Origin of the sequence: Streptomyces sp. Ncost-T10-10d (genome assembly GCF_900091955.1) — a bacterium.
Lineage (GTDB): Bacteria > Actinomycetota > Actinomycetes > Streptomycetales > Streptomycetaceae > Streptomyces.
The window spans coordinates 1-57,671 of sequence record NZ_FMDF01000143.1; the positions used below are offsets into that span (position 1 = coordinate 1).

The 57,671-nt window shown below is 70.2% G+C and carries 41 protein-coding genes and 3 pseudogenes (1 of these 44 running past the window's edge); 26 read left to right on the forward strand and 18 right to left on the reverse strand.

Translation table 11 applies throughout. The features are described 5' to 3' along the window. The 9 genes and pseudogenes from GA0115254_RS24285 to GA0115254_RS24325 all read left to right on the forward strand — a co-directional run. The coding region (locus GA0115254_RS24285; protein WP_218105576.1) for an ADP-ribosyltransferase at positions 1-1,076 on the forward strand (1,076 nt) is incomplete at its 5' end. Continuing rightward, the gene (locus tag GA0115254_RS24290; protein ID WP_093897400.1) at positions 1,073-1,474 is read left to right on the forward strand and encodes a hypothetical protein; all 402 of its coding nucleotides are present in this window, start codon (positions 1,073-1,075) and stop codon (positions 1,472-1,474) included. The genes GA0115254_RS24285 and GA0115254_RS24290, both read left to right, overlap by 4 nt. A 2-nt stretch (positions 1,475-1,476) precedes the next feature. Continuing rightward, positions 1,477-2,271, forward strand: a complete 795-nt coding sequence (locus tag GA0115254_RS24295) for a DUF6508 domain-containing protein (protein ID WP_093897401.1) — start codon at positions 1,477-1,479, stop codon at positions 2,269-2,271. 255 nt (positions 2,272-2,526) lie between these two features. After that, positions 2,527-2,838 (forward strand): hypothetical protein, encoded by a 312-nt coding sequence (locus GA0115254_RS24300; RefSeq protein WP_093897402.1) that lies wholly within the window; start codon positions 2,527-2,529, stop codon positions 2,836-2,838. 102 nt (positions 2,839-2,940) lie between these two features. Continuing rightward, positions 2,941-4,314 (forward strand): type VII secretion integral membrane protein EccD, encoded by a 1,374-nt coding sequence (gene eccD, locus GA0115254_RS24305; RefSeq protein WP_093897403.1) that lies wholly within the window; start codon positions 2,941-2,943, stop codon positions 4,312-4,314. A gap of 53 nt (positions 4,315-4,367) precedes the next feature. Beyond that, positions 4,368-5,654 carry a MinD/ParA family ATP-binding protein gene (locus GA0115254_RS24310; protein ID WP_093897404.1) on the forward strand — a complete coding sequence of 429 codons (1,287 nt, stop codon included), beginning with the start codon at positions 4,368-4,370 and terminating at the stop codon, positions 5,652-5,654. Between the two features lie 87 nt (positions 5,655-5,741). Continuing rightward, positions 5,742-9,713, forward strand: coding sequence for a type VII secretion protein EccCa (gene eccCa / locus GA0115254_RS24315; RefSeq protein WP_093897405.1), 3,972 nt, complete (start codon positions 5,742-5,744; stop codon positions 9,711-9,713). 82 nt (positions 9,714-9,795) lie between these two features. After that, positions 9,796-11,213 (forward strand): annotated as a pseudogene (locus tag GA0115254_RS24320) (DUF6177 family protein). A gap of 531 nt (positions 11,214-11,744) precedes the next feature. Then, complete coding sequence (locus GA0115254_RS24325; RefSeq protein ID WP_093897406.1) at positions 11,745-12,722, forward strand: terpene synthase family protein; 978 nt, start codon at positions 11,745-11,747, stop codon at positions 12,720-12,722. 162 nt (positions 12,723-12,884) lie between these two features. Here GA0115254_RS24325 and GA0115254_RS24330 read toward each other — a convergent pair whose 3' ends face one another. Continuing rightward, complete coding sequence (locus tag GA0115254_RS24330) at positions 12,885-14,225, reverse strand: PucR family transcriptional regulator (protein ID WP_093897407.1); 1,341 nt, start codon at positions 14,223-14,225, stop codon at positions 12,885-12,887. Between the two features lie 178 nt (positions 14,226-14,403). Between GA0115254_RS24330 and GA0115254_RS24335 the strand changes: the two genes are divergently transcribed. Both GA0115254_RS24335 and GA0115254_RS24340 read left to right on the forward strand, forming a co-directional pair. Further along, positions 14,404-15,897: a long-chain-fatty-acid--CoA ligase gene (locus tag GA0115254_RS24335; RefSeq protein ID WP_093897408.1), complete on the forward strand. Its 1,494-nt coding sequence runs from the start codon at positions 14,404-14,406 to the stop codon at positions 15,895-15,897. Positions 15,898-16,024: 127 nt separating this feature from the next. After that, positions 16,025-17,512: a carboxylesterase/lipase family protein gene (locus tag GA0115254_RS24340; protein WP_093897409.1), complete on the forward strand. Its 1,488-nt coding sequence runs from the start codon at positions 16,025-16,027 to the stop codon at positions 17,510-17,512. A 72-nt stretch (positions 17,513-17,584) separates the two neighbouring features. Here the strand turns inward: GA0115254_RS24340 and GA0115254_RS24345 are convergent, their stop codons facing one another. Further along, entirely contained in the window at positions 17,585-17,800 is a 216-nt protein-coding gene (locus GA0115254_RS24345; protein WP_093897410.1) for an EF-hand domain-containing protein, read from the reverse strand. 165 nt (positions 17,801-17,965) lie between these two features. Here GA0115254_RS24345 and GA0115254_RS24350 point away from each other — a divergent pair, with 165 nt between their 5' ends. Further along, positions 17,966-18,604 carry a GNAT family N-acetyltransferase gene (locus tag GA0115254_RS24350; protein ID WP_093897411.1) on the forward strand — a complete coding sequence of 213 codons (639 nt, stop codon included), beginning with the start codon at positions 17,966-17,968 and terminating at the stop codon, positions 18,602-18,604. Between the two features lie 48 nt (positions 18,605-18,652). Here the strand turns inward: GA0115254_RS24350 and GA0115254_RS24355 are convergent, their stop codons facing one another. The 6 genes and pseudogenes from GA0115254_RS24355 to GA0115254_RS47750 form a co-directional block, all read right to left on the reverse strand. Then, positions 18,653-19,810, reverse strand: coding sequence for a YncE family protein (locus GA0115254_RS24355; protein ID WP_093897412.1), 1,158 nt, complete (start codon positions 19,808-19,810; stop codon positions 18,653-18,655). Beyond that, positions 19,810-20,631, reverse strand: a complete 822-nt coding sequence (locus GA0115254_RS24360) for a polysaccharide deacetylase family protein (protein ID WP_093897413.1) — start codon at positions 20,629-20,631, stop codon at positions 19,810-19,812. Before GA0115254_RS24360 ends, GA0115254_RS24355 begins: the two co-directional genes overlap by 1 nt. A 359-nt stretch (positions 20,632-20,990) precedes the next feature. Continuing rightward, on the reverse strand, positions 20,991-21,506 hold the full coding sequence (locus GA0115254_RS24365; protein WP_093897414.1) for an ATP-binding protein: 516 nt from the start codon (positions 21,504-21,506) through the stop codon (positions 20,991-20,993). A 251-nt stretch (positions 21,507-21,757) separates the two neighbouring features. After that, on the reverse strand, positions 21,758-22,525 hold the full coding sequence (locus GA0115254_RS24370; protein ID WP_093897415.1) for an enoyl-CoA hydratase/isomerase family protein: 768 nt from the start codon (positions 22,523-22,525) through the stop codon (positions 21,758-21,760). An 87-nt stretch (positions 22,526-22,612) separates the two neighbouring features. Then, the gene (locus tag GA0115254_RS24375) at positions 22,613-23,866 is read right to left on the reverse strand and encodes a L,D-transpeptidase (RefSeq protein WP_093897416.1); all 1,254 of its coding nucleotides are present in this window, start codon (positions 23,864-23,866) and stop codon (positions 22,613-22,615) included. 436 nt (positions 23,867-24,302) lie between these two features. Next, positions 24,303-24,464, reverse strand: a pseudogene (locus GA0115254_RS47750) (Ig-like domain-containing protein); the annotation flags it as partial. A 211-nt stretch (positions 24,465-24,675) separates the two neighbouring features. On the opposite strand from GA0115254_RS47750, the gene glgX reads away from it, so the two are divergent. After that, complete coding sequence (gene glgX, locus GA0115254_RS24380; RefSeq protein ID WP_093897417.1) at positions 24,676-26,910, forward strand: glycogen debranching protein GlgX; 2,235 nt, start codon at positions 24,676-24,678, stop codon at positions 26,908-26,910. Positions 26,911-26,913: 3 nt separating this feature from the next. On the opposite strand, the gene GA0115254_RS24385 is transcribed toward glgX, so the two are convergent. From GA0115254_RS24385 to GA0115254_RS24400, 4 genes are read right to left on the reverse strand one after another with little or no spacing between them, the layout of a single operon-like run. Continuing rightward, positions 26,914-27,561 (reverse strand): response regulator, encoded by a 648-nt coding sequence (locus GA0115254_RS24385; RefSeq protein ID WP_093897454.1) that lies wholly within the window; start codon positions 27,559-27,561, stop codon positions 26,914-26,916. A gap of 19 nt (positions 27,562-27,580) precedes the next feature. Next, positions 27,581-28,888 (reverse strand): sensor histidine kinase, encoded by a 1,308-nt coding sequence (locus tag GA0115254_RS24390; RefSeq protein ID WP_370740937.1) that lies wholly within the window; start codon positions 28,886-28,888, stop codon positions 27,581-27,583. A gap of 6 nt (positions 28,889-28,894) precedes the next feature. Beyond that, on the reverse strand, positions 28,895-29,671 hold the full coding sequence (locus GA0115254_RS24395; RefSeq protein ID WP_093897419.1) for an ABC transporter permease: 777 nt from the start codon (positions 29,669-29,671) through the stop codon (positions 28,895-28,897). 1 nt (position 29,672) lies between these two features. Then, positions 29,673-30,575: an ABC transporter ATP-binding protein gene (locus GA0115254_RS24400; RefSeq protein WP_093897420.1), complete on the reverse strand. Its 903-nt coding sequence runs from the start codon at positions 30,573-30,575 to the stop codon at positions 29,673-29,675. Between the two features lie 185 nt (positions 30,576-30,760). Between GA0115254_RS24400 and GA0115254_RS24405 the strand changes: the two genes are divergently transcribed. From GA0115254_RS24405 to GA0115254_RS24415, 3 genes are all read left to right on the forward strand, one after another. Continuing rightward, complete coding sequence (locus GA0115254_RS24405) at positions 30,761-32,632, forward strand: ABC transporter ATP-binding protein (protein ID WP_093897421.1); 1,872 nt, start codon at positions 30,761-30,763, stop codon at positions 32,630-32,632. Next, entirely contained in the window at positions 32,629-34,503 is a 1,875-nt protein-coding gene (locus GA0115254_RS24410; RefSeq protein WP_093897422.1) for an ABC transporter ATP-binding protein, read from the forward strand. Before GA0115254_RS24405 ends, GA0115254_RS24410 begins: the two co-directional genes overlap by 4 nt. A 386-nt stretch (positions 34,504-34,889) precedes the next feature. After that, positions 34,890-35,912, forward strand: a complete 1,023-nt coding sequence (locus GA0115254_RS24415) for an alcohol dehydrogenase (protein WP_093897423.1) — start codon at positions 34,890-34,892, stop codon at positions 35,910-35,912. A gap of 31 nt (positions 35,913-35,943) precedes the next feature. Here GA0115254_RS24415 and GA0115254_RS24420 read toward each other — a convergent pair whose 3' ends face one another. Next, a complete protein-coding gene (locus tag GA0115254_RS24420; RefSeq protein WP_256102752.1) occupies positions 35,944-36,450 on the reverse strand; it encodes a hypothetical protein in 507 nt (168 codons plus the stop codon). A gap of 136 nt (positions 36,451-36,586) precedes the next feature. On the opposite strand from GA0115254_RS24420, the gene GA0115254_RS24425 reads away from it, so the two are divergent. Next, positions 36,587-37,501 (forward strand): TetR/AcrR family transcriptional regulator C-terminal domain-containing protein, encoded by a 915-nt coding sequence (locus GA0115254_RS24425; protein WP_093897424.1) that lies wholly within the window; start codon positions 36,587-36,589, stop codon positions 37,499-37,501. Between the two features lie 162 nt (positions 37,502-37,663). Beyond that, positions 37,664-39,694 (forward strand): M4 family metallopeptidase, encoded by a 2,031-nt coding sequence (locus GA0115254_RS24430; RefSeq protein WP_093897425.1) that lies wholly within the window; start codon positions 37,664-37,666, stop codon positions 39,692-39,694. Between the two features lie 124 nt (positions 39,695-39,818). Here the strand turns inward: GA0115254_RS24430 and glgP are convergent, their stop codons facing one another. Continuing rightward, positions 39,819-42,422: an alpha-glucan family phosphorylase gene (gene glgP, locus GA0115254_RS24435; RefSeq protein ID WP_176740267.1), complete on the reverse strand. Its 2,604-nt coding sequence runs from the start codon at positions 42,420-42,422 to the stop codon at positions 39,819-39,821. 740 nt (positions 42,423-43,162) lie between these two features. Here glgP and GA0115254_RS24440 point away from each other — a divergent pair. The 4 genes from GA0115254_RS24440 (at position 43,163) to glgB (ending at position 51,111) form a co-directional block, all read left to right on the forward strand. Next, entirely contained in the window at positions 43,163-45,214 is a 2,052-nt protein-coding gene (locus GA0115254_RS24440) for an alpha-1,4-glucan--maltose-1-phosphate maltosyltransferase (protein WP_093897426.1), read from the forward strand. Then, positions 45,211-46,917, forward strand: coding sequence for a maltose alpha-D-glucosyltransferase (treS, locus tag GA0115254_RS24445; protein WP_093897427.1), 1,707 nt, complete (start codon positions 45,211-45,213; stop codon positions 46,915-46,917). Before GA0115254_RS24440 ends, treS begins: the two co-directional genes overlap by 4 nt. A 238-nt stretch (positions 46,918-47,155) precedes the next feature. Continuing rightward, on the forward strand, positions 47,156-48,556 hold the full coding sequence (locus GA0115254_RS24450; RefSeq protein WP_093897428.1) for a maltokinase N-terminal cap-like domain-containing protein: 1,401 nt from the start codon (positions 47,156-47,158) through the stop codon (positions 48,554-48,556). Between the two features lie 119 nt (positions 48,557-48,675). Further along, a complete protein-coding gene (gene glgB, locus GA0115254_RS24455) occupies positions 48,676-51,111 on the forward strand; it encodes a 1,4-alpha-glucan branching enzyme (RefSeq protein ID WP_093897429.1) in 2,436 nt (811 codons plus the stop codon). A 56-nt stretch (positions 51,112-51,167) separates the two neighbouring features. Here the strand turns inward: glgB and GA0115254_RS24460 are convergent, their stop codons facing one another. Beyond that, positions 51,168-52,064: an NAD(P)-dependent oxidoreductase gene (locus tag GA0115254_RS24460; RefSeq protein WP_256102753.1), complete on the reverse strand. Its 897-nt coding sequence runs from the start codon at positions 52,062-52,064 to the stop codon at positions 51,168-51,170. A gap of 166 nt (positions 52,065-52,230) precedes the next feature. On the opposite strand from GA0115254_RS24460, the gene GA0115254_RS24465 reads away from it, so the two are divergent. The 3 genes and pseudogenes from GA0115254_RS24465 (at position 52,231) to GA0115254_RS24475 (ending at position 55,005) form a co-directional block, all read left to right on the forward strand. Then, a complete protein-coding gene (locus GA0115254_RS24465) occupies positions 52,231-52,542 on the forward strand; it encodes an NIPSNAP family protein (RefSeq protein ID WP_093897457.1) in 312 nt (103 codons plus the stop codon). 473 nt (positions 52,543-53,015) lie between these two features. Then, positions 53,016-53,525: a GNAT family N-acetyltransferase gene (locus GA0115254_RS24470; protein WP_093897430.1), complete on the forward strand. Its 510-nt coding sequence runs from the start codon at positions 53,016-53,018 to the stop codon at positions 53,523-53,525. Positions 53,526-53,982: 457 nt separating this feature from the next. Then, a pseudogene (locus GA0115254_RS24475) lies at positions 53,983-55,005 on the forward strand (MarR family transcriptional regulator). Positions 55,006-55,064: 59 nt separating this feature from the next. On the opposite strand, the gene trxA reads toward GA0115254_RS24475, so the two are convergent. The 3 genes from trxA to GA0115254_RS24490 form a co-directional block, all read right to left on the reverse strand. Further along, complete coding sequence (gene trxA, locus GA0115254_RS24480; protein WP_093897431.1) at positions 55,065-55,409, reverse strand: thioredoxin; 345 nt, start codon at positions 55,407-55,409, stop codon at positions 55,065-55,067. A gap of 3 nt (positions 55,410-55,412) precedes the next feature. Beyond that, positions 55,413-55,817, reverse strand: coding sequence for a MerR family transcriptional regulator (locus tag GA0115254_RS24485; protein WP_093897432.1), 405 nt, complete (start codon positions 55,815-55,817; stop codon positions 55,413-55,415). Positions 55,818-55,917: 100 nt separating this feature from the next. Then, complete coding sequence (locus GA0115254_RS24490) at positions 55,918-57,288, reverse strand: cation:dicarboxylate symporter family transporter (RefSeq protein ID WP_093897433.1); 1,371 nt, start codon at positions 57,286-57,288, stop codon at positions 55,918-55,920. Positions 57,289-57,419: 131 nt separating this feature from the next. Between GA0115254_RS24490 and GA0115254_RS24495 the strand changes: the two genes are divergently transcribed. After that, a protein-coding gene (locus tag GA0115254_RS24495) for a sensor histidine kinase (RefSeq protein WP_093897434.1) crosses the window boundary here: on the forward strand, positions 57,420-57,671 show its 5' end (the start). Its footprint extends 1,428 nt past the window's final position; 252 of the gene's 1,680 nt are visible here — the first part of the coding sequence; its start codon is at positions 57,420-57,422; its stop codon lies off the right edge, out of view.

Here is a 57,671-nt window from a genome sequence, read left to right on the forward strand (position 1 = left end):
CACCCGGCCACGTCCCGGGCGGCGTCGGCAGTCACGTTCCCGGCGACCACTTCCCGACAGGCGCGGGGCACGACATCCCGGGTCACACGGCTCCGGGGCACGACCTGCCGCCCACGGGACCCCACGGTCCCGGCCATGACGTGCCCGGCAGCAACCCGCACACTCCGGGCCACGACGGACCGGGCGCGCACGGACACGACGGTTCACACAGCGGCGGGCACGCGGACGACGCGGCCGCGCACGCCGACGACGTGGCGCACGCCGGTGACAACGGCGGCCACGGCAGCCACGTCGACCCGCACGGCACCGTCGACGACCTCACGCACGGCGCCGACGACGCGACGACGCCCGGCCACCACGGTGGGGACGGGGTGGGGAACGACGGTCCGGGTGACGGTTTCAAGTACACCCCGCACATCTCCGCCGACGACTTCGACGACCTCACGACGGCCGAGAAGCACCGGGTCGCCGCGGCCGAACTCACCGAGGGCACGGTCCCGTTCGCCGACGACACGGCGGCGATCAAGTACGGCCAGGACTACTGGAACGACTACGTGGACAATCTCGACCCGTCCGCGAAGCAGGCTCTCTGGGACTACACCGGTGAGACGTTCCCGTCGTACCACGACATGAACGGTCATCTGCGCGGCACTCCGGGATTCGGTCCGAAGCCGGAGGTGCTGCACGACATCGCCGAGATGGACAGGGTCATGTCGACGCGTCCCGTGCCCGACGACATCATGGTCGTCCGGGGTACGGGGCTGGGCCACCTCAAACTGGACTCCCCGCTCGACATGCTGGGCAAGACGTACCCGGACAAGGGCTACACCTCCACGTCCCTCGGCAACCACCCGGTGTCCGGCTTCGCCGGCAAGGAGGCGATCCTGCACCTCCGCGTACCGAAGGGGACGCCCGCCCTGTGGCTGGAGAAGGTCTCCAAGTTCGACGTGTCGGAGCGGGAGCTGCTCCTGGCCCGCGGTTCCGAGTTCAAGGTGACCCGCGTCTTTATGGAGAATGGCCAGGTCCAGGTCTACGGGGAAGTCCTGCCGCCGAATAAGGGAGTGGTACACGAATGAGCAGCGAGCAGCGGCCCAATCCGCGACTGAACGAGGATCTGTTGTTCAACGAGGCACCCGGCGGGCCGCCGCGCTACAGCTCCCAGTCCCACAAGCCCGTCCAATACCTGACGGTGGCAGACAGGGGCGGCGAGGCGATCGGCTACGTATGGGCGAACGACGAGGACGACGCCGCCGGGTGGCTGGTCCGCAAGGCGGGCGGCGACGAGGCGTTCAACAAGGGTGCGCGGTGGGCCCGGAAGCTCCACGACGCGAAGGCCCGGGGTATCGCCCCGACGGCCGCCCTGGCGGAGATGATCAAGGAATCGGACCCTTCGAAGAGCAGTCATGTCGTACCCGGCTCCCTGACCGAGGCGCCGAACGTCGACGTGGTCAGGAGTCTCGCCGCCGCGAGCTGACCATGACGTACGAACCCGCCGCGCCGCGCTACCGCGCCGAGACCGACAGGCCGGTCCATCACCTCACCGTCGCCAATGCCCGCGGCGAGGCGATGGGCTACCTGTGGGCCAACGACGAGGACGACGCCGCCGGTTGGTGCCTGCGGCCCGCCGGTGACCGGGCCGGGTTCGACGAAGGGCTCAAGTGGTCCACAAAGCTCAAACGGGCCAAGGCGCGCGGGCTCGTGCCCACGGCCGCGCTCGCCGAGCTGGTCAGCAGCTCGGACCCGAGGCGCGTCAGTCATATCGCCCCGAACTCCCTGACCACGGCCCCGTCCCTGGCCGCGCTCAAGGAACTGGCCCGCGTCGTCACCGAGGCCGACGACCGCCGTCTGCTGGCCCAGCTCGACCGCGGGAACGCCGACGCGTGGCGCGAGTTGAGGGAGGCGCTCGCCGCTCTCACGGACGAGGACCGCGACGTACGGTGGTCCGAGGGCGGGCAGCAGCCCGACGGCACCTGGCGGATGAGACACCCGGTCCACAGCGAGCGGCTCCGACGCCTGGTGGGCGCACTGCCCGCCGTCGGCGCGGTGACGTCCGCGTACCTGTGGCAGGACAACCCGCCGCCGGCCGTGCCCGACGGCGGACGGCTGAGTCCGGCCGACGCGGTGCGCGCCGCCACGGCCGTGGTGCGCGGGGAACGGTTCTGTGACGGGACGATCGCGCAGGCGGTGGAGACCGGTCTTCTCGATGCCGTGGCCGAGTCGTTGTGCGCTTGGTACGAGGCCGTGGCCGACGGCCCGCGGGACGATCCCTGACGCATACGGAATGCGCGTTCGCCGTGCTCGCTCGTGCCGCAACCTGGGCTGTACTGCCTGCTCGCCCATGCCTTATGTTGCAGGAGTGAATTGGGGGATTCCCCTACGGTGCCCGCCGGCTGATGCGGAATATGCCGCTCCCCCGGAGTGCGCGGGAGTGGCCCGGCCCCGGCCGCTGTTCCTCGCGCCGACGGGCGATGATGCAGCGACCATGACCGACGCAACGTACGACTGAGGCAACGGACGACAAGACGAATGGCACGGGATTACGACAGCCAGCTTCTGGAGTCGGTGGCGGTACGCCGGCGCAGGATGCGTGACGCACTGCTGTTCGGTGCGCAGCGGGCGCGGCGCACGGCGGACGAGCGGCTCGGGAAGGTTTTCGCGGGGATCGCCATCGCCGCCGTGCTGTGCGCGGGATGCGTGGGGTGGTCCTTTGTCCAGAACATGCTGGAGAAGCAGAAGGCCGAGCAGCAGAAGCAGCAGCGCCAGGAACAGCAGTACCAGCAGCCGGCGGAAACGGCGCATCCGGAGAAAACCGGGGAATCGACGAAGAATCCCCAATAGCTCAATAACTCCGGCCCATTCGGAAAGAGTTCTCCACAAAGGGGCCGGAGAAGGCGCTAGTAGCATGGGCACGCCAAGCTGCCCGACTCCTCAAACGTCGCGATGATAGGTTCCCGTCAAGTGGTGAGCACAGCAACGACTTCCCGAGCGCAGCTCAGCCGGGTGACCCTGGTCGGTGAGCGACGCCGGGCCGATATCGTCCTGCCGTCCGATACGCCGATCGGGCAGCTGCTGCCGGACATTCTGCAGTTGCTGGACGACCGGGCCGCTGCGCGCCCGATGACACGGCAGTTGATCACGTCGGACGGCTCCGCACTGCCGCACGACAGCACACTGTCCTCGGCCGGGATCGCGGACGGCGCCGTGCTCCGGCTCGTCCGGGCCCACTCCGCGCCGCCCGCCCCGGTCGTGCACGATGTCACCGATCTGGTGGCCGACGACCTCGATCTGCAGGCCTGGCGCTGGCGTCCCGCCGCGCGCCGGACCAGTGCGGGTGTGGCGTCCGTGGCCTTCGCGGTGATCGCCGCACTGCTCGCCCGCCGCGAGTTCGCCCTCGAATCCCTGACCGGCGCCCTCGTGGCCGTCACGCTCGTGCTGCTGGCCGCCGGTGCGCTCGTCGCCAGGATCGGGCAGGGCAACCGGGGTCTGGCGACCGCGCTTCTGCTCGCCTCGGGCAGCCTCGGCATCGCCACCGCATGGACCGCCGCGGATGCGTACGACTGGTCGGGGACTTCGCGGCTCGCCGGCGTCGCGGGCGCGCTCGTCCTGATGCTGGTGCTTCTCGGCTACTTCTCGCCGCTCGGCCGCGGCGGACTCATCGGTGCCGTGGCCATCACCGCAATCGTCCTGGTGTGGGAGGCCGTTGCCGCCGTCCAGGACGACCTGGCCCGGCTCGGCGCCGTCATGGCCGTCTTCTCGGTGGTGCTGCTCGGCCTGCTTCCCCGCCTCGCGCTGGCGGCGTCGGGGCTCACCGCGCTCGACGACCGCCGCTCCGGCGGCGCCTCGGTCAGCCGCCACCAGGTGGGCAACGCGCTCGCGGCCACCCACCGCGGCCTGGCCCTCGCGACAGTGGTCACCGCGGTCTCCGCGGCAGCCGGTGGCTGGCTGCTCACCCTGGCCGACAAGCCGTCCGTGTGGACCGTGGCACTCCCCTCGCTCGTGGCCCTCGTGCTGCTCTCCCGGGCACGGGCCTTCCCGTTGGTCGCCGAGGTCGTGGCGCTCTTCGCCGCCGCCGCGATCCTGGTCGTACGCCTCGTCGTGCTGTGGATGCAGCACGCCGGGGGTGCCGGACCGCTCGCCCTGCTGTGCGTGGCGGCGGTGCTGCCGCTGCTCGTCCTGGCGGTGCAGCCGCCCGAGCATGTGCAGGTCCGGCTGCGACGCATGGCCGATCTGGTCGAATCCATCGGCGTGGTGGGGCTCTTCCCGCTCGCCGTCGGTGTGTTCGGCGTGTACGGACAGCTGCTCAACAAGTTCTGAGTCGACGCGCAGGTGCTCCGGGCGGGGCAGCAGGGCGAAAAAGAAGGGCAGACATGCCGAACGAAGACAACTGGCAGGGCGATGTGCTGCGCGCCATGAGGGGCGGTGCCGCCCCTCAGAGCGCGCAGGGCCCTGGCGGGCAGGAGTACGGAGCCCCCGCGCAGGGGCAGGGCGGTCAGCCGTACGCCGCCCCCACGGCGAACCCCGGCCTCCCCGCACAGAGCGCCCCCGCGTACGGGACGCCCCAACAGCAGGCCGGCTACCAGGAACAGCAGCAGGCAGCCCAGTACGCCGCCTACCAGGAACAGCAGCAGCACCAGCACCCCGGCCACCAGGAACAGCAGCCGATGGCGGCTCACCCCGTCGGGCAGCCGCAGCAGGCCCAGGCCGCGTACACCCCCGGCACCCGCCCCCACCGCGCCCCCGACTCCCGGCCCGTGGTGGACAGGGGGCTGGCCGCCGTCGGGCGCAAGGCGCGGCGTGGTGAGCCGTTCGCCGCGCGGGCCGCGCGCGCCCTGCGGGTGAGCGTGTCCTCGTCGGCCGCGCGCGAGGTCGCCAGGACCACCGCCACCGCCGAGATGCTCCAGCAGCCCGTGACGACCGGCCGGCAGATCGCCGTCACCTCCATCCGGGGCGGCGCCGGCAAGTCGACCGTCGCCGCGCTGCTCGGTACCACGTACGCGCACTACCGGCAGGACCCGGTCCTCTTCGTCGAGGCCGACCCGGCGCTCGGCTCGCTGCCGCTGCGTCTCGGCGCCGAGACGCTGCGCTGGACCACCGGCGACCTGGCGGGCATCATCGAGCCGCAGATGTCACTGCTGGACATCACCGGCTATCTCGTCCAGCTCCCGGGCAACGCCTGGCTGCTGCCCGGCAGTCAGGGCCAGATCGGCGCGATGCTGGACAGCAGGGCGTACGAGCGGGTCATGGTTTCGCTGCGCCGCTACTTCGGCGTCACCGTCGTCGACTGCGAGACGCTGCCGGCCGAGGTCGCCCGGGTCGCGCTGTCCGCCGCACAGGCACGCGTGCTGGCCGCACCCGCCACGCTGGAGGGCATCACCAGCACGTACGCGGTGCTGCAGTGGATGCAGTCGCTGCCCCGGCATGTGATCGCCGGCACGGTCGTCGTGCTCAGCGAACTCGTGCCGCACCCCGGACTCGACCTCGACGAGGCCGCCGAGAAGCTCAAGTCCACCGGAGCGGACGTCCAGGTCCTGCCGTACGACCGTCATCTCGCGGCCGGCGGCGCGATCCGTACCGAACTCCTGGCGCACGCGACCAGAGAGGCCGCCACCCGTCTCGCCGCGGATGTGTTCCGGCTCTCCCAGCAGCACCACTGACCACCGATCAGCAGCACCACTGATGATCCCCGATCAGCAGCACCACTGATCCCCGATGCCGAGCCCGACCCCGAGTGACGGACGACGATGAGTACCCGACTGATCCACCGCCCGGCCAGGACCACCCGGCCGCCGGCCGCCTCCGAGGCGCGCACCATCGAGGCCCCGCCGAACCTGCCCGAGGGCAAGTCGGGCAACATCGCGATGTCGCTGTTGCCCGTCGCCGGTGTGATGTCGTCAGTCGTGATGATGACGGTCGTACGCAACAGTCAGTTCGCCGGGCTCGGCGCGATCATCCTCGTCGTCACCGTCATCGGCTCCGTCGCGCTCGTCTTCTCGCAGCGTGGCAAGGCCCAGCGCACCCGCCGCACCCAGCGCGAGGCCTACCTCGCCTATCTGGAGGACCTGCGCGAGGAGCTCTCCGACGAGGAGCGCAAGCGGGCCGAGCGGGCCGACGTCCTCAACCCGCCGCCGCACGCCCTGTACGACATCGTGCGCGACCCGGCCCGGGTGTGGGAGCGCCGCCGTCTGGACGGCGACTTCCTGCGGGTGCGCGTCGGCACCGGTGAGATGCCGGTACGCGATCTGAAGGTCGCCCAGCAGGGCTCGTCGGTCCTTTCGCCGCCTGACCTCTTCATGCTCAACGAGGCGTCGGCGCTGATGGACCGCTTCCGTACCGGCACCGAACTGCCGCTCACCGTCCCGCTCGACCGGGTCGGCAACATCAGCGTCATCGGCCCCCGCGAGGACTGTCTGCGCGTCGCACGCGCCCTGCTCGTCCAGACCGCGGCCACGCACGCCCCCGACGACGTGGCGATGGCACTCGCCGTGCCCGGCGACCGGCTGGTCGACTGGGAGTGGGCGAAGTGGATGCCGCATCTGCTCGACCCCGAGCAGTTCGACGGACCCGTCGCCGCGCGCCGGATCGCCCCCTCCGCACCCCAGCTCGCCCGCCAGATCGGTCCGGAGCTGCGCCGTCGCGCCTCGTACGCGGCCGAGGTGCGGCGCGGCCTGTCCGGCAAGGACGCGCTGTCCATGACGTCCCGGCTGCTCGTCGTCACCGACGGGCACGGCGAGGACGCCGTCGACCTGCCGCGCCCCGACGACGCGGTCGGTCTGCGTGAGATGAGCGTGAGCGTGCTGCACCTGCTCGAACACCGCGTCCAGGAGCCGGGACACGTCAGCGTCCGGATCACCGTCGACGGCGACCGGGTGGTCATCGAGGACCTTCGTGAGCAGGAGCCGATCAGTGCCCACGGGACCGTGGACGAGGTCAGCATCCCGTTCGCCGAGGGCCTGGCCCGGATGCTGGCGCCGATGCGGCTGTCCGCCGAGTCGCTCGTCGACGCCCCGCTGTCCGGGCCCGTCGACTTCGCCGACCTGCTCGGCATCGACGACGTGGCGCAGCTCGATCTGTCGCGCCTGTGGGCGCCGCGCGGCGAACGTGCCTTCCTGCGCGTGCCGATCGGCATCAGCGACTCCCACCAACCGGTACTCCTCGACCTGAAGGAGTCCTCCGAGCTGGGCATGGGCCCGCACGGGCTGTGTGTCGGTGCCACCGGTTCCGGGAAGTCGGAGCTGCTGCGCACCCTCGTGCTCGCCCTGGTGGCCACGCACCCGCCGGAGGACCTCGCCCTGGTCCTCGTCGACTACAAGGGCGGTGCGACCTTCGCTCCGTTCGCGGACCTGCCGCATGTGGCCGGTGTGATCACCAACCTGGAGAACCAGGCGGGCCTCGTCGAGCGCGTCCACGCCTCGCTCGCCGGTGAGGTCAAGCGCCGCCAGCAGGTCCTCAAGGACGCCGGGAATGTCGCCGACATCGGTGACTACGCGGCGTTGCGCGCCGACCGGCGGCCCGATCTGGACCCGCTGCCGCATCTGTTCGTCGTCATCGACGAGTTCGGTGAACTCCTCACCGCCAAGCCGGACTTCATCGACCTGTTCCTGTCCATCGGCCGCATCGGCCGCTCCATCGGTGTGCATCTGCTGCTGTCCAGCCAGCGCATCGAGGGCGGCAAGCTCAAGGGCCTGGACACCTATCTCTCGTACCGGCTCGGTCTGCGTACCTTCTCCGCCGACGAGTCCCGTACGGTCCTGGACACCACGGACGCCTTCCATCTGCCGCCGCTGCCCGGGTTCGGCTATCTGAAGGTCGACACCAGCCACTACGAGCGGTTCAAGGCGAGCTATGTCTCGGGCGCCTACCGGGGCCCGGTGGAACGTACGCAGGAGGAGGACACCGGTCCTCTCGCCCTTGAGTACGAGGCCTTCAACACCCTGGCCGAGCCGGAGAGTACGGGCGAGGAGCCCAAGGTGCGGCGCCGGGAGACCGGGCCGACCGAGATGGGCGTCATCGTCGATCAGCTGCGTGACGCGGCCGGTCCGGTGCGCCGTATCTGGCTGCCGCCGCTGCCCGACGCCATCGCCCTGGACAAGGTCGCGGGCCCGCTGGACGTCGGCCCGCGCGGGATGCAGCTGGCCAAGCGGAGGGGCCCGCTCCAGGTGCCGCTCGGTCTGCTGGACGACCCGACCAAGCAGTGGCAGGGCCAGTGGTATCTGGACCTGACGGTGGCGGGCGGCCACGCCGCGATCATCGGCGGTCCGCAGTCCGGCAAGACCACGCTCCTGCGCACGCTCGCTCTCGCGCTGTCGCTGACCCACACCCCGCAGGAGGTCGGCGTGTACGGCCTCGACCTGGTCGGCGGCGGCCTCCAGGCCGTGTCGGGCCTGCCGCACGTCGGCGGGGTGGCCGGGCGTGCGGACCGGGAGCGCGCGGGACGCACCGTCGAGGAAGTACGGGGCATGCTCGCGATCCGTGAGGAGCTGTTCCGCGAGCACACCATCGACTCCGTGGAGCAGTTGCGTTCCCTGCACGCGGCGGGCCGGCTGCCCCAGCTGGCCTCGGCCGAGATCGTGCTCGTCATCGACGGCTTCGGCGCGCTGCGCGACGACTTCGACGAGCTGGACGACGCCGTCGTCGACATCCTCAAGCGCGGTGGCGGCTACGGCATCCATGTCGTCGCGGGCATGCTCCGCTGGAACGACGTACGCATCGCCACCCAGTCGAACTTCGGCACCCGTGTCGAGCTGCGTCTGAACGACCCCAGTGAGTCCAGCATCGACCGCAAGCTCGCCCAGACCCTGTCGCCGGACGAGCCGGGCCGAATCCTCACCGACGGCAAGCTCTTCGCACAGGTCGCGCTGCCGCGTACGGACGGGCTGGCCGACACCTCGGACCTCGGCGCCGTCCTGGAGCACACGGCCCGTACGGTCCGCGCCACCTGGAGCGGCGAGGTCGCCCAGCCGGTACGGATCCTGCCGCACGTCCTTGAGCCGCACCTGCTGCCGGGCCCGGTCGCCGAGCCCCGGCGGGTGCCGATCGGGCTGGACCAGGCGGCTCTGGCGCCCGCCATGCTCGACCTGTTCCACCACGACCAGCATCTGCTGATCATGGGCGACAGCGAGTGCGGCAAGACGAACCTGCTGAAGACCATCGCCGGTGGACTCATCGAGCGCTACGGCGAGGAGGAGCTGGTCTTCGCCGTCATGGACCCGCGGCGCGGCCTGCGCGGCGCGATCCCCGAGGAGTTCCGCGGCGGCTACGCGTACAACCCCAAGATGTGCGCGGGCCTCGCCGCCGGTATCTCCACCGAGCTGGAGAAGCGGCTGCCCGACGACCGGGCGGACACCGAGGACCTGGAGCCCGGCAGCTGGGGCAGCGGTCCGCGGATCGTGATCCTCGTCGACGACTACGACGTGCTGACCACCGCGGGCCAGGCGCCGCTCGACCCGTTCCTGCCGTACATCCCGTCCGCGGTCGACATCGGGCTCCACTTCGTCCTGACGCGCCGGGTCGCGGGCGCGTCGCGCGGCATGTACGACCCGCTGGTGCTGGGCCTGCGCGAGTCGGGCGCCTCGGCGCTCCTCATGGCGGGCGACCGCAGCGAGGGCCAGCTGTTCCCCGGTGTGTACGCCGCGCAGCAGCCGGCGGGCCGCGGGGTGTTCATCCAGCGGGGCCGGCCCAACCGCCTGATCCAGACCGTGTACACCGCCGAGTGACACACGGGGGAACCGTCCCGTACCCGCGGGGCACGCCCCGCAGCACATCCGCACCCCGGACGAAGAAGGAACGGCCGACCACATGACCAAGGACGTCATCGCCCTGACCCGGCGCATGCCCGACCCGCTGACCGTGCTCGCGGGTCTGCTCGCGGGCGGCCCCGACAAATGGGTGGGGACGACGGGCGAGGATGCCGTCGTGCAGCTCTGCGACGAGCAGGGCCGGCCGCTCGTCTCCGTCGAGGCACCGCTGCTGGTGCAGGTCGCGGGCGAGGCCGAGCGGCTGCTCGGGGCCACCGCGCCACCGGTTCCGTTCTGGTGGACGGAGGCCCGCGCCACCACCGGCGTCGAGGAGGCCGAGCTGCTCGCGGGCACGTTCGCGGCCCGGCTCGCCACGCTGGCCGGGGGCTCCGCCTGGCCGCCGGAGGCCGCGCGTTCCCTCGCCGTGGTGAAGACCGAGGGCGTGAGCGTCGCGCCCACACCCGCGGCCGCGCAGCCCGCCGTCGACGCCCTCACCGACAAGGTCGCCGTCGTCATCCAGGACCGCCCGGTGATCGCCATGACGGCCTGGCTCTCGGACGCGTTCCGGGCCGCCGCCAATGCCGAGCTGGGGCTCCAGATCGTCACCTCGCCTGGGGCCACGCTCTCCCCCGCCGTACGCAACAGCCTGAGCGGCTGGCCGTCGCGCTGGGTGGTGCAGGACGAGGAGGACGGCTACTACGACGGCCTGTCCGGTGCCGTACTGCGCTGGCAGAACGGCCTGTTCGCACCGGTCGAGGCGGCCGACCCGGTCCCGGGGACCCGCGCACGCCGGTGGCCGCCTCCTACCAGGAGGTCGCGAACACCGGCGAGCGTCAGCTGGCCGTCTCGTTCCGCACGGTCCACCCCGCGGACGACCGGCTGGTGCTCGGCGGGGCCCTGGAGTCGGTGTGGCGCGAGCTGACCGGCGAGGCTCCGGCCGGCTGGGGCACCGCGGAACCCGCCAACCTCCCCTGGTCGCTGCGCCGGCTGACCGATGTCGCCTTCGAGAGGGCTCCCGAGCCGACCTGGCTCGTGGTGGTCGGCAGCCCGGACCGGCCGGGTCTGGCGACGGTCCGGATCAGCCGTACGACGGCGGGCGTGGAGGAGGACGTCACGCTGGCGTTCGGCTACGGGCCCGACGAGGAGCCGCCGCTGGACGCCCTGCCCCGGGCCGCGGAGGTGCTCGCCACCCGTCATCACCTGCAGTCGATGCTCGTCCAACTCCGCAAGGCACGGCGCGATTTGGCCGTTCCACCGCGCTTCGAGGGGCCCGGTGTCCCGCTGGCCTTCGTGCTCGGCGCGGAGGAGGTCCGCGAGATGCCCGGCGACCGTGCCCGGCGCACCCCGCTGTCCGAGCCGCCGGTCCAGCTCGGCCCGAGGTCCCGTCCGGCGCTGTACTACCCGCTGCCCGGCGACCCGTCGGATCTGTCGGGGTGGCAGGACTTCGAACGGCTGATGCGGCATCTGAAGGGCGCCTGAGCGAGGCATGCACCAACCCCTGGGTCAGGAAGTGCGACCCGGGGGCCCGGAGGCATGTCCGGGCCCTGGTGCGCAACGGCGCCGGACCGGTCTGAAATCGACGAGCTTCGCAGGCGTCCGCGCCGTCGGCTCAGCGATCCCCCCAAGAGATCACCGACTGCTCGGAGACGTTCGCTCGTTGCATGACGATCGCGCAATTCCGGTCACCCGTACCTTCCCTCCCTCACCCACAGGCGGTTGACTATGGGTCACGCATGGTGATGCCACCGTCCTGAGTCAAGGGCGTTTGCCACCGCGGGCCCGCGAGCCCGGTCCCGATGCCCCGACCCCCGGCGGAGGAGAGTGAGCAGGGATGACCGGCTCATCTCGTACGGTGACCCTCTGGCCAGGGCCGGGCGGGAGCGGGCGGCCCGCCCCCCGATGCGTACTGGCGCCGACGCGTGAATTCGATCAGATCCCCGTTCGTATCGTTCATCCGCATCGTCTCGACGAGGGGCACCAATGAGCCAGATTGCGCTGCCGGAGTTTCATATGCCTTTCCAGAGCGCGGGATGCAATCCCGGCATCGAGGAGACCGGGAAGGCCGCTTGGGAATGGGCCGAATCCAATGGTCTCGCGCTCTCCCCGATGGCCCGGAAGAAGATGATCCGGACCAGGCCCGAACTCTGGATATCCCTCATATTCCCCACTGCTTCACAGCAGCATCTCGATCTCTTCTGCCAGTGGCTCTTCTGGGCCTTCCTCGTCGACGACGAGTTCGACGACGGTCCCGCCGGACGTGATCCCCGCATGTGCGAGGCGGCGATCGACCGGCTGGTGGCCGTACTCGACGGCGAACAGCCGCGCGGCGCCATGGAGCACGCACTCGTGGATCTGCGGGCCCGGACGTACCACGACCGCTCGTCGCGCTGGATCCGGCAGTTCCGGCGGGACACGGTCTCCTGGCTGTGGACCTACTACGCCGAGGCGGTGGAGAGGGCCGCGGGGCAGGTGCCGACCAGGAACGAATTCGTGAAGCACCGCCGGGATTCGGTGGCCATGCAGCCCTTCCTCGATCTCCATGAGATCACCGCCGGCATCGATCTTCCGGAATCGGCCCGGAGCCTTCCCGCGTACATCGCCCTGCGCAACGCCGTAACCGATCACTCGGGGCTCTGCAACGACATCTGCTCCTTCGAGAAGGAGGCACTGCTCGGTTACGAGCACAATGCGGTACGGCTCATTCAGCGCGACAGCGGATTCACGCTCCAGGAGGCCGTCGACGAGGCCGGGGGGCAGCTCGCTCAGATAGCGGAACGGGTGCAGCGCGCCGAGAAGGAACTGATCGACGAAATAGAGGCGGCCGGAATCCACGGCCCCACCCGGGCCTCGCTGGAGCGGTGCGTGCAGGACTACCGCGGGCTGGTCCGGGGCGACTTCGACTACCACGCCCGCGCGGAACGTTACACCCGTCCCGATCTGGTGGAGATCGACGAACGGGAGTCGCTGTCACGGTACTTCGCCGCTTGACCGGACGGCAGAGCATGGTACGGGGGCCGGAGGCGGGAGGCAGGTCTCCGGAGGCCCGGCGGCGGGTCTCCGGCCTCCGCGCCGCCTCCGGTCGTCGTCGACAGGATCTGCGGAGTGTTCGTCTTCAGGAGGGTGCTGAAGATCTCGGCCCGGCCACGATCTTCAGAACTCCTGGCCCATGTGGTCTTCCGTGGGCGCCGGTTCGCCATGGGCGCCCCTCAGCGGCAACGCCCTGAGGGCCAGTGCCCAGCCCAGCCGCGCCTCGCCCGACTCCGCGGAACGGCCGGTGAGTTCGGCGATCCGGCCGATCCGGTTGAGCACCGTGTTGCGGTGGCAGTAGAGGAGCTCGGCGGCACGCGCCGCCGAGCAGCCACTGTCGAGCCAGACCCGCAACGTACTGAGCAGCGCGTCGCGTTCGGACGCCGTGTCCAGGACGGCGCCCAGTTGCGTGGTGACGATGCGCTCGGCGATCTCGGGCCGGCCGACGAGGAGGACCTCCGCCAGCCGGTCGTCGAACGCCGCCGCCTCGCCGCTTCCGGCAGGCAGCGTACGCAGGGCCTGCTCGGCCAGCCGCAGGGCCCGGCCCGCCTGGGCGAGCCGGTCGAACTCCGGTGATACGCCCGCGGTGGCACCGGTGCGGTGGCGCAGCAGGTCGAGCAGTACGCCGGACTCTCCCGCGGCCAGCCGCACGATTCCCGCGTACCGGCCCGATCTCGGCCGCCAGAAGGACCAGATGCCGTGGTCGTCGAGGACGGGCGCCGGGTTGGGCGGAGCGGCCGGGTCCTGAGCGGCGACGACGATGACGTACCGGTCGTGGACCGGCACTCCGAGCGCCGCGGCGGCCGCCGCGGCGACCGCCGGGTCGTCCCCGCGCCCGTCGAGCAGGGCCTCGAAGAGGGCGACGCGGCGGGTGTCCTGGCGGCCCTGCATCTCCAGCTGGGTCAGCCGGTACGACTCGGCCATCACGAGCGAGTAGCGGTCGATGGTCTCCCAGACGGCGCCCGCCATGTCGAGCTCGGCGTCCGGGTCGCCCGCGACCACGCCCACGGGGTCCTGACCCCGCCCGGCCCCACCGGCCCCACCCGTCCCACCGGCCCCACCGGCCCGTGTCGCCCGCAGGTGCTCCGCCATCACCTGCCACATCACGCGGCCCCCGCGCCGGTAGGCCTGCAGCACGGTGTCCAGCGGTACGTTCTGCTCCGCGCGGCGCCGTCCCGTCTCGCGCGCCGCGTACTCGAAGTCACCCCCGCTGGGGGGCAGTCCGCCGAAGTCCTCCAGTGCCCGCAGCAGATTGTCGCGGCAGATCTCCCACAGGTCGTCCCGGCTGACGGGCGCGCCGGAGGCGTACGTGCCGCTGTGCGCGTGGATGTCGGCGACGACCCTCCGGGTCAGTTCGTCGATCTGGGGCACCAGTGCGACGGCCAGGGCGCGGCGCAGCTCGCCGTCGGCGCCGCAGCCGTGGTCGTCGCTGCGAGGGATCCGGGCTCCGGGTCTGTCCGCCATGCCGGAAGGTTAGCGCCGCCCTCCCGATAGGCGGATGCCTTGTCGCATACATCTCCGAGGGGCTGCTGCCCAGGTGGACGATGTGCATGGTGGGCATCTGCACATTGTGTGGAGACGGGCCGACGGCTGATTCTGAGCAGCAGTAGCCGTGTGAACGCCATGTTTCCTGGAGCGTGTCATGTTTCTCAGCGTCGCCACTGTCCTGCGTGAGTCGGCCCGCAGGTATCCCGACCGCGTCGCCGTGGTCGATTCGGACACACGGCTCACCTACCGGGAGCTGTGGGCCGGGGTGCTGGGCTGCGCGGGCGCGCTGCGGGCGTCCGGGGTGCGTCCGGGGGACCGGGTGGCGGTGCTGCTGCCCAATTCGGCGGACTTCCTGTACGCGTACTACGGGGCGCTCGCCGCCGGGGCGACGGTCGTACCGGTGCATGGGCTGCTGGTGGCCGACGAGGTGGCGTACGTACTGCGGCACAGCGGTTCCGTTGCGCTGATCAGTGGTGGTCCGCTGTGGCCGGTGGCCGAGGAGGGGGCGCGTGCCGCGGGGGTGCGGGCCGTACGCGGCGTACCGACGGAGGGTGACCCGCTGCCCGCGCCGGAGCCCGCGGCGCCGGACGACATCGCGGTGATCCTCTACACGAGCGGCACGACCGGGCGGCCGAAGGGTGCGCTTCTCACCCATCTCAACATCGTGATGAACGCGTCCGTGATCGCCCACGACCTGGTGGGGCTGGACGTCGACGACGTGGTCCTGGGCTGTCTGCCGCTGTTCCACAGCTACGGGCAGACCTGTGCGATGAACGCGACGCTCCGGGCAGGGGCCACGCTCGTCCTCATGCCGCGCTTCAGCGGCGCGGGCGCACTCGAGCTGCTGGCCTCCGAGGCCGTGAGCGTCTTCATGGGCGTACCGACGATGTATCACGCACTGGTCGAGGCGGCGGGGAAGGACGACACGGCGCACCGTCTCACTCTGCGCGCGGCCGTCTCGGGCGGCGCCGCGCTCCCCGTCGCCGTGCTGGAACGCTTCGAGGAGACCTTCGCGACGCAGGTCCTGGAGGGTTACGGGCTGACCGAGACCTCTCCCGTCGCCACCTTCAACCAGCCGGAGCTCGGCCGGCGGCCCGGCACGGTCGGCCATCCGGTCTGGGGCGTCGAGATCGGTGTCGCGGACGCGGCGGTCGAGGACGCCGTGGTGCTGCTGCCGGACGGAGAGGTCGGCGAGGTCGTGGTGCGGGGCCACAACGTCTTCGCGGGGTATCTCGACGATCCGGAGGCGACAGCCGCCGCCCTGGTGGACGGCTGGTTCCGCACCGGAGATCTCGGGGTGCGGGACGAGGACGGCTTCCTGAGCATCGTCGACCGGAAGAAGGACCTGGTCATCCGGGGCGGCTTCAACATCTATCCGCGTGAGGTCGAAGAGGTGCTCGTGCGCCATCCGGCGATCTCCGAGGTCGCGGTGATCGGCGTGCCGGACGAGGCGCGCGGTGAGGAGGTCTGCGCGGTCGTCGTGCTCCGTGCGGATGCGGGTGCGGTGACGGAGGAGGACGTGATCGCCTGGTCCCGGGACCGGCTCGGGCGGCACAAGTATCCGCGGATCGTGCGCTTCACCGAGACGCTGCCGCTCGGCCCGACCGGCAAGGTCCTCAAACGGGCGCTGACGGCCGCCTCTTCCTGATCCATCCGGCCGACGCCGGTGCCCCGACCGACGACGACCGGACCATCCGTCCGGCTCGTCCACCGTCGCACTCTCCGCAACCGCACCGTCCGCGATCGCGGCGCCGCAGAAGGGCTGGAACCACCTCATGACTGCCGTACCCCCTCCCATATCCACGACGTCACCGCAGGTCGGCACGGTCCACGGGGCGGTGCGCGGCACGCTGGAGCAGGGCGTCGCCGTCTTCCGCGGTATCCCGTACGCGGCTGCGCCGGTCGGCGCCCGCCGCTTCCGGGCGCCGGAGCCGCCCGAGCCCTGGGAGGGGGTACGGGAAGCGGTGGCGTTCGGGCCGACCGCGCCCAAGCGGCCGTACTCCCCGCCGCTGGACCGGCTGCTGCCCGATCCCGACGTGCCGGGCGACGGCTGCCTCAACCTCAATGTGTGGACACCGTCCCCGGCCCGTACCGGGCTGCCCGTCCTCGTCTGGATCCACGGCGGTTCGCTGCTGCACGGCTCTTCGGCCGTACCGCTGTACGACGGGGCGGCGTTCGCCCGTGACGGCGTCGTCCTCGTGTCGGTCAACTACCGTCTCGGCATCGAGGGGTTTGGGGTGTTCCCGGACGCGCCCGCCAACCGGGGGCTGCTCGATCAGCTCGCGGCGCTGGCCTGGGTGCGGGACAACATCGCGGCGTTCGGCGGCGATCCGGACCTGGTCACGGTGTGCGGTGAGTCGGCGGGGGCCATCAGCATCGCCGCGCTGCTGGCCGCCCCACGTGCCAAGGGCCTGTTCCGGCGTGCGGTGCTGCAGAGCGGTGCGCCGACCGCGCTGCCCCTGGACGCCGCCGCCCGCCGCACCACGGAGCTGATCGCGAAGCGGCTGGGGGTCGCGGCGACGGCCGGGGCGCTGGCTGCGGTGGACCCGGCCGAACTCCTGGCGGCGCAGACCGAGGTGACGTCCGGCGGCTCCCCGCTGACCGGTGGGAGTTCCTTCCAGATCGTGGTGGACGGCGATCTGCTGCCCCGGGATCCGCTCGAAGCGCTGCTGGACGGTGCCGCGAACGACGTCGATCTGCTGATGGGCACGAACAGCGAGGAGTACCGGCTCTGGTTCGTGCCGAGCGGTCTGACGGAGCGACTGTCCAGGATCAAGCTGCGGCTGGCCCTGCTGAAGTTCAAGGTGCCCGGCGCCACGGCACGTACGTACCGCGCGAACCGGCCCGGTGCCACTCCGGGTGAGCTGCTCGGGGCGCTGGCCACCGATCTGCTGCTGCGCGTCCCGCTGAACCGGGTGGCCGATGCACGCGCCGGTGCCGCGGGGAGCACCCGTCTCTACGAGTTCGGCTGGCGGTCCCCCGTGCTGCGGCTCGGCGCCTGTCACGGGCTGGAGATCGCCTTCGTCTTCGACACGCTGGACCGGCCCGACGCGGTGGCTCTGGCGGGCGAGGACGCGCCGCAGGAGCTGGCCGACGCGATGCACGCGGCGTGGGTGCGGTTCGCCGCCTGCGGTGATCCCGGCTGGCCCGCCTGGGACACGTCCCGCCCGGTGATGGCCTTCGGCCCCGGAGTGCCCGCCGTGGTGAGCGCCCCGCGCGACGAGGAGCTGCACGGCTGGGCACCGTACCGGAGCAGCACCTGACACCGGTCGGTCCGCCGCCGGCAGCGGCGCGGGCGGCGGCCCCCGGCCCGCGGGCCGGGGGTCCTCCCGGCATCAGCCCTTGTTCTGCGCCGCCCAGAACTCGTCGAACGTGAGCAGCCCGTCGCCATTGGCGTCGTGCGAGTTGATGACGGCCTGGGCCACCGGCTCGGTGACGTAGGGGTCGCCGAGCTGAGCCATCACGCTCTTGTACTCGGCGGCCGATATCAGCCCGTCGCCGTTCAGATCGAACCGCTGGAATGCCTTGCGCGCCGACTCGATGTCCGCCACAGTTCCGCCCCTTCGTAATGCCTGACCAATGCCTGGCCAGTGTCTGACTGACGGGGGCCAGATTAACGGGCGCGACGGATGGCGGTCGCGGCGGCCGGTGGTCGATCATGGACGGGGTGTCCGCCGCCCGGCGGACCGCGTTCGAAACCGGGGAGCGGGACGCCGATGGACGACACACTGGCAAAGATCCTGGCGGCTGCGGCACACGGACGGTTTCCCCCGCCGGACGGGGCCACGACGGTGGTGGGGCAGCCGGGCGCCCGGGATGCGGGAGTGCTGGCGTTCACCGCACACTCGGTGGTGTTCACCGACGAGGATCCGCGGTGGGTACGGGCCGTGCTGGCCGCCACCCCCGGTGACGCGCTCGCCGCGACGATGAATCCGTACTTCCTCAGCGCGCTGCTGGCCCGGAGCGGCCGGCACATGAACACCATCGATCTGCTGACGGTCGCGGACGCGCTGCCGGGCGAGCCGGAGATCGCGCTCCGGGCGATCGAGGACCCGGAGCATCCTCGGGTGGCGCGGGCGATGAAGTACCGCGACGAGGTGCGGGTCTGGTCCGCCGACGGCGGTGTGGTGATCCTCGGCCGGGGAGTCGCGGGGCGCTGGGAGACCGCGGTCGAGGTGGCCGAGGAGGCGCGCGGCCGGCGGCTGGGGGAACGGCTGGCGCGGGCGGCCCGGCATCTGGTTCCGGACGCGGTGGTGTGGGCGCAGCAGTCGCCGGGGAACGCCCGCAGTGTGCGGACGTTCCAGGCGGCGGGCTACCGGCCGGTGGGCTCGGAGGCCCTGTTGGTCGCGGGGTGAGTGTTCAGCGGGTCGGCCGGGTCACGGCTCGTGGCCGGCGCCGGGCCGTCAGCGGAAGACGCCGGTGTGGCCGAGTGAGTAGCGGCCCGGCTGCGGGTAGACGGCGAGTCCGTGCGGGCCCTTGCCCACCGGGATCCGGGCGAGCTGTTTGCCGCTGGCGGTGTCGATCGCGTACACCTCGGAGTTGTAACGCCCGCTCAGCCAGAGGACCTTGCCGTCCGCCGAGACTCCGCCCATGTCGGGGCTGCCGCCGTTCGGCAGGCGCCATTTCTTCGCCAGTTTGCGCTGTGCGAAGTCGAAGACGGAGATGGAGCCCTCGCCCCGGTTGGAGATGTACATCTCCTTGGAGTCACGGCTGACGTAGAGGCCGTGCGCACCCTTGCCGGTGGGCAGCAGCTTCGGGGTGGTGAACTTCTTCCCGTCCAGCACCCACACCCCGTTGGCCATCATGTCCGCGATGTAGAACGTGCCGCCGTCGGGTGACAGCTTCACGTCCTGCGGCATCGCGCCGTTGAACGGCAGCTTCTGTCGGCCGACGACCTTCATCCGCGCCGTGTCGACCTTGAGGAGTTCGCCGGAGAACTCGCAGGAGACGATGAAGTACCGGCCGTCCATGGAGAAGTCGGCGTGGTTGACGCCCGCGCAGCTGACCGGGACGGTCTTGGCCGTCTTCATGGTGTGGGCGTCGCGGAAGACCAATTGGCGGTCCATCGAGGCCATCACCACGGCGTACTTGCCGTCCGGTGTGAAGTAGAGGTTGTACGGGTCGGAGACGGGCACCGTGCGGCTCACCTTCCCGGTGGCCGGATCGATGGCCGTGAGGCTGTCACCGATGTCGTTGTTGACCCAGAGGGTCTTCAGGTCCCAGGACGGGACGACGTGCTGCGGCTGACGGCCGACCTTGATGGTCCTGATGACCTTGTACGTCGCGGGGTCGATCACCGACACCGTGTCGGAGTTGGTGTTGGGGACGTACACCCGGGACGGGAAGTCCTTGACGACCGGGGAGAGCTTCCCGGGCCGGTCGGCCGCGTAGACGTCCTTGACGTCGAGCACCGGTGGCATGCCGGCCAGCGCGGGGTTCGCTCTGGCGGACGGTGCGGCGGCCTCGGCATGCCCCTTCTCGGCGGAAGCGCCACAGCCGGTGAGTACCGCCAGCAGGACGCCCCCGAGCAGGGCCGCGGTGAGCTTGGTGGAGGGAGGCATCAGGTCAGCAGCTCCGTGGTCGTCACCGCGCGCAGTCGGCGGCGGTCGATTTCGGTGAGGAGGAGAGGCAGGGCGGCGACCGTGTCCGCGTAGCCGAAATGCAGGCTCACCACCGATCCGTTGCGGATCTCCCCGGCCACCTTGCGGGTGACGGCCGCGGCGCCGGGAGAGGTGAAGTCGAGGGAGTCCACGTCGTACGAGAGGACGTGCGGGTAGCCCGCCCTGGCGGCGAGCCGCTGGACGAGCGGGGTGGCGTACCGGGTGCGGGAGGGCCTGAACCAGGTGCCGATGGAGCCGGTGAGCCGGCGCAGCCGCTGGGCGCAGCCGGTGATCTCCGCGTACGCCTCGTCCTCGCCCATCGAGGAGATGTCGATGTGGCGCTGGGTGTGGTTGCCGAGGTCGTGGCCGCCGTCGAGGATGCGGCGGGCCATCTCGGGGTGTTCGTCGAGCCAGCTGCCGACGGCGAGGACGGTGATCCGGGCGTGGGCCCGTTCGGCCTCGGCGAGGACGGTCCGGGCGATGGCGGGGTCGCCCTGGCCGTGGAAGGTGAGGGCGACGCGGGCGCGGTCGCGGGGACCGTGGTCGATCTGGACCGGCTGCCCGGGGAAGCGGTGCGGGGCGGGCGCGGGGTGCGGGGCCGCGGGCCGGGTGGTCGCGGTGACGGGGTTCTTCGGGCTCACCGCGGTCGGGACGGTTCTGGCCGACGTACCGGCGGCGTCGCCGCGGTCCGCGCATCCGGCGGTGAGGGCACCGGCGATGGCGGCCCCTGCTCCCGCGCGCAGAGCGCTGCGGCGGCGCACCGGTGTGTCGGAGGCGTTCATGCGAAGAACAATAGGGGCAAGACGCACACAGAGTGACAATATCCGAGCATTTGGGTGACATGAATGAATCGCTCACCGAATCTCATAAATATTCATGGTTTTCCAGGCAAGTGACCCATCACACCTGCGATTCACCTGACGAGTGCCACATTGTGGCCGCAAATGCCCCATTTGCACCTTTGGCGGTGAGGTCGCCCGTCTGCCATAGTTGGCGACACGACCGCATCGACCCGAGCCCGGTCGTCACAAGCGGCCGTGAACACACCCCCCATTTCACGGCCCCCACACAGCAGCCCCCGAAGCGCCGCACCACGGCAGACCGGGGGCTTCTGTGCATCCGGGCACGAGCCCGCCGGGGGTCAGTGGTCGGAGATCCGCATCTCGAACCAGGTGGTCTTGCCGCGCGGCAGCAGATCCACGCCCCACCGGTCGGAGAGCTTGTCGACGAGGAAAAGCCCCCGGCCGCTGATGTCCATCTCCTGGACGGGCATCAGACACGGCAGTCCACGCGAGGGGTCGCGCACCTCGATCCGGATCCAGCCGCGACGGCGCAGCATACGCAACCCGAATACCCGGGCACCGGTGTGCCGTACCGCATTGCCGACGAGCTCGGAGACGAGCAGCACGGCGTATTCGGCGGTATGCGGGGAGAGCGCCCACTGCCGCAGCACCACACACGAGGTGAGTCTTCGGGCGGTGGCCGCGGACTCCGGGCGGGACGGCAGCCGGACTTCACCCTCCGCCGGGTTTCCGAACAACTCCAGCGCTTTGAACGCCTGTTCGTCATCGACCGCCGGCATCCAGCGTGCCGCGGTCGCGCCGCTGCGCGGTCGCGGCTGTTCCACACCCTCCAGGCCCGCCATGCACACCATCATGGCCGCAAGACGAGCACTCCGGGGCCGTTCCAAAGGAATCCGCACCCCGGAATGCATCATTCCGGAGAGATCGGTAGGCATATGCCACTGGCAGAATGCGACCCGGCGCACCCCCTCCGACCTGCACAGATAACGCCTCCGAGCGAGGTTGCCGGCCTCTTCGATCGGCTGGGCCTCAAGGGACCCTCAAGGCCCAGCCGATCCGCCCACACGGATGAACCCGCGTCGCTCTGCCCCCAACTGGCGTTCGGTCAGAGGAACTTGGCCTTGCCCGGACCCTCTTCCACAAAGCTGCGCATACCGCGCTCCCGGTCCTCGGTGGCGAACAGACCGGCGAACCAGTTCCGCTCGATCGTGAGCCCGGTGTCGATGTCCGTCTCCAGGCCGGCGTCGACGGATTCCTTGGCGGCGCGCAGCGCGAGGGCGGGCCCCTTCGCCAGCTTGGCGGCCCAGGCGTGCGCCTGCTCGTACACCTCGGCGGCGGGCACCACGCGGTCCACCAGACCGATCGTCAGGGCCTCCTCGGCCTTCACATGGCGGCCGGTGAAGATCAGGTCCTTGGCCCGGGAGGGGCCGATCAGCCTGGCGAGGCGCTGGGTGCCGCCCGCTCCGGGGATCAGTCCGAGCAGGATCTCGGGCTGGCCCAGCCTGGCGTTGTCGGCGGCGATCCGGAAGTCGGCACAGAGCGCCAACTCGCACCCGCCGCCCAGCGCGTAGCCGGTGACTGCGGCGACGACGGGCTTGGGGATCCGGGCCACCGCGGTGAAGGAGTCCTGCAGCGCCTTGGACCGTACGACCATCGCCGTGTGGTCCATCGCCTGCATCTCCTTGATGTCCGCGCCCGCCGCGAACACCTTCTCGCCGCCGTAGAGGACCACGGCACGCACATCGTCGCGCCGGGTCGCCTCCTCGGCGAGTTCACGCAGCCGGTCCTGGGTGGCGACATCCAGGGCGTTCATGGGCGGACGGTCCAGCAGGATCGTGCCGACGCCGTCACTTGCTTCGAGGGTTGCGGTCATGTGAGGCAGGTTAACCGGGGCCAACGCGAGCGGGCCCGGTGCTGTTGGTCACAGCACCGGGCCCGCTCGCTCTCCGTACGGCGCGCGCTACTTGGTCCACTCCGACCAGGACATGTTCCAGCCGTTGAGGCCGTTGTCCGGCTGGATCGTCCTGTCCTTCGAGTTCTTCACGACCACTACGTCGCCGATGAGCGAGTTGTCGAAGAACCAGGCCGCCGAGGTCTTCTTGCTCCAGGCGCCACGCACGTCCTGGAGACCGACGCAGCCATGGCTGGTGTTGGCCGAGCCGAAGACACCGGAGCCACCCCAGTAGTTGCCGTGGATGAAGGTCCCCGAGGTGGACAGGCGCATCGCGTGCGGCACGTCCTTGATGTCGTACTCGCCGCCGAAGCCGACGGTGTCACCGTTCATCCGGGTCACCTTGAGCTTCTCGCTGATGACCATCTGGCCGTTGTACGTGGTGGTCGCCGGGGCGCCCGCCGAGATCGGGATGTCCTTGATCTGCTTGTCGTCGCGGACGACCTTCATCCGGTGCGTGCTCGCGTCGACGGTGCTGACCTGCTTGCGGCCGATGGTGAAGGAGATCGTCTTGGCCTGCTTGCCGTAGACGCCCGGTCGCCCCTCGACGCCGTCGAGGTTGAGCTTCATGGTCACCTTGGTTCCCGCGGCCCAGTAGTCCTCGGGGCGGAAGTCGAGGCGGTCGTTGCCGAACCAGTGGCCCTCGATCGGTACGGACGGCTCGGCCGTCACCTTGATGGCGTTCTCGACCGCGGCCGGGTCGGTGATGCCACGGGTGAAGTGGATCGAGACGGGCATGCCGACGCCGACCGTGGAACCGTCCTCCGGGGTGTACTGCCCGATGAAGGTGTTCTGCGGGACCAGTGTCGTGAAGCTGGTGTCCTTCGCCGACTCGCGGCCCTTCGTGTCCTTGGCGACCGCGTGGACCGTGTACTTGGTCGCCGCGGCCAGATGCTGGTCCGGTGTCCAGCTCGTGCCGTCCGCCGCGATCTTCCCCTCGACCTCGGCGCCCTTGGGGCCGGCGACCTTCACCGTGGTCAGCTTCCCCTGCTCGGCGGAGATCTTCAGTGCCCCGCTGGTGGCGACGGAGTCCGCCCCGTCCTTCGGCGCAATGGTCACCACGGCCTGCGAGGCGGTGGTGTCGTCGGCCTTCGACCCGCCCTGGCGGTCCTTGCCCGCGCTGCCGGCGTCGTCTCCCCCACCGCACGCCGTCACCAGCAACAGGAGCGCACCCAGTACCAGAGCCAGCAGTCCGGTGGCCCCTCGCCCGCGCCGTCCGCTGTTCGCCCCGGCCGATGTCCCCGATATCGGCTGCCCGTTCAATGTGCTCGTCTCCCCTCACACGGTCTGGCCCCGCCAAGACCCCTGGGAGCCCGCAGGCCCCCGCCCCCGCGCGCGGCACATGCGCGCTCAGCGAAAGATAATCACACCGATCGCGGGAAGATGACCCCGCGGATGTCACCGTTCAGTCCCAACTTGTCCCGGCACTTCACCAGGTGACACGCGGTACGGGTGGAGCGGAGCCGGCCGGCTGTCCGTGTCCTGATCCGCCGGACAGGCCCCGGGGGATCCGACGGGGCCTCAGTGGAGGGGCCGAGCCGGCCTTCCACCGGGTCCGGTTCGGATTCCGGCCTCCGAGCCCGTTGTCCGGTGCCACCTGGCTGTCCTTGGAGTTGACGGCCTCGATCACATCGCCGGTTGTCCATGAGTGTCCGGTCGAAGAACGAGGCGGCCGGGGTGTCGCTGCCGCCACCCTCCCATCGCGCAGCCCCACCCTGACAGTGACCTCGGTACCCGGCGCCCGGCAGGCGGCGGGGCGGAAGTCGAGGCGGCTGTCGCCGAACCAGTGCCCCACCACCTCGACCGCCGGAACGGAGACCACCCGAATGGCCTTCCGCACGGCCGCACGGTTCTTGACCGGGTGCCCGTGTCAGCACGGTGGCCGAGCTCGCCACCGCCCTCTTCGCCACGTGGTTCACGTCCCCCCGACGACGGGGGCCGGTCGGGGGAAACGTGAGTGCGGGCCCCCGTGTGGGCAGAACAGAGGGGAGGACCACACTCGGGGAGCCGCGGCCGGGACGCCGCGCGCTCCCTTTCGGTGCCGGTCCCCACGAGCCGCGGGAGGCGAGCAGGTGTCGAGCGCAGCCGAGCAGGAGGCAGTGCAGGAGACGGAGACGACGGCCGCGCCGGAGAGCGCGCGGGAGGCCGTGCCGAGGCGGCCGCCCGCCGTGTGGCCCGGCGCCCCGACGCCGCTCGGGGCCCGCTTCCGGGTGGGCCCCGACGGGGTGGCGGGCACCAATTTCGCGCTCTGGGCGGGCGGCGCGGAGGCCGTCGACCTCTGCCTCTTCGACGAGGACGGGAGCGAGACACGCCTGGTGCTGACCGAGCTGACCCATGAGATCTGGCACGGCTTCGTGCCGGGCGTACGGCCGGGTCAGCGGTACGGCTACCGGGTGCACGGCCGCTGGGACCCCTGGACCGGCGCCCGATGGAACGCGGCGAAGCTGCTCCTCGATCCCTACGCACGGGCCGTGGACGGCTCGTTCACCCTCCCGGCCGAGGTGTACGGCCATGTGAGGGACTGGCCGCACCAACAGGTCGCCGACACCGTGCGCGACGAACGGGACTCCGCTCCGTACGTACCGAAGGGTGTCGTGGTCCATGACGACGACGACTGGGCACAGGACCGCCGGCCCAAGACCCCGTGGGCGGACTCCGTCATCTACGAGCTGCATGTACGCGGCTTCACCAAGCTGCACCCCGAAATCCCCGAGGAACTGCGGGGCACGTACGCCGGTCTCGCCCACCCGGCGGCCATCGGCCATCTGCAGCGGCTCGGGGTCACGGCGGTGGAACTGCTGCCGGTGCATCAGTTCGCCCACGAGGACCATCTGCTCCGGCGCGGCCTGCACAACTACTGGGGCTACAACTCCATCGGCTACTTCGCCCCGCACGCCGGCTACTCGGCGAGCGGGACCGCGGGCCAGCAGGTCGGCGAGTTCAAGCGGATGGTGCGGGCCCTGCACGACGCCGGGATCGAGGTGATCCTCGATGTGGTCTACAACCACACGGCGGAGGCGAATGAGCTGGGTCCCATGCTGTCGCTGCGCGGCATCGACAACCGGGGCTACTACCGCCTCCAGTCCGACGCCCGCAGATACGCGGACTACACCGGCTGCGGCAACACCCTGCATGTCGTCCAGCCGCACGTCCTGCGGCTGATCACGGACTCGTTGCGCTACTGGGTCACGGAGATGGGCGTCGACGGCTTCCGCTTCGATCTGGCGGCCGCGCTGGCCCGCTCGATGCACGACGTCGACATGCTCTCCCCCTTCCTCGCGGTGATCGCCCAGGACCCGGTACTGCGCCGGGTGAAGCTGATCGCCGAGCCGTGGGACGTCGGCAACGGCGGCTACCAGGTGGGCGCCTTCCCCGCGCTGTGGACCGAGTGGAACGACCGCTACCGGGACGCCGTACGGGACTTCTGGCGCGGCGCCCTGCCCGACGTACGCGATCTCGGCTACCGGCTGACCGGATCCAGCGATCTGTACGCATGGGGCGGCCGGCGCCCGTACGCCTCGGTCAACTTCGTCACCGCGCACGACGGCTTCACCATGCGCGATCTGGTCAGCTACGAGCAGAAGCACAACGAGGCCAACGGCGAAGGCAACCGGGACGGCACCTCGGACAACCGGGCCTGGAACTGCGGCGCCGAGGGCGAGAGCGACGACCCCGCGGTCAACGCGCTGCGCCGCCGTCAGCTGCGCAATCTGCTCACCACACTGCTGCTGTCGACGGGCGTGCCGATGCTGGTCGCGGGCGACGAGATGGGCCGTACGCAGGGCGGCAACAACAACGCGTACTGCCAGGACAACGAGATCAGCTGGCTGGACTGGTCACTGCTCGGCCGGCCCGAGTGGCGGGCGCTGACCGAGCTGACCTCCCGGATTCTCACCCTGCGCCACAGACACCCGGTGCTGCGCCGCCGCGCCTTCTTCTCCGGGCGGGCGCAGGCGGCGGACGGGCTGCGGGACCTGGCGTGGTTCACCCGGCAGGGGGCGGAGATGACGGAGGAGGACTGGTACGCACCGGCGGCGACGGTCGGGCTCTATCTCTCCGGACGCGACATCCCCGGCCGGGACGCGCGCGGCGAACCGGTCACGGACGACAGCTTTCTGGCGATCCTGCACGCGGACCACCGACCGAGCGACTTCCGGCTTCCCGGGCCGCCGTGGGCGCAGGGTTACGAACTGGTCCTGGACACCTCGTGGGAGGACCAGGCCGTGGCACCCGGCACCCTCCACCGGGGCGGCGGGCTGCTGACCGTACCGGCCAGGTCGGTGCTGCTGCTGCGGGTCAGGGAGTGAGGGTCAGCCGAGGATGCCGCGGTCGTAGCCGACCGCGACGGCGGCGGCCCGGTCCTTGGCACCCAGCTTGGCGAAGATATGGGTGAGGTGGGTCTTCACCGTGGCCTCGCTGATGAACAGCTCGGCGGCTATCTCACGGTTCGAGGTGCCCTTCGCGACGAGTTCGAGCACCTCGCGCTCCCGGCCCGACAGCGACTCGTTCTGCGCCGACGGGGTGCGCACGCGTGAGATCAGGCGGGAGGCGACGGCGGGCGACAGCACGGTGCGTCCGTCGGCGGCGGCGCGGACGGCGTTGAACAGCTCGTCGCGGGGCGCGTCCTTGAGCAGATAGCCGGTCGCGCCGGCCTCGATCGCGGGGAGGGTGTCGGAGTCGGTGTCGTACGTGGTCAGCACGAGCACCTTGGACCGGGCCCCGCGCCCGGTCAGTTCGGCGATGGCGGCGACCCCGCCGCCGCCCGGCATCCGCAGATCCATCAGGACGACATCGGGGTCGAGCCGGGCCACGAGTTCGACGCCCTCCACCCCGTTCGACGCCTCCCCGAGGACCTGGAAACCGGGGGCAGAATCGAACATGCCGCGCAGACCGTCCCGTACGACGGGATGGTCGTCGACGACGACGAGCGTGATGACGCGTGCGGAATCCTCAGCCATGGCAGGCCAACCGTACTGGTCATCGGCTGTGCTGAACCAGCGGCACCCGGGCACAGACCGCCGTGCCGCGGCCGGGCTCCGTCTCCACCTCCACGGTGCCCGCGATGCGTTCGGCACGGGCCCGCATGCCGCCGAGCCCGAAACCGCCCGCGCCGCCGTACGGCGGCAGGGCGGCAGGATCGAAGCCGCAGCCGTCGTCCCGTACGTCCAGCGTGAGTTCGTCGCCCATGAAGGACAGGGTGATGCCGACCCGTGAGGCCCCGGCATGGCGGCCGGCGTTGGCGAGGGCTTCCTCGGCGATACGGAGCAGGGTGGCGGCTATCTCGTCGTGGAGCGGCTCGACGGTACCGGTGACGGTGAACTCGGCCCGGACCCCGTGACGTTCCCCCCAGCCGGTGACCGTCTTCTTCAGGGCGCCGGGGAGGTCGTCGTGCTCCAGTGCGGCGGGGACCAGATCGTGTACCGAGCGGCGCGCCTCCCCCAGGCTGTGCCGGGCGAGGGCGGCGGCGCGATCGAGGTGCTGTCGGGCCAGCGCGGGGTCGGTGTCGGCGATCGAGGTCACCACCTGGAGCTGGGCGATGATGCCGGTCAGGCCCTGCGCGAGAGTGTCGTGGATCTCGGCGGCCAGTCGGCGCCGCTCGTCGGCGACGCCCGCTTCGCGTGCCTGGACGAGAAGTTGGGCGTGCAGGCCCGCGTTCTCCGCCATGGCCTGTTCGAGGCGTGCGTTGGCGGACTCCAGTTCCGCGATGGTGTCGACCTGGGCACGGGTCTGCTCGGCCTCCCGGTCGCCGATCTGGGCGAAGACCATGGTGAGCGTGGCGTGCAGGGCGAAGAGGACGCCGAAGGCGACCCAGTTCATGAGGTCGGCCGGCGGGAGGCCGCTGCCGGACTGCGCGCCCGCCATGATGACGGCGGTGACCAGCAGCCCGGCGCGGATGGCCCGTTGCGGAAGCAGCCGGCCGACGTCGAAGTAGCCGAGAACCGCGAACATGGAGAAGAACGGGTTGCACGAGGTCAGTACGGCGGCGAGCAACGTCCGTGCGACGAAGTAGAACTGCGCCGCCCGCGACCGCGCGGGAACACTCGGCCGGACCCGCCCCCACCAGAACTGGAGGACGAGCGCCACCGGGACCAGCGCCACGGTGACGTGCACGTCCGAGCGGGACATGATGAGGCCGGCGGTCACGGCCGAGACCATGCTGCCCAGGCCGAGCAGACCGTACGGCCCGTACCGGAAGAACCGTTCCCACCACTGCGCGGCCGTCGTCGCTCCGGTCGTGCCCGTCTGTGCCGTGCCCCCCGCGTCCATGAGGGGATTCTCCCTCATGGACGCTCACTCCCACCGGAACAGCCGGGTCGCCAGCCCGGTCACCACGGCCGCCCACAGCGCCATGACGCCCAGCTGTACCCAGCCGGGCCAGCCGCCGGACGCCGCCCGGTCCAGTGCCTGGGAGGCCGCGCCGAACGGGGTGACCTCCACGATGCGCCGGAGGGTGTCGGGCATGGTCTGCACCGGGATCCAGACCCCGGCGGTGAACATCATCACGAAGTTGGCGACCGTGCCGATGGCGGAGGATGCCTTGGTGGTGCGGGAGAGCGCACACAGCAGTGCGCCGAGGCCGAGGACGCTCGCGGTCGCCAGGAGCAGCGCCAGGACGTAGCCGAAGGGCTGTCCGGGCAGCCTCACGCCGAAGACGGCGCGGCCGACGGTCACCACCAGCGCGGCGGAGCCGAGGGCCGCGGCGCCGTGCAGGGCGATCTGCGCGGTGAGCAGGGCGGACGGCGGCACCGGAGTGGCCGACATCCGGCGCAGGATCCCGCGCTCGCGGTAGCCGGTGAGGACGGGCGGCATGGCCCCGATCCCGGCCATGATCACGGCGAGCAGCACCGACACCGGTACGTACAGATCGACGACGCGGCGGTCGCCGAGCGCCTCGTCGGGGGCCCGGAAGGACGGGATCAGGCCGAGGATCGTCAGCAGCGCGGTCGGGAAGACGAGGATCCAGAACAGACCGGCGGGTTCGCGGAGGAAGAGCCGCGTCTCGGTCCTGAGCACCGCCGCCCATGGGGTCGGCGTGTCCGTCGCCGTGGCCGGGTTCGCCGTGGTCATCTCAGGCCGCCTGTTCTGTGAGGTCGAGGAAGGCGTCGTCGAGCGTTGCCTCGGTGACGCGGAGCTGGTGTGCGGTGATGCGGTGGCGGGCCAGCAGCGAGATCACCGCGTTGACCGTCTCGTCGGTGCCGTTGATGACGATCCGGCCGTCGTTCTGTTCGACGGAGACCGCCCCGGGCAGCAGGCCCAGCTCGGTGTCGTCGAGCGGCTGTGAAGGCGTGAAGGAGATGACCGTGGCGCTGCCGGCCTTGCTGATCAGGCCGGACGGGGTGTCGAGGGCGACGACCTTTCCCTTGTCGATCACGGCGACACGGTCGCAGAGCCGGTTGGCCTCTTCCATGAAGTGGGTGACCAGGAGGACCGTCACGCCGCTGTCGCGTACGTCTTCGATCAGCTTCCAGGTGTCCCGGCGGGCCCGCGGGTCCAGACCCGTGGTCAGCTCGTCGAGGACCACGACCTTCGGGTTGCCGACCAGGGCGAGCGCGATGGACAGCCGCTGCTTCTGGCCGCCGGACAGTTTGGCGAACCTGGTGTCGTACTTGGTGTGCAGACCGAGCCGTTCGGCCAGCGCGCGCCAGTCGGCGGGCTCCGGGTAGAAGGCGCTGTACAGCTCCAAAGCCTCGGCCACGGTGATCTTGGGCTGGAGTTCGCTCTCCTGGAGTTGTGCGCCGAGCAGCCGGGTGACCCGGTCGTGGTCGGCGACGGGGTCGAGACCGGCGACGCGGACCGTTCCGGCGTCGGGAACCCGCAGCCCCTCGACGCACTCGACGGTGGTGGTCTTGCCCGCGCCGTTGGGTCCGAGGATCCCGAAGATCTCCCCCTCGTCGACGGCGAAACTCACTCCGTCCACGGCAGGGCGCCCGGCGTAGGCCTTGTGCACCCCGTTCACTTCGATGATTGCCATGCCTACGAGCATCGTGTCGCGGGGGCCGCCGCACCATCGTCCATCGCGCTCGAAGCGGCATCGGCCGATCGGTTGATACGCGGTACGACCAGCGGTTCGCAGGGCCGGTCATGAGGCTCCGTCACCGCCGGACGGCCGAAAAACCACATGAGCGATGTCAGTGGTGAACCGTAGGCTCGCCTGTGATGCCCGAAGAACGTGTAGAGCCCAAGGACCGGTCCACCGTGCGCTCCCTGCTGCGGTTGTGGCCCTATGTGAAGCCGGTACGCAAGCGCCTGTTCGGCGCAGCTCTGGTCGCGATAGTCGCTTCCTGTATCGGTCTGGTGATCCCTCTCGTACTGAAGTGGATCGTCGACGGCCCGGTGGCGGGCCGCGACCCGGGCGGCGTCTGGCTCGGCGCGCTGTATCTGCTGTTGCTGGGCCTCGCCGAGGCCGCGCTCTTCGGGGTGCGACGGTGGATGGTGGCCCGGCCGCTGGCGGGGGTCGAGGCGGCGATGCGGGCCGACCTGTACCGGCACCTGCAGCGGCTGCCGGTGGCGTTCCACGACCGCTGGCCGTCGGGGCAGTTGCTCTCGCGCGGGACCACGGACCTGATGATGGTGCGCATGTTCCTGGCTTTTCCGCTGACCTTCCTGCTGGTCAACGGAACGACGATCCTGATCGGTTTCATCATTCTGCTGATGCAGCAGTGGACGCTGGGACTGGTGCTGCTCGCCCCGGTGGTCCCGTTGGTGATTCTCTGCGCGGTCTTCGAGACGAAGTACTCGCTCGTGGCGCGCAAGGCGCAGGATCAGGTCGGCGATCTGACGACGGTCGTCGAGGAGAGCGTCCTCGGCATCCGCATCATCAAGGGCTTCGGCCGACACCGAAGCCAGGCCCTCGCGTTCCGTGCCCTCTCGCAGCGGCTTCGGAGCACGGAGCTGGGCAAGGCCCGCCTCCTCGCAGGCATCTGGGCCGCCATCACCACGATCCCCGAGCTGGCCATCGGGGCGGCGCTGGTCCTCGGCACGGTCCAGGTCGCGGACGGCGGGCTCTCGGCGGGCACGCTGGTCGCCTTCCTCTCCACGGCGCTCGCGCTGCGGTGGCCGATCGAGTCGATCGGCTTCCTGCTGGCGATGAGCCAGGAGTCGGCGACGGCGACCGAGCGGTTCTTCGAAGTGATGGATGTGGCCGAGGAGGACGACATGGCCGCCGCCGACGGCGGCGCGCCGAAGGACACGGCCACTCAGGGCGAAATGGTGTTCGAGGGAGTGGAGTTCCGGTACCCCGACGCCGAGGCCGGCTCCACACCCGTACTGTCCCGGATCGATCTGCGCATCCGCCCCGGCGAGACGATGGCCCTGGTCGGGGCGACGGGTTCCGGGAAGACGACGCTCACCGCGCTCGTACCGCGGCTGCACGATGCGACCGCGGGGCGGATCACACTGGACGGCAGGGACATCACCGCCATGCCCCGGCAGGAGCTGCGCGAGCTGGTGTCCGTGGCGTTCGAGGAGCCGACCCTCTTCTCGGCGAGCGTCGGGGAGAACGTGCTGATGGGCGCCGAAGGCGCCGGGGAGGAAGAGCTGCGGCGGGCGCTCGCGGTCGCGCAGGCCGACTTCGTGTACGACCTGCCCGAGGGCATCGGCACCCAGGTCGGAGAACAGGGACTCAGTCTCTCCGGCGGACAGCGGCAACGGCTCGCGCTGGCCCGCGCCGTGGTCGGCCGGCCACGCTTCCTGGTGCTCGACGATCCGCTCTCCGCCCTGGACGTGCACACGGAGGCGCTGGTGGAGGCCGCCCTGCGGCACGTACTCGAAAAGACGACCGCGATCGTCGTCGCGCACCGTCCGTCCACCGTGATGCTGGCGGACCGGGTGGCGCTGCTGTCGGAGGGCCGGATCACCGCTGTCGGCACCCATCAGGAACTGCTGCGCGGCAGCGCGGAGTACGCCTGGCTGATGGCGGGCGCCACAAGCGCACAGGAAGGTTCCTTTGCCGAGGACGCCTTCCCCGACCCGTCCGACGAGGACCGCCTTGTGCCGGACGTCCCTGCCGAGAAGGGCCGCACCCGATGACCAGTACGACGACGACCGGGCCCGCCGACCGGCGCGATGCCCGGAAGAAGCCCGAGGGACCGTCCCCCTCCGACGGCGCCGGTGATCAGTTCGACCGGGACGATCTGCCCACGCCCCGTGGTGCGACCCGCACACTGCTGATGTCGCTGCTCCGGCCGCACCGGGGCCGGGTGCTGGTGTCCGCGCTGTTGCTGCTCATCCAGCAGGCGGCGGTACAGACGGGCCCGCTGCTCGTCGCCTACGCCATCGACAGCGGTGTGCCCGCCTTCCGGGACAAGGACTACGGGCCTCTGATCGCGGTGGCCGTGGGGTACGCGCTGTGCTCGGTGGCCGCGGGGGCCATGCAGTACGCGTTCATCCGGGCCTCCGCCCGGATCAACCAGGACGTGCTGCTCGATCTGCGGGGGCGGATCTTCCGCCATGCACAGGCGCTGAGTGTGGACTTCCATGAGCGCTACACCTCGGGCCGGCTGATCTCCCGTTCCACCACGGATGTGGAGTCGCTGCGGGAACTGCTCAGCGAGGGGCTCCAGGAGCTGATCGGCATCGTCCTGTCCTTCGTCTCCATCTCGCTGGTCCTCCTCTGGCTGGACTTCGGTCTCGGCGCGGTCGCGGTGCTCTCCTTCGTACCCCTGTATCTGCTGGTACGGCTCTACCAGCAGCGGGCCGGAGTGCTCTACGCGGCGCGGTCGACGGCGATCGCCGCGGTCATCGTGAAGTTCGCCGAGTCGATGAACGGCATCCGTCCCGTCCAGGCCTTCCGCCGCGAGCGCATCAACGACCGGCACTTCGAGGACCTCAACAGCGCACACGCCTGGAAGAACGGCGGCGCGATACTGGAGATGGCGCGCTATGTGGTCGGCTCCCGGGTGATCGCCAACACCGCGGTCGCCGGGATCGTGCTGTGGGGTGCGTACCGCGTGGCGTCGGGCACCCTGGCGCTCGGTGTGCTGGCCGCGGCCGTGCTCTATCTGCGCCGGCTGTACGACCCGATCGACCGGCTCGGCATGTTCCTCAACTCCTACGAGTCGGCCTCGGCTTCGCTGGAGAAGATCGCGGGCCTGCTCGCCCAGACCCCTTCCGTCCCCGAGACGTCGGATCCGCGGGAGCTGCCCGCCCTGACGGGTGAGCACCCGGGCCGCGAGGTCGTCTTCGACTCGGTGCGGTTCGCCTACCGGACGGGCGGCGAAGTGCTGCCCCGCTTCGATCTGACGGTCCCGGCCGGCCAGACCGTGGCCGTGGTCGGCTCGACGGGGGCGGGCAAGTCGACGCTCGCCAAGCTGCTGGCCCGCTTCTACGACCCGACCGACGGCCGGGTGCTGCTGGACGGGACCGATCTGCGGGATCTGGCCGTGCCCGAGCTGCGGCGGGGTGTGGTGATGGTGACCCAGGAGGCGTTCCTGTTCTCCGGGACCGTCGCCGAGAACATCGCGATCGGCAGCCCTGACGCGAACCGTGAGGAGATCGAGCAGGCCGCCAAGGCGATCGGCGCACACGATTTCATCGCCGGACTGCCCGAGGGATACGACACGGACGTACGCAAGAGGGGCGGCCGGATCTCGGCCGGTCAGCGCCAGTTGGTCGCGTTCGCACGGGCCCTGCTGGCCAACCCGGCCGTCCTGATCCTCGACGAGGCGACGAGCTCCCTGGACATCCCCGGCGAGCGGGCGGTGCAGCGGGCCATGGACACGGTGCTGCACGGCCGCACCGCGGTCGTGATCGCACACCGTCTGTCGACCGTGGAGATCGCGGACCGGGTCCTGGTGATGGAGCACGGGCGCATCGTGGAGGACGGCGCCCCGTCCGAACTCATCGGCGGCACGGGCAGGTTCGCCGGGCTCCACCGGGCGTGGCGGGAGAGCCTGGCATGACGGGGCGGGCTGTAGGTTCCGCATTCTGATGGACACCACCCGTGCGAGATGGACAGCGATTGAGCACTCTCGCCATTCCGTGGGCACTGAATGCGGTCAGTAACTACGGTCGCCGGATCGGCCGAAGGCCGATGGTCTTACAGGGCGGCACCGGACCTGCCGGGTTGGTGCCGCCCTTCGGCATGCGCGATCCCACGCGGCGCAGTTCCGACGTTCCCGCAGGATCCAATGCTCACGAATCCGCGATCCCTACACGGGCGTAGAACCTCGGTTCCGGCGCTACGCCCGGCGGGGCCGCACCCGCCTGCACCACTCGGCGCGCGCGATCGGGCCGGAGCTGGTCTGCTGGTCCGGGGGCCGTCCACCCGTATCCGGGAGAGATCAAGATGAGCGTCTACCGAGCCGCGCAGGTCGCCACCGCCGCCGGTCCGTTCGAGATCGTCGAGCGCGAGGTGCCGCAGCCGGGCCCCTGCCACGTACGGGTGGCCGTCGATGCCTGCGGGGTCTGCCACAGCGACTCCCTCTTCGTGAACGCCGCACTCCCGGGCGTACGGTTCCCGGTGGTCCCCGGGCACGAGATCGCCGGCCGGATCGAGGAGCTCGGTGAGGGAACGCAGAACGCATGGCAGGTGGGCGACCGCGTGGCGGTGGGCTGGTTCGGCGGCAGCTGTGGCCACTGCACACCCTGCAGACAGGGCGACTTCGTCGTGTGCCGGAACCTGAAGGTCCCCGGATGGGCGTACGACGGTGGCTACGCCGAGACGGTGATCGCACCGGCGGACGCCCTGGCCCGGATCCCCGACGCACTGGCGGCGACCGATGCGGCGCCCATGGCCTGTGCGGGAGTGACCACGTACAACGGGCTGCGGCGCAGCTCCGCCCGGCCGGGTGACCTGGTCGCCGTGCTGGGCATCGGCGGCCTCGGCCACCTGGGGGTGCAGTACGCGGTCGCGATGGGCTTCGAGACCGTGGCTATCGCCCGCGGAGCCGCCAAGGCCGACTTCGCCAAGGAGCTCGGCGCGCACCACTACATCGACAGCACGGCGGACACCTCCGTCGCGGACGCGCTGCAGACCCTCGGCGGCGCCAGTGTCGTCCTGGCCACCGCCGCCAACTCCGGGGCAATCACGGCGACCGTGGAAGGGCTCGCCCCCCGCGGTGAGCTGGTGGTCATCGGCGCGGACCCCGAGCCGCTGGGGATCAGCCCGACTCAGCTGCTCATGAACGGCAAGGTGGTCCGGGGCCACCCGTCAGGCACCGCGCAGGACGTACAGGACACCATGGCGTTCAGCGCCCTGCACGGCATCCGCCCGATGATCGAGACCGTGCCGCTGGACGGGGCCACCGAGGCTTACCAGAAGATGATGTCCGGTACCGCCCGCTTCCGGATGGTGCTCACCACCCGCTGACGCACCCGGCTCCGCACGGGGCTGCGGCACTTCACCGCGGCCGTCGCTCCCCCTCGGTGCGCGCGCCGCTGCCCGCTCCGTCGGCCGGTACGGAACCCGTGCCCCGGAGCAGGGCGACGGAGAGAACGGCGGCACCGCCCATCGCGACGGCGGCACCGGCCGCGGCCATGTTCATGCTGTGGGTGAAGGCCCGAAAAGCGGCGGAGAGCACCGTTTCCCGCAGCTGGTACGGAAACTGCCGGGCCACCGCGACCGCGCCTGACAGGGTCTCCCGCGCGGCGTCGGGTACGGCGGGCACCGTACTGCTCATACCCCGGCCGTACACGGCGGCGCCGACCGAACCGAGCAGCGCCATCCCCAGGGCGCCGCCGAGCTCCTGACCCGATTCGAGGACGGCGGCAGCAGAGCCCGCGCGCTCGGGCGGTGCGGCGCCGAGCGCGGTCCATTCGCGGCGTCCGGCGCGTGGGGCGGCGGGCTCGGGCGCGCCGGTTGCGCAGGCGGATACGGGCGGTGCCGGGGTGTGCGGTCCTGAGGTCATGCCGGGAGCACAGCAGTCTCGGCGCGTACACCGCAATCACCGCCGTAGTGCACCTCCCGGAGTCCGCGTACAGCCCCTCGTATTCAGGGAGTTGACGGGGCGTACGCCGTTTCCGGTGCACTAGTACAGTGCATCCGTGCAGACCGAACCGCCCTACCTCGGTATCGCCGGTGAGATCCGTCGCCGGATCGTCTCCGGCGAGCTCGCCCCGGGCGACCGGGTGCCCTCCACGCGTGCGATCGTCCTGCAGTGGGGGGTCGCCATGGCGACCGCCACCAAGGCGCTGTCGGTGCTGCGCGGCGAAGGTCTCGTACGAGCGGTGCCGGGCGTCGGCACGGTCGTCGTCGAGCGTCGCGCTGCGGGGCTCGCCGCCCCGGGGAGCGGTCCCGCCCTGAGCCGTGAGCGCATGGTGCGTACCGCCATCGAACTGGCCGATGCCGAGGGGCTGCCCGCGGTGTCCATGCGCCGGGTCGCGACCACGCTGTCCACCTCCACCATGGCGCTGTACCGCCATGTGCCGGGCAAGGCCGAGCTGGTGCGGCTGATGTCGGACGAGATCTTCGGTGAACGCCCGCTGGGCGCCGTGCCCCACCACTGGCGGTCCGGACTCGAACTCGCCGCCCGGTGGCTCCGGTCGGCGTACGGGCGCCATCCGTGGATGGCGCAGGCCGTGGCTTCCTTCACCCGGCCGACAGCGTCCCCGCAGGCGATGCGGTACACGGAGTGGGTTCTGCACGCCCTGGCCGGCACCGGGCTACCGCCGTACACGAAGCTGCACATCCATCTCTCCCTTTTCGCCCACGTCCAGGGACTTGCCATGGCCGGCGACATGGAGACACAGGCGCGTCAGGACACCGGGCTGTCCGCCGCAGAGTGGATGGTAAGAAATGAGCCACGGTTCAATGCCATCTCGGCCAGTGGCGACTACCCGTTCCTCAACTCGCTTTTCGAACACGATGAGTTCGAGCTCGACCTGGACTCACTCTTCGAATTCGGGCTGCAATGGACGCTGGACGGCATCGCGGTGATGATCGGCGAAACGTCCGCTTAACGAACATGACCTTTACGGCAACGGACGACTTCCGGCCAACTTGTTGACGCGGTCCTGACAGGACCGTCTTCCGGCTGACACTCTTCACCCCGTTCCGCGCACTTCTCGTACTTCCCGTCGGCTCACCCTGCCGCCGGTACCCCCCTCGCAGAAGGAGTCCGCGTGAGATCCACGCCCAGCCGTCGTGCCACCGCGACCGGCGCTCTGATAGCCGCAGCAGCCCTCCTCGCCGTCGGAGTCCAGACCGGTACGGCCACTGCCACTCCCGGCAGCGCCACAGCGGCGGCGGCGACCGCCGGCGCCAACCGCGGCGCACTGGCCAAGCAGCTCACCCCGTCCCAGCGCGCCGAGCTCATCCGCGAGGCCGACGCGAGCAAGGCAGCCACGGCCAAGGAGCTCGGTCTCGACTCTCAGGAGAAGCTCGTCGTCCGGGATGTCATCCAGGACAACGACGGCACCACGCACACCCGTTACGAGCGCACCTTCGCCGGGCTTCCGGTGCTCGGCGGCGACCTGGTCGTCCAGGAGACCAAGGCCGGGGCGACCGAGAGCGTCACCAAGGCGTCCAAGGTCAGCAGCGGTCAGCTGAAGGCCGTGGACATGACGGCCGATGTCGCGCCCGCCGTCGCCGAGAAGCAGGCGCTCGGGCTCGCCAAGGCCGACGGCTCCAAGAAGACCGAAGCCGACCGGGCACCCCGCAAGGTGGTCTGGATGGCGCAGGGCAAGCCGCAGCTCGCCTACGAGACCGTCGTCGGCGGGCTCCAGGAGGACGGCACCCCGAACGAGCTGCACGTCATCACGGACGCGGCCACCGGCGCGAAGCTGTACGAGTGGCAGGGCATCGAGAAGGGCACCGGGAACACCGAGTACAGCGGCCAGGTCACCCTCGGCACCGCACCGTCGTACACACTGACCGACACGGGCCGCGGCAATCACAAGACGTACAACCTGAACCACGGCACCTCCGGCACCGGGACGCTGTTCACCAACTCCACGGACGTGTGGGGCAACGGCAACCCGTCGAACGCCGAGACGGCCGCCGCGGACGCCCACTACGGCGCGGCCGAGACCTGGGACTACTACAAGAACGTGCACGGCCGCACCGGTATCCGGGGTGACGGTGTCGGCGCGTACTCCCGCGTCCACTACGGCAACAACTACGTCAACGCCTTCTGGCAGGACAGCTGCTTCTGCATGACGTACGGCGACGGCTCGGGCAACGCCGCCCCGCTGACCTCGCTCGACGTGGCCGCGCACGAGATGTCGCACGGTGTCACCGCCGCCACCGCCAAGCTGGTCTACAGCGGCGAGTCCGGTGGCCTCAACGAGGCGACCAGCGACATCATGGCCACCGCGGTCGAGTTCTACGCCAACAACGCCACCGACAAGGGCGACTACCTCATCGGCGAGAAGATCGACATCAACGGCGACGGCACCCCGCTGCGCTACATGGACAAGCCGAGCAAGGACGGCGCGTCCAAGGACGCGTGGTACTCGGGCATCGGCAACGTCGACGTCCACTACTCCTCGGGCCCGGCGAACCACTTCTTCTACCTGCTCTCCGAGGGCAGCGGCGCCAAGGTCATCAACGGCGTCTCCTACGACTCGCCGACCTCCGACGGCCTGCCGGTGACCGGCATCGGCCGCGCCAAGGCCGAGCAGATCTGGTTCAAGGCGCTCGCCACCAAGTTCACCTCCACCACCAACTACGCGGCGGCCCGCACCGGTACCCTCGCCGTGGCCGGTGAGCTGTACGGCACGACCAGCGCCGAGTACAAGTCCGTCGCCGACGCCTGGGCCGGCATCAACGTCGGCCCGCGCCCCGGTGGCGGCACCGACCCCGGCGGCACGGTCTTCGAGAACACCACCCCCGTCGCCATCCCGGACGGCGGCGCGGCCGTCACCAGCTCGGTCAACGTCACCGGTGTCACGGGCAACGCGCCCAGCACCCTCAAGGTCGGCGTGGACATCACCCACACCTGGCGCGGTGACCTGGTCATCGATCTCGTCGCCCCGAACGGTACGACCTACCGGCTGAAGAACTCCTCGCTCTCCGACTCGGCGGACAACGTCCAGACGACCTACACGGTCGATGCTTCGTCCGCGGCGGCCAACGGCACCTGGAAGCTGAAGGTCCAGGACGTCTACTCGGGCGACTCCGGCAAGATCAACAGCTTCAAGCTGACCTTCTGAACCCGTCGGCCTGCTGAACCCGGAGCCAGGTCCGGCTCCTGAACGAACCGCCCGGGAGGAGCTCTCGCTTCCTCCCGGGCGGTTTCACGTCCGCGGCGGCTGCCGGGGCCGGGCGGACGGTACGTCAGCGCATCAGCAGACCCGCTCCGTCACCCATCGACTCCGTGGGCAGTGCCACCAGGCCGAGTTCCGCGCTGGTCGCCAGCAGCGGATGGGCGGGAAGCACCCGCACCGTGTAGCCGTACGGCCCGGTGCGATCGAGAGCCAGCGGGCCGTCGTACAGCCAGCGGCCCTCCAGGTCCTGGCCCCCGGCGGGCTTCAGCGGGAAGACCTGGGCGTCCGAGATCCCGTCGGCGGCGTCCACCCGGCCGGCCACCGCCTGCACCTCCACATCGGCCGGCTCCAGGACCCCGAGGGCGATCCGGACCCGCAGCACCAGCGTCGACCCCAGCTCGGCCGAGCCGCCCGCCGTATCGGGCGCCACGGCCTCCACATGGTCGACGGCGACGCGCGGCCAGGCGGCGCGGACCCTGGCCTTCCAGTCGGCGAGCTGCCGGGCCGTGCCGGGGTCCAGCGCACGCTGGGCGATCGTGGCGGGCGCGTACAGCCGCTCCACATACTCGGACACCATGCGATCTGCCAGAACCTTGGGCCCGAGGGTGCCCAGCGTGCGGCGGACCATCTCGATCCAGCGCTCGGGGAGCCCTTCGCCGCCCCGGTCGTAGAAGCGCGGCGCGACCCGGTCCTCGATCAGCTCGTAGAGGGCGCCCGCCTCCAGATCGTCACGGCGGTCCTCGTCCAGGGCCAGACCGTCGGCCGTCGGGATCGCCCAGCCGAAGTCCGGCTCGAACCACTCGTCCCACCAGCCGTCGAGGACCGAGAGATTGAGGCAGCCGTTGAGCGCGGCCTTCATGCCGCTCGTACCACAGGCCTCCAGCGGGCGCAGCGGGTTGTTGAGCCAGACGTCGCAGCCCGGGTAGAGCTTCTGCGCCATGGCCATCCCGTAGTCCGGCAGGAACACGATGCGATGGCGCACCCGGGGATCGTCGGAGAACCGCACCAGCTCCCGCACCAGCCGTTTTCCGCTGTCGTCGGCGGGGTGGGCCTTGCCGGCGACGACGATCTGGATCGGGCGGGTCGGGTGGAGCAGCAGTTCTCTCAGCCGGTCGCGGTCGCGCAGCATCAGCGTCAGCCGCTTGTACGAGGGCACTCGCCGGGCGAAGCCGATCGTCAGCACGTCCGGGTCCAGCACGCTGTCGATCCACCCGAGTTCGGCCGCTTCCGCGCCCCGGGTGCGCCATGAGGCGTAGAGCCGCTCGCGCACCTCGGTGACCAGCTGTCCGCGCAGGGCCCGCCGCAGGTCCCAGAGTTCCCGGTCCGGGACGTCGGCGGCGGAGTCCCAGCGTCCGGGAGTGCCGCCGTATCCCTTGCGCAGCCGGAGGATCTCGGGCGCGACCCAGGTGGGTGCGTGGACCCCGTTGGTCACCGAGGTGATCGGCACCTCCGCGGCGTCGAAGCCCGGCCACAGACCGGCGAACATCTCGCGGCTGACCGACCCGTGGAGGGTGGAGACCCCGTTGGCCCGCTGGGCGAGCCGCAGCCCCATCACCGCCATGTTGAAGAGCTCGGGCTCACCGTCGGGGTGGGTCTCCATGCCCAGTTGCAGGATGCGTTCGACGCCCACTCCCGGGAGTTCGCCGTCGTCCCCGAAGTGCCGGGCGACGAGTTCGCGGTCGAACCGGTCGATCCCGGCGGGCACGGGCGTGTGGGTGGTGAAGACCGTGCCGGCCCGCACGGACTCCACCGCGGAGTCGAAGTCCAGTCCGGTGCCGGAGAGTTCACGGATGCGTTCGAGTCCGAGGAAGCCGGCGTGCCCCTCGTTGGTGTGGAACACCTCGGGCGCCGGATGCCCCGTGAGGCGGCAGTACGTCCGCACGGCCCGTACGCCGCCGATGCCGAGGAGCATCTCCTGCAGCAGCCGGTGGTCGCTGCCGCCGCCGTACAGCCGGTCGGTCACCTCGCGTTCGCCCGGCGCGTTCTCCTCCACGTCGGAGTCGAGCATCAGCAGTGGTACGCGTCCCACCTGGGCCTGCCAGATGTGGGCGTGCAGCGAACGGCCACCGGGAAGGGCGAGGACCACCCGGCTCGGGGTTCCGTCGGCTTCGCGGATCAGGGTGAGCGGCAGCTCGTTCGGATCGAGTACGGGATAGTGCTCCTGCTGCCAGCCGTCGCGGGACAGGCTCTGGCGGAAGTAGCCGTGCCGGTAGAGCAGGCCGACCGCGATGAGCGGGACGCCCAGATCGCTGGAGGCCTTGAGATGGTCGCCGGCGAGGATGCCGAGCCCGCCGGAGTACTGGGGCAGTGCGGCGGTCACACCGAACTCGGGTGAGAAGTAGGCAACGGCGGCCGGCAGCTCTGCTCCCTGGGCCAGCTGCGCCTGGTACCACCTGGGACCGTCCAGGTAGTCCCGGAGGTCTGCGGACACCTCGGCCAGCCGGTGCAGGAACCGCTGGTCCAGTGCCAGCTCGGCGAGTCGCCCGGCGGACACGGCACCGAGCAGCCGCACGGGGTCGCATTCCGCCGTCCGCCGGATCTCCGGGTCGACGGCCTGGAAGAGCTCACGGGTCTCGGTGTGCCAGGACCAGCGCAGATTGCGGGCGAGGTCACTGAGTGGTTGAAGGGGGTCGGGGAGGACGGGACGCACGGTGAATCGACGAATGGCCTTCACGTATTCCACCTTTACAGGGGACGTGCGAATCCGAGGGGACGCACCACGGTGTGCGCCTCTTCGTCACCCTCGACGTCAACGGTGGGCCGTGCACCACAGCCACGGCGCGCGACCGGCTCACAGCGCATGCCGCCGACCGGGTCGTCCGCCCCGTTTCCACCCCGTGGCGATCTCCGCCCCGCCCACCCCCCACCTCATCCGCATCCGGGGCCCCGAACGGCCGGTCCAGGCGCATCCGCCACATGGGTAATGGCCGATTCCATCCCCTCGTTCGGTCTTGTGGCACTTCGCACCGAGGAGAAAGCTGCCCAGTGGCGTCCGAAGGGGCGCCGGCGAGCCCCGAGCCCGCGGGGCGGCGCTCGGCGCATTCAGGTCGTCACAGATATGCCCGAGTAGTTGACACACCACCGGATTGGCCCCCCGAGAAACATGGGAAGGCTTCTCCGGTAAACAGCCCGAGTCCATCCCGGGACCACGCGAATGCAGCACGAATGCAGCACGAATGCGAGGCACCTGCGGGACCGGTTTTCATCCGGTTTACATCCGCGCAACACATCCGCGCTCCAGCAGTTCGAGTGCCATTCGAGTGAATGCGGACAGGAGCGGCCATGCCCACACCCCGTCAGCCGTCAACGGAGCAGCTAGAAAGGACGGACCCCATCGGTCGCGGTGCGCGTATTTCGCCCTCCGCTGCCCCGTCGCGCCCCGTTCAGCCCGAGCTCCAGTCCCCAGGTGATTCCATGATCGGTCGCATTCCCGTCCTCGACGTCCGTCCCCTCGTCGACTGCGGCAGAAGGCCCGCCAAGGCCGTTGCCGGAGAGACCTTCCAGGTCACCGCGACCGTCTTCCGCGAGGGCCATGCCGCCGTCGCCGCCAATGTGGTCCTGCTGGATCCGAGCGGGCGCCCCGGTCCCTGGACGCCGATGCGCGAGCTCGCCCCCGGCACCGACCGCTGGGGCGCCGATGTCACCCCGGTCTCCGAGGGCCGCTGGACGTATACGGTCGAGGCCTGGAGCGACCCGGTCACCACCTGGCGACAGCACGCCCTGATCAAGATCCCGGCGGGGATCGACACCGCGCTCGTCCTGGCGGAGGGCGCCGAGCTGTACGAGCGGGCCGCCGCGGGCGTACCCAAACGGGACGGGCGCGAGGCGGTGCTGGACGCGGCCGACGCACTGCGCGACGGGTCCTGCCCGGCCACTGCCCGGCTCGCCGCGGCGCTGCTCCCCGAGGCGCAGGCCGCGCTCGCCCGTCACCCGCTGCGCGAACTGGTCACCGCGTCCCGCCCGCTTCCTCTGCTGGTCGAGCGCCGGCGGGCCCTGTTCGGCTCCTGGTACGAGCTGTTCCCCCGCTCGGAGGGCGCCAGGATCGAACCGGCCCAACCGGCCGGGGCAAAGAAGAAGGGCAGGGCGGGGAAGCCGGGAAAGGCTGCGGAACAGCCGGCGAGGATCATCAGCGGCACCTTCCGTACGGCTGCCGAGCGGCTTCCCGCGGTCGCCGCCATGGGTTTCGACGTCGTCTACCTCCCGCCCGTCCACCCCATCGGAACCACCCACCGCAAGGGCCCCAACAACTCGCTGTCCCCCGCTCCGCACGACGTGGGCGTGCCCTGGGCGATCGGCTCGGCCGAGGGCGGTCACGACGCGGTCCATCCCGAGCTGGGCACCCTCGACGACTTCGATCACTTCGTCGAAACCGCCCGCACCCTGCGCATGGAGATCGCGCTGGATTTCGCACTCCAGTGTTCTCCCGACCATCCCTGGGTCGAGAAACACCCCGAGTGGTTCCACCATCGCGCCGACGGCACCATCGCCTACGCCGAGAATCCACCGAAGAAATACCAGGACATCTACCCGATCGCCTTCGACCAGGATCTGCGCGGCCTGGTCAGGGAGACGTTGCGCATTCTGCGCTTCTGGATGGATCACGGGGTACGGATCTTCCGCGTCGACAATCCGCACACCAAGCCGGTGATCTTCTGGGAGAAAGTGATCGCCGATATCAACCGGACCGACCCGGATGTGATCTTCCTGGCCGAGGCATTCACCCGGCCCGCAATGATGAAGACGCTCGCCGCCATCGGCTTCCAGCAGTCGTACACGTATTTCACCTGGCGCAACACCCGGCAGGAGATCACCGATTACGTCACGGAGCTGTCGGGCGAATCCGCCTCCTGCATGCGGCCCAACTTCTTCGTGAACACCCCGGACATCCTGCCGGGTTACCTCCAGGACGGGGGCCGTCCGGCCTTCGAGGCGCGGGCCGTTCTCGCCGCGACGCTCTCCCCGACCTGGGGCGTGTACGCGGGGTACGAGCTGTGCGAGAACACCCCGGTCCGGCCCGGCAGCGAGGAGTACATCGACTCGGAGAAGTACGAAATCCGGCCCAGGGACTGGGAGTCGGCCGAGCGCGAGGGCCGTTCGCTGGCTCCGCTCATCACTTCGCTCAACCGCATCAGGCGCCGCCACCCGGCATTGCAGCAGCTGCGCGACGTGCACTTCCACTCCGTGAACAACGACGCGTTGATCGCGTACAGCAAACGTTCGGGTTCGAACACTGTTCTGGTGGTCGTCAACCTCGACCCGCACCACACCCAGGAGGCCACGGTTTCGTTGGACATGCCGCAACTCGGCCTCGACTGGCACGAGAGCGTGCCGGTGCGCGACGAGCTCACCGGCGACACCTATCACTGGGGCAGGACCTTCTATGTGCGTCTGGAGCCGGGCGTCACGCCCGCGCACATCGTCGTCCTGCGACCGTCCCCGCCGACCGGAGGGTCACCCACATCATGATCGTCAATGAGCCCGTCCACGACCTGTTCGAGGACACCCCGGCCAAGGACCGCGATCCCGACTGGTTCAAGCGTGCTGTTTTCTACGAGGTCCTCGTCCGGTCCTTCCAGGACTCCAACGGCGACGGCATCGGCGACCTCAAGGGCATCACCGCCAAGCTGGACTATCTGCAGTGGCTGGGCGTCGACTGCCTCTGGCTGCCGCCGTTCTTCAAGTCGCCGCTGCGCGACGGCGGATACGACGTGTCCGACTACACCGCCGTGCTGCCGGAGTTCGGCGATCTGGCCGACTTCGTGGAGTTCGTCGACGCCGCGCACCAGCGCGGGATGCGCGTGATCATCGACTTCGTCATGAACCACACGAGCGATCAGCACGACTGGTTCCAGCAGTCCCGCACCGACCCGGACGGGCCGTACGGCGACTACTACGTCTGGGCCGACGACGACAAGCAGTTCCCGGACGCCCGGATCATCTTCGTCGACACGGAGACGTCCAACTGGACCTTCGACCCGGTGCGCAAGCAGTACTACTGGCACCGGTTCTTCTCCCACCAGCCCGATCTCAACTACGAGAACCCGGCGGTGCAGGAGGAGATCATCTCCGCGCTGCGATTCTGGCTGGACCTCGGCATCGACGGATTCCGTGTGGACGCCGTGCCGTATCTCTACCAGCGGGAGGGCACCAACTGCGAGAACCTCCCGGAGACGCACGACTTCCTCAAGCGGGTGCGCAAGGAGATCGACGCGAACTACCCGGACACCGTCCTGCTCGCCGAGGCCAATCAGTGGCCGGAGGACGTCGTCGACTACTTCGGCGAGTTCCAGGCCGGCGGCGACGAGTGCCACATGGCGTTCCACTTCCCTGTGATGCCTCGGATCTTCATGGCCGTCCGGCGCGAGAGCCGCTACCCGGTCTCCGAAATCCTGGCGAAGACCCCGGCGATCCCGAAGAACTGCCAGTGGGGAATCTTCCTGCGCAACCACGACGAGCTCACCCTCGAAATGGTCACGGACGAAGAACGCGACTACATGTACGCGGAGTACGCCAAGGATCCACGGATGCGGGCCAACATCGGTATCCGGCGGCGGCTGGCACCCCTGCTGGACAACGACCGCAACCAGATCGAGCTGTTCACGGCGCTACTGCTGTCCCTGCCCGGCTCCCCGATCCTCTACTACGGGGACGAGATCGGGATGGGCGACAACATCTGGCTGGGCGACCGGGATGCCGTACGTACTCCGATGCAGTGGACTCCCGACCGGAACGCCGGGTTCTCCTCCAGTGATCCCGGGCGGCTCTACCTCCCCACGATCATGGATCCGGTCTACGGCTACCAAGTCACCAATGTCGAGGCGGCGATGGCCTCCCCGTCGTCGCTGCTGCACTGGACGCGGCGGATGATCGAGATCCGTAAGCAGAACCACGCCTTCGGTCTCGGCTCGTTCAGCGAACTGCCGTCGTCGAACCCCGCCGTGCTCGCCTTCACCCGGGAGCACGGGGACGATCTCGTGCTGTGCGTACACAACTTCTCGCGGTTCGCGCAGCCGACGGAGCTGGATCTGCGGCCGTTCGACGGGCGTCATCCGGTGGAGCTGATCGGTGGGGTGCGCTTCCCCGCCATCGGTCAGTGGCCCTACCTGCTGACTCTCGCGGGGCACGGGTTCTACTGGTTCCGACTGCGAAAGGACGTCCCGCCGAGCTGACCGGACGTCACCTCGCACCACCGACCGCGGGGCGGTTTCCGCCGCCCCGCACGGGGCACCCTCACCCACATCGAACACTTCCGGTCCCTTCCGGGCCCCCTCTGGCGTTTCGATCCCTTCGAGTCGAGTCCGTACGGACCATCCTGACCCGACACGTCCCGCACAGCCGGACAGCTATTGCCGCAATCCGGGACACTCTTCGCATCCTGTGGTGTGCCCGGGGAAAGGACGCGATGCCATGTCGGAGGCTGCATCCACTCGGGTCGCCCTGGCTGACAGCACAGCCCTGCTCCCGTCTCTCGCCCCCCTGCTGCACGAATGGCTGCCCCGGCAGCGGTGGTTCGCGGGCAAGGGCCGGCCGATCACCGCGTTCTCGCTGGTGTCGGCGACCGAGATACTGCCGGTGCGCACCGGTCCCGTCGGCGCCCGCTCCGGGATCGGACTGCTCCATCTGCTGGTCCGGGTCCACCAGCCCTCCATGCCTGCGCAGTCGCCGGACGACTGCTACCAACTGCTGCTCGGCGTAAGGTCCGCACTGCCGCCACGGCTGGCTTCCGCACTCATCGGTCATGTGGCCAAAGGACCGCTCGCCGGCCGCACCGTCTACGAGGGGCTGCACGACCCGCGCCTGGCCGAACTCCTGCTGGAACGGTTCCGTACCCCCGGCACCCTCGGCGCCCTGCGCTTCGACCGGGGCGGCACCCCCATCGCCGCGGGGCTGGCCCCGCGCGTGCTCGACACCGAGCAGTCCAACACCTCGCTCGTCTACGGCAACGCCTACATCCTCAAGATCTTCCGCCGGATCTTCCCGGGCACCAACCCCGATCTGGAGCTGCCGCTCGCCCTCGCGCGCGAGGGCTGCGGACGGGTGCCCGCCCCCGTCGCCTGGTTCGAAGCGACCGCCCCGGGGCCGCTCACCCTCGGCGTCCTGCAGCCGTTCCTGCGCGGCGCACAGGACGGCTGGCAGCTCGCCCTGCGGGCCCTCGCCTCGGACCACGACTTCACCGTCGAGGCCCACGCGCTCGGCCGGGCCACCGCCGAGGTGCACACCGCGCTCGCCACTGCCCTGCCGACGCCCGCCCTGCGCGCCTCCCAGACCGAGCATCTCGCCGCCGCGATGGTGCGGCGGCTGGAAGCCGCCGCGCAGGCGGTACCGGCGCTCATCCCGTACGTCCCCGGGCTGCGTACCGCCTTCGACGCGGTGGCCGCACTGGGTCACCGGGGCCACAACTGGGCGGCCCAGCGGGTCCACGGCGATCTCCATCTCGGCCAGACGCTGCGCGCGGCCGACGGTTTCTGGTCGCTGATCGACTTCGAGGGCGAACCGGCCAGACCACTGCCCGAGCGCCGACGTCCGCAGCCACCGGTACGCGACATCGCCGGCATGCTCCGTTCCTTCGACTACGCGGCCCGCTCGCACCGCCCGTGGAACGCCGAGTGGGCGGCACACTGCCGGACCGCCTACTGCGAGGGGTACGCCAAGGCCTCGGGCATCGACCCGCGCAGCGAACCGGAGCTCTTGCGCGCCCACGAGACCGACAAGGCGGTGTACGAGGTGCTGTACGAGGCACGGCACCGGCCCGACTGGCTTCCGGTTCCGATGGCGGCGATCCAGCGGCTGGCCACCGTCGCCGGCTGACGGCCGGGCACCGTCGCCCGTCGGCGGACCCGCCGTCGCCGCACCCGCACCACCGCCCGTCCCGCCTCGTCCCGCCCCGCAGTTCCGCCCCGACAACACCCTCCGAGGAGGCTGTCCCTGTGACCGCCCGCAAGCCGTCCCGCACAACGCCCACCGCCACCGAGGTCCCGCAAGTCCCTCTGCTCACAACGGCCGAGACGGCACCCCCCGCGGCCCCGGCGGAGGCGGCCACCCCACCCTCCTCGGAGCCGGCCGCCCCGGCCAGGCGGAAGAAGCCGGCGGGCAAGGGAGCCGCCGGAACCGGTGACGGTGCCGCACCACCACGTCCCCGCGGGGGCACCGGCAGCCAGGGAGTGCGGCAGGCGCGCCCCCTCGACGACGGCGACCGGGGCCGGCTGCTCGCCGGTGAGCACCATGCCCCGCACGATCTGCTCGGCGCCCATATGGTCCGCGGCGGTGTGACCTTCCGGGTGCTGCGCCCGTACGCGCGGTCCGTGACCGTGCTCGCCAAGGGACTGCGGGCGCAACTGCACGACGACGGCGACGGCCTCTTCTCCGGGCTGCTGCCGATGCCCGCACTCCCCGAGTACCAGCTCCTGGTCGCCTACGAGGACAACGAGATCGAGGTGCAGGATCCGTACCGTTTCCTGCCCGCGCTCGGCGATCTCGATCTGCATCTGATCGGCGAGGGACGCCACGAGGAGCTGTGGACCGCCCTCGGCGCTCGGCCCATGGAACACCAGGGGGTCGCGGGGACCCGGTTCACCGTCTGGGCCCCCGACGCCCGCGGTGTGCGGGTCGTCGGGGACTTCAACTACTGGGACGGCACCGGCTTCCCGATGCGTTCGCTCGGCTCCAGCGGGGTGTGGGAGCTGTTCCTTCCCGCGATCGGGGAGGGCGCGCTCTACAAGTTCGACATCTGCCGCCCGGACGGTTCGCACACCACACGCGCCGACCCGATGGCCCGCCGTACCGAAGTACCGCCCTCCACTGCGTCGATCGTGACGGCATCGCACCATGAGTGGCAGGACCAGGAGTGGATGGCGCGCCGCGGGGACCTACCGGTGCACGAGGCGCCGTTCTCCGTGTACGAGGTGCATCTTCCGTCCTGGCGGCCGGGACTCACGTACCGCCAGCTGGCCTCTCAACTCCCCGCGTATGTAAGGGATCTGGGGTTCACACATGTGGAGATGATGCCGGTCTCCGAGCATCCCTTCGGCGGTTCCTGGGGCTATCAGGTCACCGGTTTCTACGCCCCGACGTCACGCATGGGCACACCGGACGACTTCCGTTTCCTCGTCGACGCGCTGCACCGGGCCGGTATCGGCGTCATCGTCGACTGGGTGCCCGCGCACTTCCCGCGCGACGACTGGGCGCTCGCGGAGTTCGACGGCCGCCCGCTGTACGAGCACTCGGACCCGTCACGGGCGGCGCATCCGGACTGGGGCACGCTGGAGTTCGACTACGGGCGGAAGGAGGTGCGCAACTTCCTGATTGCCAACGCCACTTACTGGTGCGAGGAGTTCCACATCGATGGGCTTCGGGTCGATGCCGTCGCCTCGATGCTCTATCTCGACTACTCGCGCGAGGACGGGGAATGGTCCCCGAACGAGCGCGGCGGCCGGGAGAACCTGGATGCCGTCGCCTTCCTCCAGGAGATGAACGCAACCGTCTACCGGCGCAATCCGGGCGTCGTCACCATCGCCGAGGAGTCCACCGCCTGGAACGGCGTCACCCGCGCCACCCACCATGTCGGCCCCGACGGCTTCGGCGGGCTCGGCTTCGGGCTGAAGTGGAACATGGGCTGGATGCACGACTCCTTGCAGTACGTGTCGAAGGAGCCGGTGCACCGCAAGTACCACCACGACGAGATGACCTTCTCGATGGTGTACGCGTACAGCGAGAACTACGTCCTGCCGATCTCGCACGACGAGGTGGTGCACGGAAAGCAGGCGCTGGTCAGCAAGATGCCCGGCGACTGGTGGCAGCGGCGCGCCAACCACCGGGCGTACCTCGGCTTCATGTGGGCCCATCCGGGCAAGCAACTCCTCTTCATGGGGCAGGAGTTCGCCCAGGGCGCGGAGTGGTCGGAGGGGCACGGTCCGGACTGGTGGCTGCTCGACCCCTCGTACGAGGCGGAGAGCGACCACCGGGGCGTACGCACCCTCGTCGGCGACCTGAACGCCGTGTACCGAGCCACCCCCGCGCTCTGGCAGCGCGACACCGTTCCGGAAGGCTTCGACTGGGTGGACGGCGGTGCGGCCGAGGACAACGCCTTCGCCTTCCTGCGCTACGACGCGCACGGCTCGCCGCTTCTCGCCGTCAGCAATTTCTCCCCGGTGGTGCGGCACGACTACCGCATCGGCGTCCCGGACGTCCTCGGTGATCAGGTCGCGTGGGCGGAGGTCCTCAACACGGACGCCGCTCGGTACGGCGGCAGCGACGTACACCATCCCGGGCCGCTGAAGCCCGATTCGGTGGCCGCGCACGGCCGGCCCGGCAGCATCCTGCTGACGCTGCCGCCGCTGGCGACGGTCTGGCTGAAGCCGGTCTGAGTCCACCCGCGGGGCTCGGGGCCGGCTACGGGCTGCGGGCCCCGCACCGGGCCCGCTCAGCCGCCGAGCGCCTCGACCGTGCTCGCCCATGAATCGGCGCCGTGCCCCTCGGCGATCGCACGGTCGGAGACGGCCTTGATCGCCTCCAGCTGGGATGTGTCCAGCCCCCTGCTGCGGGACGCGTGCAGCACGTGGTCGACACCGGCGGTCATCATGGCGAGGTTGGCACCCACGCCGTTGTACGCCTTCGCGTCGATGTCGGCCGCCGTCCCGCCCACGATGGGCGGCAGGATGTTCACGATGGTCCGCAGATACGGGGCGATGGCGGCGGCGGGGATGTTCTCCGCCCGGGCCAGGGCGAAGGCGTGGACCAGCCCCGCCATGCTGCCGTAGAAGAAGTCCAGCATCGCCATGTCGTACGCGGCCGCGAGGGCGTGATCCGGCCCCAGGAACGGGGCGCCCGCGCCGAGCGCCTTGAGCACGGCCTCGTACCTGTCGTACGCGGACTGCGACCCGGCGTAGAAGATCAGTGCCTCCGGCCCGCCGATCACCTCGACCGGCACCATGATCGCGCCTGCCAGGTAGTCGAGCGCATGGGCGTCCGCCCAGGCCGCGGAGGTACGGGCGCGGTCCGGGGTGTCCGAGGTGAGGTCGACGAGGACGCGTCCGGCGAGCGCGTCCGTCAGCGGAGCCAGGATCTGCTGCGAGGCCTCGTGGTCCACAACGCAGACGACCACCAACTCACTTGCGCGTACGGCCTCTTCGGCCGATCCGGCCCGGACTGCTCCCCGGGCGACGAGCTCCTCCCCCTTGCGCGGGGAACGGTTCCAGACGGTGGTGCGATGGCCGGCGTCCAGGAGGGCGCCTGCGAGTGCCTGGCCCATGGCGCCGAGGCCGATGACAGTGACGGTGACGGTGACAGGTGCGGACGAGCCGTTCGTATGCGTGGTCATGCGCACCATGGTCATCGCGGCGGATGCACCCGCCAAGAACCCACTTATTTCTCAGATACCCACCAAAAGGAAAGCATCCAGGCCAGGCCGACCGAGGCTCGGAACTCGCGACCCGGGGCACATGGGCCGCCCTCACACCCGAACCGGCATGCAGCATTATGTGGGCGTGATCACCATTCATCTGAAATACGAGATCGACGCCGACAAGCTTGAGGACTTCGAGGAGTACGGCCGCCGCTGGGTCGGGCTCGTCAACCGTTTCGGCGGGACGCACCACGGCTACTTCCTGCCGAGCGAGGGCGACAGCGACATCGCGTACGCCCTCTTCTCCTTTCCCAGTCTCGCCGCGTACGAGCAGTACCGCACGGACAGCATGTCCGACCCGGAGTGCCAGGGTGCCTTCGAGCTGGCTCGCACCACCCGCTGCATCAAGCGGTACGAGCGCCGCTTCCTGCGACCGCTCGACGTCATGTCCTAGCCTCGCCGGTTCACTCGGGTGCGGCGGACGGTGCGGCGAAAACGCGAATGTGCCTTCCTGGCCTGGGACGATGAACTTTGCCGAGGGGTTCTGTCGGTCGGTGCACTGCTCCACCACCTCAGCAGCCCGCCCCTGCTCCCGCCTCAGCCGGCGGTCGCATCGGCGGGGACCCGGTCACCACTCCTCAACACGAGCACCGCCGACAAGTAGGACCACGAACGAGACTTCAGCGCCGGATACGGCGCTGACATCAGCCGACATTGCCCCCCCAAGGCAGGGGCTCCTCGGCGGACCTGCTATAGATTCCCTGTCAGTACTCAAGCCTTCCCGGCCGGGCCTCGCCTCGGCCAGTAAGGCTTCTTTCATGTCCGGGTTCGCCCCCGAACCCACCTGGCACCCGCCGCAATTCCGTTGCAGCCGCGCGCCCCAAGAGGGCCCAACAGCCGCGGAATCACTCAACATGATGGAGACTCATGACCGACGTGTCCGCGCGCCTCGCAGATGCCACCGACCAACCGATCCTGGAGCGCCTCTGGTTACTGTTCCAACACGACATGTCGGAGTTCAGCGGTGCTCTGCCCAACCCCGACGGGACCTTCCGGAGTGATCGGCTCCAAGCCGCCTTTACGCAGGCCGACCGGGCACCCTATCTCTTGACCAGTGGCACATCTCCTGTTGGGCTCGCTTTCGTCCGCAGCCTGACTGCTCCGACGCGCGTGCTGAGCAGTTTCTTCGTGGTCCGTGGCGCACGCGGGACAGGGATCGGACTGCGTGCCGTTCAGAAGGTCGTGGCGAAGCACCCGGGACCATGGGAAGTCGCCTTCCAGGAGTCCAACGTCGCCGCAGTCGGATTCTGGCGTCGTGTTGCCACCGAGATCGCCGGAGACGCTTGGGCCGAGGAACGCCGGCCGGTACCTGGTCGCCCGGACTTGCCACCTGATACCTGGATCTCGTTCAACGCCCCAGCCGAGTCCCAAGGCTGATCCCAGAGCGCTTTGTTGCTGCCGAGCGGGACTCGGCGGCAACAGAGAATTCACGGGCGGCGGTGGCACGCGGGTTCGTCGGTCGAGCAGCGCCACCTCGGCCCTCGGAACCCGAGTTCCGGGCTTCGAGGGCCGGGGTTCGAGCTCCGGGACCGGCTGATTCACTCTTTCGTGGGTACGAGGAGGGGGCCGGTCCCGACGCTTGAGCTTCGGGATCCGGGCGTCGGAATCCGGGCTCCGGGATTCGAGCGCTCTTGGTTAACCGGTAGGTGAAATAAGGGGGTTGGGAACTCCTCTCCGCCCTCCCCGACCCGTCACGGCCAGCAAGTATGACTAATCGTGACCGGCTTGCGGCGCGCTGTCACGGCTGCTTACGGTGCCCCCAACAAAACGACCCCGACGCGGTGTTCAAGCACCGGGCCGGGGTCTCACCCCAAGATCGAACGGACCCGATCTCGTGGCTACCGAGAACCTTAGCCCTGCCCCGCGCACACCCGCACCGTCGCACCCGTACCCGAAGGCCAACCGCGGCTACGGCAAGCGGTCCGCGCCGGACCAACGCCCGGCGCGTGCCGACGACTTCATGCTGCTGCCCGAGCGTGAGCGCCACATCGCCGGATACGTCGACCACCTGCCCGACGGTGCGGCCATGGACATCAAGTCGCTGGCCAGGAGCATCCCCCTGTACGGGCAGATGGCCGTCGGCAGTGCCCTCAGGGCACTGTGAGTGGCCGGTCATCTGCGGCACGCCCAGTGCCGGGTCGAGGAGCGCGGCCAGGTCCGCTGGGTCACCCGCACCTTCTGGTCCCGCACCGCTCGCGACAACGAATGGTGGGGCGCCTTCCTGGACGCCGAGAACAACCGGGCCGCCCAAGAAGCAGCCGCTCCCCGAGCCGGGGCAGAATCGCAGGCCCCGGCCCCTGTGACACCGGCCGAGCCCGCAGCGCAGCCCACCACGCCCGGCCCCGTACCCCCCGTGCCCGTCGTCCCGCAGCAGCGAACCCCCGAACCAGCCCCGGCGCACCCCTCGCCCGCGTACCTCGCCCTGGCCCAACTGGGCCGAATCGAACCACGCCTGGCCCTCTCCGCCGCCGACTGCACCGTCCTGGCACCCCTGGCCGCCCAGTGGTTCACCCGGGGCGTGGACACCGACTACCTCACCCGCGCCCTTACCTCCGGTATCCCCGCCCAGGTCGACTCCCCCATCGGCTTCGTACGCCGCCGCCTCAACGACAAGATCCCACCCCACCTGCCCACCACCCCGTCACCGGCCGCGCCGGGCACTCCCGGCCGCCGCCTGATGGTGGAATGCACCGAATGCGGCACACCCGGCCCATCCGAAGCACTCGCCGACGGCCTCTGCCGCCCCTGCCGCACACCCGCCCCGGGCACGGCCCCGGCAGTTCCCGCCGACCCGTCCGTCGAACGTGACGTCCACGCGCTGGTCGGCACCCTCCGCGACCTGATGAGAACCCCCTGAACGCGTCGAGTTGCGCAGGTACCGTTCAGACGGCCGCCTGGAGATGCGTACGCCCCGCCTCACACCGTCTCGAGCACGTCCTCCAGTTCCTGGAGCAGCCTGCGCTTGGGCCGGGCACCCACCATCGACTTCACCGGTTCGCCGGAGCGGAACACCATCAGGGTCGGCGTCGACAGCACCGCGTACCGGCTCGCGGTCCCCGGGCTGGTGTCGACGTCGAGCTGGACGATCTTGATGCGTTCGGCCTCTTCGGCGGCGATCGAGCTGAGCACCGGGGCCAGCTGTCGGCACGGGCCGCACCAGTCGGCGGTGAACTCGACCAGGACGGGGAGATCGGCCCCCAGCACCTCACCGTCGAAGGTGGTGTCGGTGACCTCGGCCACGCCCTCTGCCACATGAATCATCTGTCATCCTCTCAGTTCACAACGTGGTTCCGGACCGCCGGGAAGCTCTGCCGCGGCCTCCAGTTCGGCCTTCGCGAGCTGTGCGCCCACCTGGGCGCGGACCGCCTGGAGCTGCTCGATGAGCGAGTCGAGCTCGCCGAGCTTGCGCCGGTAGACGGCGAGTGAGGCGGGGCAGGCGTCACCGGCCGGATGGCCGGCGCGCAGGCACTCGACGAACGGCCGGGTCTCCTCCAGTTCGAACCCGAAGTCCTGGAGGGTCCTGATCTGCTGGATCAGACGCAGATCGTCCTCGTCGTACGCCCGGTACCCGTTGGCGGCCCGCCGCGCAGGCAGCAGTCCGCGTGACTCGTAGTACCGCAGAGTCCGCGTGGTCGTCCCGGCCCGCTCGGCCAGCTCCCCGATTCGCATGTCTTCGACCGTAGACCTTTACGCGGACGTCAAGGCAAGCACGAAGGGCCGTCGCGGGAGCTCCCGCGACGGCCCTGTCCGTGTGCTGCGTGTTCGGCGTCTAGACCTTGGCCACGGCGTGCTCCTGGTCGCCGTCCCGCGGCTCCGGAACGTTGTCCGCGCCGTCGCCGTGCTTCGCGTCCTGGGTGAGCGTCTTCTCGTCGAACGGGATGGCGCCGGCCAGTACCTGGTCGACCCGTTCCCTGTCGATCTCCTTGGTCCAGGTGCCGATGAGCAGCGTGGCGACGGCGTTGCCCGCAAAGTTGGTGAGGGCGCGGGCCTCGCTCATGAAGCGGTCGATGCCGATGATCAGGCCCACGCCGTCGACCAGGGCGGGCTTGTGCGACTGGAGCCCGCTCGCCAGTACGGCGATGCCGGAACCGGAGACACCGGCCGCCCCCTTGGAGGCGATCATCATGAAGAGGAGGAGCGAGATCTGCTCGCCCAGCGCCAGCGGCTGGCCCATCGAGTCGGCGATGAACAGCGACGCCATGGTCAGGTAGATCATCGTGCCGTCGAGGTTGAACGAGTACCCGGTGGGCACGGTGATGCCGACGACCGGGCGGCTGACACCCAGGTGTTCCATCTTCGCGATGAGGCGCGGCAGCGCCGACTCGGAGGAGGACGTGGAGAGGATCAGCAGGAACTCGCGGCCCAGGTACTTGAGGAGCTGGAAGAGGTTCACCCCGGTCACCAGGCGCAGCAGTGTGCCGAGCACCACAACCACGAACAGGATGCAGGTGATGTAGAAGCCCAGCATGATCGTGGCGAGCGCCTTGAGCGCGTCCACGCCGGTCTCACCGATGACGGCGGCCATCGCGCCGAACGCGCCCACCGGGGCCGCCCACATGATCATCGACAGGACGCGGAAGACCAGCTTCTGGATGTGCTCGACCCCGCGCAGCACCGGCTCACCGGCCGTGCCCATGGCCTGCAGCGCGAAGCCGGTGAGCAGCGCGACCAGCAGGGTCTGGAGCACCGAGCCACCGGTGAAGGCCGACACGAAGGTGGTCGGGATGATGCCGAGCAGGAAGTCGACCGGCCCTTCGGCGGCACCGTCCGCCGCCGTGTGGCCGACATCCTTCACCGACTGCGAGAGGTGCATGCCGTCGCCGGGGTGCAGCACATTGCCGACGATCAGGCCGATCGCCAGCGCGACCACCGACATGGCCAGGAAGTAGCCGAGCGCGAGACCGCCCACCTTGCCGACCTTGGCGGCCTTGCGCACCGATCCGACGCCCAGCACGATCGTGCAGAAGATGATGGGCGAGATCATCATCTTGATGAGGTTGACGAAGCCGGTACCGATCGGCTTGAGCTCGACGGCGAAGTCCGGGGCCGCGAAGCCCACGAGGATGCCGAGGCCCACGGCCGCGATCACGGCGAGATACAGATAATGCGTACGGTCCCGCTTGGCGGCTACCACTCCCACGGGGTTCTCCTCGGCTCGTCCTGGTCGCTCCCCCGTCCCTGGGGGGCTTGGTGACTATCCCGCCCGCCTGTGACGGTGGTCACCGTTACGTACATTTCGTTCATATGTTTTCGGCCAGGCACACTGTGGTCATGCGTCTCCCCCGCCCTCGCAGCCTGGCCGGCCAGCTCTTCGCCATGCAGGTCGTGCTGGTGGCGGCCGTGGTGGCGGGGTGTGCGTTCTTCGCCTACGTCTCCGGCAGCGCGCAGGCGAAGGAGACCGCGACCCGGCAGGTCAGGACGGCGGCGCTGGCGATCGCCGACTCGCCGTCCGTACAGGAGGCGATCCGCACCCCGGACCCGTCCGCCATGCTCCAGCCGTACGCGGAGAAGGTCCGCACGGAC

Bases quoted from the DNA above. Each gene is read 5' to 3' on its own strand.
- GA0115254_RS24290 (WP_093897400.1), top strand. From the start codon at position 1,073: ATGAGCAGCGAGCAGCGGCCCAATCCGCGACTGAACGAGGATCTGTTG.
- GA0115254_RS24295 (WP_093897401.1), top strand. From the start codon at position 1,477: ATGACGTACGAACCCGCCGCGCCGCGCTACCGCGCCGAGACCGACAGG.
- GA0115254_RS24300 (WP_093897402.1), top strand. From the start codon at position 2,527: ATGGCACGGGATTACGACAGCCAGCTTCTGGAGTCGGTGGCGGTACGC.
- eccD (WP_093897403.1), top strand. From the start codon at position 2,941: ATGATAGGTTCCCGTCAAGTGGTGAGCACAGCAACGACTTCCCGAGCG.
- GA0115254_RS24310 (WP_093897404.1), top strand. From the start codon at position 4,368: ATGCCGAACGAAGACAACTGGCAGGGCGATGTGCTGCGCGCCATGAGG.
- eccCa (WP_093897405.1), top strand. From the start codon at position 5,742: ATGAGTACCCGACTGATCCACCGCCCGGCCAGGACCACCCGGCCGCCG.
- GA0115254_RS24325 (WP_093897406.1), top strand. From the start codon at position 11,745: ATGCCTTTCCAGAGCGCGGGATGCAATCCCGGCATCGAGGAGACCGGG.
- GA0115254_RS24330 (WP_093897407.1), bottom strand. From the start codon at position 14,225: ATGGCGGACAGACCCGGAGCCCGGATCCCTCGCAGCGACGACCACGGC.
- GA0115254_RS24335 (WP_093897408.1), top strand. From the start codon at position 14,404: ATGTTTCTCAGCGTCGCCACTGTCCTGCGTGAGTCGGCCCGCAGGTAT.
- GA0115254_RS24340 (WP_093897409.1), top strand. From the start codon at position 16,025: ATGACTGCCGTACCCCCTCCCATATCCACGACGTCACCGCAGGTCGGC.
- GA0115254_RS24350 (WP_093897411.1), top strand. From the start codon at position 17,966: ATGGACGACACACTGGCAAAGATCCTGGCGGCTGCGGCACACGGACGG.
- GA0115254_RS24355 (WP_093897412.1), bottom strand. From the start codon at position 19,810: ATGCCTCCCTCCACCAAGCTCACCGCGGCCCTGCTCGGGGGCGTCCTG.
- GA0115254_RS24360 (WP_093897413.1), bottom strand. From the start codon at position 20,631: ATGAACGCCTCCGACACACCGGTGCGCCGCCGCAGCGCTCTGCGCGCG.
- GA0115254_RS24365 (WP_093897414.1), bottom strand. From the start codon at position 21,506: ATGATGGTGTGCATGGCGGGCCTGGAGGGTGTGGAACAGCCGCGACCG.
- GA0115254_RS24370 (WP_093897415.1), bottom strand. From the start codon at position 22,525: ATGACCGCAACCCTCGAAGCAAGTGACGGCGTCGGCACGATCCTGCTG.
- GA0115254_RS24385 (WP_093897454.1), bottom strand. From the start codon at position 27,561: ATGGCTGAGGATTCCGCACGCGTCATCACGCTCGTCGTCGTCGACGAC.
- GA0115254_RS24390 (WP_370740937.1), bottom strand. From the start codon at position 28,888: ATGAGGGAGAATCCCCTCATGGACGCGGGGGGCACGGCACAGACGGGC.
- GA0115254_RS24395 (WP_093897419.1), bottom strand. From the start codon at position 29,671: ATGACCACGGCGAACCCGGCCACGGCGACGGACACGCCGACCCCATGG.
- GA0115254_RS24400 (WP_093897420.1), bottom strand. From the start codon at position 30,575: ATGGCAATCATCGAAGTGAACGGGGTGCACAAGGCCTACGCCGGGCGC.
- GA0115254_RS24405 (WP_093897421.1), top strand. From the start codon at position 30,761: ATGCCCGAAGAACGTGTAGAGCCCAAGGACCGGTCCACCGTGCGCTCC.
- GA0115254_RS24410 (WP_093897422.1), top strand. From the start codon at position 32,629: ATGACCAGTACGACGACGACCGGGCCCGCCGACCGGCGCGATGCCCGG.
- GA0115254_RS24415 (WP_093897423.1), top strand. From the start codon at position 34,890: ATGAGCGTCTACCGAGCCGCGCAGGTCGCCACCGCCGCCGGTCCGTTC.
- GA0115254_RS24420 (WP_256102752.1), bottom strand. From the start codon at position 36,450: ATGACCTCAGGACCGCACACCCCGGCACCGCCCGTATCCGCCTGCGCA.
- GA0115254_RS24440 (WP_093897426.1), top strand. From the start codon at position 43,163: ATGATCGGTCGCATTCCCGTCCTCGACGTCCGTCCCCTCGTCGACTGC.
- treS (WP_093897427.1), top strand. From the start codon at position 45,211: ATGATCGTCAATGAGCCCGTCCACGACCTGTTCGAGGACACCCCGGCC.
- GA0115254_RS24450 (WP_093897428.1), top strand. From the start codon at position 47,156: ATGTCGGAGGCTGCATCCACTCGGGTCGCCCTGGCTGACAGCACAGCC.
- GA0115254_RS24460 (WP_256102753.1), bottom strand. From the start codon at position 52,064: ATGACCACGCATACGAACGGCTCGTCCGCACCTGTCACCGTCACCGTC.
- GA0115254_RS24470 (WP_093897430.1), top strand. From the start codon at position 53,016: ATGACCGACGTGTCCGCGCGCCTCGCAGATGCCACCGACCAACCGATC.
- trxA (WP_093897431.1), bottom strand. From the start codon at position 55,409: ATGATTCATGTGGCAGAGGGCGTGGCCGAGGTCACCGACACCACCTTC.
- GA0115254_RS24485 (WP_093897432.1), bottom strand. From the start codon at position 55,817: ATGCGAATCGGGGAGCTGGCCGAGCGGGCCGGGACGACCACGCGGACT.